The organism is Geodermatophilus sp. SYSU D00697 (assembly GCF_054050175.1).
Window position 1 is genome coordinate 1 of sequence record NZ_JBJGYV010000034.1, and the last position, 50,061, is coordinate 50,061.

Here is a 50,061-nt window from a genome sequence, read left to right on the forward strand (position 1 = left end):
GACAGGGTCACCGAGCAGGAGTTGCCGGAGCAGTCCACGTCGGCGTCCGTTCCGTCGGTCTGGTCGGTCGTGCCGTCGGTCCCTCCCGGCTCCGGGGTGGCCGCGGTGTCCTCCGGAGGATGATCGCGAACGCGGTCCGCGGGCGCCCGCCGGTGGTGGCCAGGAACTGCCAGGTGTGCCGGCCGGCCGGCGCGGTGGCCGACAGCCAGCGCATGAAAGCGTTGCGCGGGCGGACGCCGGCGTTGCGCTCCAGTCGCTCACGCACGGCCGGCAGGTCGGTGCACCGGACGCCGGTGGGGCGGTCCAGCCGGTGTCGACCGGGGCCCCGGCGGACAGCAGCGGGGGCCGACGAGGGAGCCGCGTGGGCGGATCGGGACATGGTCGGTTCTGCCTCTCTCGGCGGGGAAGTGCGCCGAGGACAGAGTTGTCCACGGGGCGCGTGTGACTGGAGCGACGCGCCGGGCAGGACGGGCGGGTGTTACCCGTCCGTGATCGGCCCTGGCGTGCTGGCTACTGTCCGTGCGTGCTGCGCATCGGGCTGACCGGCGGGATCGGATCGGGCAAGAGCACCGTGGCGGGGCTGCTGGCCGCCCGAGGCGCGCGGATCGTCGACGCCGACCGCATCGCCCGCGAGGTGGTCGCGCCGGGCACCGCGGGCCTCTCTGCCGTCGTGGACGCGTTCGGGCCCGGCGTGCTGACCGCCGAGGGCGCCCTGGACCGGCCCGCCCTCGCCGCGATCGTCTTCGCCGACCCGCAGGAGCGGGCTCGGCTCGACGGCATCGTCCACCCGCTGGTGCGGGCCCGGGCCGCCGAGCTGGTCGCCGAGGCGCCGGCCGACGCCGTCGTGGTGCAGGACGTGCCGCTGCTGGTGGAGACCGGCCAGGCGGCCTCCTACGACCTCGTGCTGGTGGTGGAGGCCGACCGGGAGACCCGGGTCCGGCGGCTGGTGCAGCGGGGGCTCGGCGAGGACGACGCCCGCGCGCGCATCGCCGCCCAGGCCACCGACGAGCAGCGCCGGGCCGTCGCCGACGTCGTCCTGGACAACAGCGGCACGCCGGAGGAGCTCGAGGCGCAGGTCGACCGCTTCTGGGCCGAGCGGGTCGCGCCGGCGCTCGGCTGACCGGGTGCGGGGATGCGAAGAGGCCCAGGTCGTCCGACCTGGGCCTCTCTCGTTGTGGGCGATACTGGGTTCGAACCAGTGACCTCTACCGTGTCAAGGTAGCGCTCTACCACTGAGCCAATCGCCCGTTCCGCCTCACCGCGCTCGGCGAGACGCCGAGGTGGAGACGGGATTTGAACCCGTGTAGACGGCTTTGCAGGCCGTTGCCTCGCCTCTCGGCCACTCCACCGCACACACGGGCGCCGGTCTCGCGACCAGCGCCCGAGGTTCCGAGCGGACGACGGGATTCGAACCCGCGACCCTCACCTTGGCAAGGTGATGCTCTACCAACTGAGCCACGTCCGCGTTGCTGTCGTACAGGGAGAACGATACAGGACCCCGGGACGGCGTCTCAGGGGGGTCCCCCCGTGGGGTCAGCGGCCGCTGGGGTCGGCTCCGCCGTTGGACAGCAGGGCGGCCAGCTCGTCGTCCACGTCCAGCACGGAGGACTCCTCGCCGACGGGCACGACGTTCTCGGTCAGCCGCAGGAACCCGGCCACCGTGCCGCGGGAGACCTCGAAGAGCGCCTCGCCCGAGGGTGCGCGCAGGTGGAGGAACAGGACGTCGCCGGAGGTCCGGGACGGCCACAGCCGCACGTCGCCGTCCCCGGTGGGCCGCTCCAGGCCGGCCTGGAGCAGTTCGCGACCGACCAGCCAGGCGATGCCCTCGTCCTCGGTGGCGTCACCGTCGCCGAAGGTGATCCGGACCGCGAACGGGTCGCGGACCTCGTAGGACAACACCGCGGGCACCTCGGTCCAGGACTGCGGTCCGACGAGGTGCAGGGTCGTGGGGCAGGTGTACCCGGGCGTCGAGCGGCTCGTCATGTTCCCAACAACGACCTTTCCTGGACGAGGTCACGCCGCGGTCCTCCCGCGCGTGTCAGGCCATGGGTGCCCGCTCCGGGCGGTCCTGAACCGCGCGCTCTCCCCGGCGTGGCCGACGCGTGTGACGATGGTCGCCGTGAGCCGTCCGCCACGGCGGGGCGGGGAGGACCCCCGGGACGCCGACCTGCTGTTGCGGGTGCGCGCGGGGGACCGGGGTGCCCTGGAGGACCTCTACGACCGGTTCAGCCGTCCCGCCTTCGCGCTCGCCCGGCGCATCCTGGCGGACGACGCGCTGGCCGAGGACGTCGTCCAGGAGGTGTTCCTCGGGATCTGGCGGGATCCCGGGGCCTACGACCGCGACCGCGGCAGCCTCCCCGCCTGGCTCATGGCGCTGGTCCACCACCAGGCGGTGGACGCCGTCCGCCGCGAGGAGGCCCACCGGCGCCGGCGCGGCCGGATGGCCGACGAGCTGACGCTCACCGGGCCCACGGCGACCCGCGAGGTGGAGGACGACGTCTGGGCGCGGGTGGTGGCCGACCGGGTCCGGGCCGTGCTGGGCGCCCTGCCCGCGGCGCAGCGCGAGGCGCTGACCCTCGCCTACTACGGCGGGTACACGCAGCGAGAGGTCGCGGCCCTGACCGCCACCCCGCTCGGCACCGTCAAGACGCGGATGCTCGCCGGCGTGCGCCGGCTCCGGGAGGATCTGGGGAGCACCTCCCGGGGCGGGGCGCTCAGCGGAGCCGCCCGCGTGGAGGGGCCGGGCCGGTGAGCGAGCCCCGGGGCCCCGCGCCGCGGCGCGAGGACCACGAGCACTTCGACGAGTTGGCCGTCGGCTGGGCACTGCACGCCCTCGAGCCCGAGGAGGAGACCCTCGTCGCGGCACACCTGCCCGAGTGCGCCCGCTGCCGGCACACCGTCGCCGAGACCGCGGAGGTGATGGGCGCGCTGGCGACCGAGCTGCCCCCCGTGCGGCCCCCGGAGCGGCTGCGCTCCCGGCTGCGCGCCGCGGTGGAGGCGACCGAGCAGGTGGGGCCGGCGCCGGTCGCCGAGGAGCCGCCCGCACCCGCCGACCCCGGCCGGCCGGCGGACGGGGTCCCCGACCTCGGCGTCCCCGTCCCGGCGGCACGCAGCGCGCCCCCGATCCCGTGGCGGCGGGTCCTGCCCAACGCGCTGGTGGCCGCGGCGGTGGCGGCGATCCTCGCCCTCGGCACGTGGAACGTCGTGCTCAGCTCGGCCCGCGACCGGGCCCAGGGTGCGGTCGCCGAGCAGGGCCGGGTGCTCGACGCGCTGCTGACCCCGGGGCGGGCCATCGTCACGCCGCTGTCCGGGGACGACGGCACGCCGGTGGCCACCGTCGTCGCGCGCAGCGGCCAGGTCCAGGTGGTGACCCACGGGTTGGCGGTCAACGACGCCCGGCAGCAGACCTACGTGGTGTGGGGCCTGGGCGGCGACGCGCCCGTGGCGCTGGGCACGTTCGACGTGATCCGCCCACGGATGGACCTGCGCGCCGTAGGCTCCGCGACGACCGGCCCCGACGACTTCACCGCCTACGGGATCAGCCTCGAGTCCGGTCGTTCGGCTCCGTCGGCCCCGACGGAGGTCGTCGCGCGCGGGGAGGTGACCAACTGACCGGTCCGGAGACGGTGCAGCCCGAGCGGGCGCGCCACCACCACCACCACCACCAGACGCCCGAGCAGCTGCGGGCGCACTTCGACGACGACGGTTTCCGCAGCCTCCGGGAGCGGATCGCCGAGACCCGGTGGCGGCGCCGGCTGGCCGGCAGTCGCACCGTCGACTCGACCTACCGGCTGTGCGTGGGCATCGTCGGTGGCCTGATCGTCGCGGTCGGCCTGGCGACCATCCCGCTGCCGGGGCCCGGGTGGCTCACCGTCATCGCCGGCCTGTTCGTCCTGGCGACGGAGTTCTTCTGGGCCGAGCGGCTGCTGGAGTTCACCAAGCAGCACGTCAAGCGCTGGACCGACTGGCTGGGGCGGCAGCCATTCTGGGTGCGGCTGACGGTCGCGGCGGCGACGGCGGCCTTCGTCTACGGCGTCCTGGTGGTCACGCTGCACGTGATGGGCGTCCCCGACTGGGTCCCGGGGTGGGTGCCGCTCTGGCGGTGACCGTCTGGCACAATGAGGACGCACGGGCGATTGGCTCAGTGGTAGAGCGCTTCGTTCACACCGAAGAGGTCACTGGTTCGAACCCAGTATCGCCCACCCCCGGCAGAGGCCCGGTCCGCGAGAGCGGGCCGGGCCTCTCGCGTTCCGGCCCGCCGCGGTCCGCGGAGGAGGACGATGGGGGAGATGTCCCCGCGCCGGCGCCCGCCCGACCCCGAGCCGATCCGTCCGCGGGCGCCCGGGCGGGCGGAGCGCCTGGCCGTCGTCCTCGAGCGGGACGGGGCGACCTGCACCTGGTGCGGCCGGGAGCTCGGGGGCCTGGTGCGGCCCACCACCGAGCACGTCGTCCCGCGGGTGAAGGGCGGCCCGTCGTGGCTCGAGAACGAGGTGGCCGCCTGCGGCCGGTGCAACGCCGAGCGCGGGCACCGCAGCCCGGTCGACTGGCTCGAGGAGTGCCAGCGGCGCGGCTGGCCGGCCGACGTGCCCCGGCTGGCGCGGGCGCTGACCGCGCTGGAGGCGGCCATCGCCCGGGACGGCGGGCAGCGGCGGGCGCGGCCCTACCTCGACGCGCAGCTGCGCCGGCTCCGCCGCCGCACCCCGGGGGGCCGTACGGTCGCCTGACCGGCGGGCGAGCCCGTCGACGGACACAGCGGCGCCTCGGACGCGGGGGACGAGGGCCGGCGAGGAGGACGTGTGGGCGACGGCGTCGGCAGGGTCGTGCAGGTGAGCGTCTACCCGGTCAAGAGCCTGGGTGGGCGGACCGTCGGCGAGGCCGAGGTCGGACCGGGAGGCCTCGTCGGGGACCGGGTGTGGGCCGTCGTCGACGCCACGACGGGGGAGCGGGTGACGGTCAAGGAGACCCCGGCCATGGCCGGCGTGGTCGCCACCGGGGACACCGAGGCCGACACGATCACCCTCACCGAGGTCCTCGGCCGCCCCGTGCGGCTGGACCGGGCCGGCGCGCCCCAGGTCGACGCGGCCGCCGTGCACCTCGTCAGCCGGGCGGCGGTCCACCGCGCCGCCGAGGGGGACGTGCCGCCGGGCTGCTCGGCCGACGACCCCCGGGCCAACCTGCTGCTGGACCTGCCCGAGGGGGAGGACGAACGGGCCTGGGTGGGACGGGTGCTGCGCGTCGGCCCGGTCGAGCTGCAGGTCACCCGCACGCCGAAGCACTGCCTGGGCGTCTACGCCGAGGTGCGCCGTCCCGGGACCGTGCGCGCCGGCGACCCCGTCGAGCTCCTCCCCGCGTGACCGGCCGGGACCGCACCGGCCGTCGTCCGGGGGCGCCCCCCGCGGCGCACTAGGCTCGGGGGGTCAATCCGATCGACCTCTGGAGCGCTCTCGTGTCGACCCCGCCCTCGCCCACCACCGTCGGTCCCGTCCGGGTGCCGGCCGGGACGACGGCCCAGGACGCGCTCAAGGAGGCCGGGGTGCCGCTCAAGGGCCCCGATGGCGCGGTCGTCGTCCGTGACGTGGCCACCGGTGACCTCAAGGACCTGGCGTGGGTGCCCGACGCCGACGCCGAGGTCGAGCCCGTGCCCGCGGCCAGCCCGGAGGGCCGCGCGGTCATCCGGCACTCGACGGCGCACGTCCTCGCCCAGGCCGTGCAGGACCTCTTCCCCGGCACCCGGCTGGGCATCGGCCCGCCGGTGGAGAACGGCTTCTACTACGACTTCGACCCCGAGCGGCCGTTCACCCCCGAGGACCTCAAGGCCCTCGAGAAGCGGATGCAGGAGATCGTCAAGGCCGGCCAGTACTTCTCCCGCCGCGAGATCAGCGACGCCGACGCGCAAGCCGAGCTCGCGCACGAGCCGTACAAGCTCGAGCTGATCGGGCTCAAGGGCGGTGCCGGCGAAGCGGCCGAGGGTGCCGACGTGGAGGTCGGCGGCGCCCAGCTGACGATGTACGACAACCGCGACGCGCGCACCGGCGACCTGGTCTGGACCGACCTGTGCCGGGGCCCGCACCTGCTGCGGACCTCCAACATCCCGGCGTTCTCCCTGACCCGGTCGGCCGCTGCCTACTGGCGGGGCAGCGAGAAGAACCCGCAGTTGCAGCGCATCTACGGCACGGCGTGGGAGAGCAAGGACGCGCACAAGGCGTATCTGGAGCACCTGGCCGAGGCCGAGCGCCGCGACCACCGCCGCCTCGGCGTGGAGCTGGACCTGTTCAGCTTCCCCGACGAGATCGGTTCGGGGCTCGCGGTGTTCCACCCCAAGGGCGGGGTGGTCAAGCGGGAGATGGAGGACTACGTCCGGCAGCGCCACATCGAGGAGGGGTTCGACTACGTCGGCACCCCGCACATCACCAAGGCGCACGTCTTCGAGCTCTCCGGCCACCTGCCGTACTACGCGGACACGATGTTCCCGCCCATGGAGCTGGAGAACGCGCAGTACTACCTCAAGGCGATGAACTGCCCCATGCACAACCTGATCTTCAGGTCGCGCGGGCGGTCCTACCGCGAGCTGCCGCTGCGCTTCTTCGAGTTCGGGACCGTGTACCGCTACGAGAAGTCCGGTGTGGTGCACGGCCTCACCCGGGTGCGCGGCCTCACCCAGGACGACTCGCACAGCTACGTCACGCCCGAGCAGGCGCCCGGCGAGGTCCGCCACCTGCTGGCGTTCGTCCTCGGCCTGCTGCGCGACTTCGGCCTCGACGACTACTACCTGGAGCTGTCCACCCGCGGGGACGACCCCGAGAAGCAGGCCAAGTTCGTCGGCTCGGACGAGCAGTGGGCCCTCGCCACCGCCGTGCTCGAGGAGGCGGCGAAGGAGACCGGTCTGGAGCTCGTCCCCGACCCGGGTGGGGCGGCGTTCTACGGACCGAAGATCTCGGTGCAGGCCCGCGACGCCATCGGCCGCACCTGGCAGATGTCGACCATCCAGTACGACTTCAACCAGCCCGCCGGCTTCGGCCTGGAGTACACGACGCCCGACGGCGGCCGGCAGCAGCCGGTGATGATCCACTCGGCGAAGTTCGGGTCGATCGAGCGGTTCTTCGGCGTCCTCACCGAGCACTACGCCGGCGCCTTCCCGGCGTGGCTGGCACCGGTGCAGGTCGTCGGGATCCCGGTCACCGACGAGCAGGTCGGCTACCTGACCGACGTGGCGCTCAAGCTGCGCGCCCGGGGGATCCGGGTCGAGGTCGACGACTCCGACGACCGGATGCAGAAGAAGATCCGCACCGCGAGCAAGCAGAAGGTGCCGTTCGTGCTCATCGCCGGGGCCACCGACGCCGAGGCCGGCGCGGTCTCCTTCCGCTTCCGCGACGGCAGCCAGCACAACGGGGTGCCCGTCGACCACGCGGTCCGTGCCATCGCGGCGTGGGTGGCCGGCCGGGCCAACGTCGACCCGACCGCCGATGCGCTGGTGACCGGATGAGCACGGGCGCGGAGGAGAGCTACCGGGTCGCCGTCTCCGCCGATGACGGCGGCCCGGCGACGGTCTTCGAGCACCTGTGGACGCCGTACCGGATGGCCTACATCCGGGGCGAGGGCAAGCCGACCGGGGCCCACGACTGCCCGTTCTGCCTCATCCCGCAGATGAGCGACGAGGAGGGGCTGGTCGTGGCGCGCGGGGAGACCGTCTACGCCGTGCTCAACCTCTACCCGTACAACGCCGGCCACCTGATGCTCGTGCCCTACCGGCACGTGCCCGACTACACCGACCTCACCGAGCCGGAGGTCGTCGAGCTCGGCCGGTTCACCCAGACGGCGATGCGGGTGGTCCGCTCGGTGTCCGGGGCGCACGGGTTCAACATCGGCATGAACCAGGGCTCGGTCGCCGGCGCCGGCATCGCCGACCACCTGCACCAGCACGCCGTGCCGCGCTGGGGCGGGGACACCAACTTCATGCCGGTCATCGGGCTGACCCGGGTGCTGCCGCAGGTGCTGGCCGAGACCCGCACGCTGCTGGCCGCGCACTGGCCGGACGCCGACCGGTCCGTTCCGGTCCGGGGGGACTGATGCTCGGCGTCAACGCCCGTGCCGCCGTCGGGCGGTTCTGGGCGCCGGTCGTCGCCGGCCTCCTGCGGGCCGGGGTCACCGCGGACGCGGTCACCCTGGTCGGCACGCTCGGCGCGATCGCCGGCGCGGCCGGACTGATCGCCACCGGGCACCTGTTCTGGGGCGCGTTCACCGTGACGGTGTTCGTGCTGCTCGACATGCTCGACGGCGCGCTGGCCCGCGCCCGGGGCGGCGGCTCGGTGTTCGGCGCGGTGCTGGACTCCACCGGCGACCGCGCGGCGGACGCGGCGGTCTTCGGCGCGCTGGTGTGGTGGTTCTCGGGGGAGGGGGACAACCGCCTGCTGGTGCTGCTGGCCCTGCTGTGCCTGGTGCTCGGGGTGCTCACCTCCTACGTCAAGGCGCGGGCCGAGGGCGTCGGGCTCCGCTGCGACGTGGGCATCGTCGAGCGCACCGAGCGGCTGATCCTCGTCCTGGTCGGCACCGGCTTCAGCGGGCTGGGCATCCCGTACGCGGTGCACGTCGCGCTGTGGGTGCTGCTGGTGGGCAGCGCGGTCACCGTGGGGCAGCGGTTCGCCGCCGTCCACCGGCAGGGCCGCGGCCGGGCCCTCCCCGCGTCGCCGCCGTCCCCGCCCCCGCCGGGCGCCGCTCCGTGAGCGACGCGGTGGGCGCCGCGCCGGCGGCTGCGGCCCCCGGTCCGCCGGACCCGTCCACCGGGACCGGGCGCCCGCCGCTGCGGTCCCGGGTCGGTGCCCGGGTCACCGACCTCGGCTTCGCGGCGGGCTGGGGCGCGGTCCAGCGGCTGCCCGAACCGGTCGCCCGGGGCGCCTTCGACGCGGCCGGGCGCTGGGCCGCCGGGCGGCGCGGGAGGGGAGTCCGCCAGCTGCGCGCCAACCTGCGGGTGGTCACCGGGGGGCGGTTGTCCGAGGCAGAGCTCGACGAGCTCACCACGCGGGCGATGCGCTCCTACGCCCGCTACTGGCAGGAGGCGTTCCGGCTGCCGCGCCTCTCGCGCGAGCGGATCGTCGCCGGCACAGTGCACACCGGCGTCGAGCACTTCGAGAAGGCCCGCAGCGAGCGCCGGGCCGTGATCGCGGCGCTGCCGCACAGCGGCAACTGGGACGCCGCGGGGGTGTGGCTGACCGACTGGCTCGGCGGGCCGTTCATGACCGTCGCCGAGCGGCTGCGGCCGGAGTCGCTGTACCGCCGCTTCCTCGAGTACCGGGAGTCCCTGGGCATGCGGGTGGTCCCGCTGACCGGCGGTCCGCGGCCGAGCTCGACCGTGCTGCGGGATTGGGTCGAGGGCGGCGGGTGGACCTGCCTGGTGGCCGACCGGGACCTGGGCGCCGGCGGGGTCCCCGTGGAGTTCTCCGGCCGCCCGACGACCGTGCCGAGCGGGCCGGCCCTGCTCGCCGCGCAGACCGGCGCGGCCCTGCACCCGGCCTTCTGTTCCTTCACCGAGCGGGGCTGGCGTTTCGACGTCTTCCCCGAGGTCCCCGTCGACGGACCGGGCCGGCTGCGCGACCGCATCGGCGCCGCGATGCAGGGGGTCGCCGACGCCTTCACCGAGAGCATCGCCCGCCGTCCGGAGGACTGGCACATGCTCGGCCGGATCTGGTCCGACATCCCGCCCGACCCCCTCCCGGAGCGGCGCTGATGCGCATCGGGCTGGTCTGCCCCTACCAGTGGGACGTCCCCGGCGGCGTCCAGTACCACGTGCGCGACCTGGCCGAGACGCTGCGCGGGCTGGGGCACCACGTCGAGGTGCTCACCCCCGCCGAGCGGGAGGAGTCCCTGCCCGCCCAGCACGTGACCTGGGCCGGGCGGGCCGTCCCCGTCCCGTACAACGGCTCGATGGCCAGCGTGCAGTTCGGGCCGGTGTCGGCCGCGCGGGTGCGCCGCTGGCTGCGGGAGGGCCACTTCGACGTCGTCCACGTGCACGACCCGGCGCCGCCGTCGATCGGGCTGCTGGTGTGCATGATCGCCAAGGGCCCGATCGTGGCCACCTTCCACGCGGCCACCACGCGGTCGAAGTGGCTGGCCGCGTGGGGCCCGGTGATCCGGCCGTGGCTGGAGAAGATCACCGGGCGGATCGCGGTGTCCGACTTCGCCCGCCGGGTGCAGGTCGAGCACCTGGGCGGGGACGCGGTCATCATCCCGAACGGCGTGCACGTCGCCGCGTTCGCCGAGGGCCCGACCCTGCCCGGGCACACCCGCGGGGTCGACGGCCCCACCATCGGCTTCCTCGGGCGCTACGACGAGCCGCGCAAGGGCCTGCCGGTCCTGCTCGAGGCCATGCGCACCGTCGTCCGCAAGCACCCGGGTGCCCAGTTGCTCATCGCCGGGCGCGGCGACCCCGACGCGGTGTACGAGCAGCTCGGCGACGACCTGCGGCCGCACGTCTCCCTGCTCGGCGAGCTGTCGGAGGAGGACAAGGCCGCCCTGCTCCGGTCGGTCGACGTCTACTGCGCGCCGAACCTGCTGGGGGAGTCCTTCGGGATCATCCTCATCGAGGCGCTGGCCGCGGGGGCGCCGATCGTCGCCAGTGACCTCGACGCGTTCGCCCAGGTGCTGCAGGACGGCGAGGCGGGCGTGCTCGTGCGCCGCGGCGACGCCCGGGCGCTGGCCCGCGCGCTGTCGGACCTGCTCGCCGACCCGCAGCGCCGCGCGCGGTTGTCGGCCACCGGCCGCGAGGCCGCCGCGGCCTACGACTGGGCGGTCATCGCCCGCCGGATCCTCGACGTCTACGAGACCGTCGTCCTGCCCGGATCCGGGGAGGTCACCGCCGAGGAGTCCGACGACGGCCTGGCGGACCTGTCGGACGTCGTCGACGACGACACGGACGACGCCCCGCTGCGGTCGACCCTGCGCCGGTGGGTGCAGCGCTAGCCTGACCCGTCGTGACCCCCGACGTCTGGCTGCTGCTCGCGGTCGCGGCCGTCGTGGTGCTCCTGGCGCTGTGGGCGGGGTGGACGCTGACCCGGCTGCGCCGCCTGGAGGTGCGCGTCGACCGGGCCTGGACCGCTCTCGACACCCAGCTGCAGCGGCGGTCCGGGCTGGCCGCGGAGCTGGCCCGCGACCACGCCGCCGCCCTGGGGGAGGAGCGGGCCGCCCGGCTGGCGGTGGCCGCCCGCGAGGCGCGCGCCCCCCACGCCGGCGACCGGGAGCTCGCGGAGAACGCGCTGGGCCGCGAGCTGCGGGACCTCCCGACCGACCTGCCCGGCGTACCGGTCGCGCTACGGGCCGACCTGGACGGCACCGCGACCCGGATCGGGCTGGCGCGGCGGTTCTACAACGACGCGGTGCGCGACACCCACCTGCTGCGCAGCCGCCGGCTGACGGCGCTGCTGCGCCTGCACGCCGCCCGCCCGGCACCCCGCTTCTTCGACATCGAGGACGGCCTGCGGGAGGTCACCAGCAGCGCCGCCGGTGGGGGACGGCCGCGGTCCTGAGCGGCCGTACGATCATCGCGCCCTCTCCCGTCGAGCACCGAGGCAGTTCCCGTGACCCAGCACAACCAGACCCTTCCCGGCACCACCGGCACCGAGGGCGTCAAGCGCGGCATGGCCGAGCAGCTCAAGGGCGGCGTGATCATGGACGTCGTCACCCCCGAGCAGGCGAAGATCGCCGAGGACGCCGGTGCGGTCGCCGTCATGGCCCTGGAGCGGGTGCCCGCCGACATCCGTGCGCAGGGCGGCATCGCCCGCATGAGCGACCCGGACATGATCGCCGGGATCGTCGACGCGGTCTCCATCCCGGTCATGGCCAAGGCCCGGATCGGCCACTTCGTCGAGGCGCAGGTGCTGCAGAGCCTCGGGGTGGACTACATCGACGAGTCCGAGGTGCTCACCCCGGCCGACGAGGCCCACCACATCGCCAAGGACGAGTTCACCGTGCCGTTCGTCTGCGGCGCCACCGACCTGGGCGAGGCGCTGCGGCGGATCGCCGAGGGCGCCGCGATGATCCGCTCCAAGGGCGAGGCCGGCACCGGCAACGTCGTCGAGGCCGTCCGGCACATGCGGGCCATCCGCAGCGGGATCCGCCGCCTGGGCACCCTCGACGCGACCGAGCTGTTCGTCGCGGCCAAGGAGCTGCGCGCCCCGTACGACCTGGTCGCCGAGGTCGCGCGACTGGGCAAGCTGCCGGTGGTGCTGTTCACCGCGGGGGGCATCGCCACCCCGGCGGACGCCGCGATGATGATGCAGCTGGGCGCCGAGGGCGTCTTCGTCGGCTCGGGCATCTTCAAGTCCGGCGACCCGGCGCGGCGCGCCGCGGCGATCGTCCAGGCCACCACGTTCTCCGACGACCCGGACGTCATCGCGAAGGTGTCCCGCGGCCTGGGCGAGGCCATGGTCGGCATCAACGTCAGCGCGCTGCCCGAGTCCGAGCGCTACGCGTCCCGCGGCTGGTGACACCGCACCCGATCCGGGCCGGTCTCCCAGGCAGGGTCCCTACCCTCGCGCCGTGACCATGGAGCGGGAGCGTGCCGCCGACCGGCAGCTCCCCGGCCTGCCCGGCCGCGTGGCCGGTGTCGACGTCGCCCGTGGGCTGGCCGTCCTCGGGATGTTCGGCGCCCACCTGGGGCGGACCGGGGACCTGACGTGGGACCCCGCCACGTGGAGCGGGGTCGTCGACGGCCGCTCGTCGATCCTCTTCGCGACGCTCGCCGGCGTGTCGATCGCCCTGCTCTCCGGTGGCACCGCCCCCGTCACCGGCCGGGAGCTCGGCCAGGTCCGCACCCGCGTCCTCGTCCGGGCCGCCTGGGTGTTCGCGATCGGCGGGGTCCTGGAGCTGCTGGACACCTTCGTCGCCATCATCCTGGAGGTCTACGCGGTCCTGTTCGTGCTGGCGCTGCCGTTCCTGCGCTGGTCACCACGGCGCCTGCTGCTCGCCGCCGGGGTCGTCGCGCTGGCCGCTCCGCCGGTCGTCCTCGCCGTGGGCCGGTACGCCACCGCCCGGGACGAGGAGCGGGGACCGTTCGCCTGGCTCCTCGTCACGGGGTACTACCCGGCGGTCGTCTGGGCGGCGTTCGTGCTCGTGGGGCTGGCGGTCGGCCGGCTCGACCTGCGTACCGCCCGGGTGCGCGCGGGACTGCTCGCCGGCGGCCTGCTCGCCGCGGCGGTCGGGTACGGCGGTGCCTGGCTGAGCGCCCGGCTGGTCGGGCCGGGACGGCGGCTGGCCGGGATGGAGCTGGGTTTCGGCCGCCCCGGTGACTGGGACCCGGCCTGGTTCGCCGGGGCCGAGCCGCACAGCGGGACGTCGTTCGAGGTGGTGGGCTCCGCCGGCGTCGCCGTCGCCGTCCTCGGCCTGTGCCTCGTGGTCGCCGACCGGCTGCCGCGGGTGACGTACCCGCTGGCGTCGGTGGGCGCGACGGCGCTGTCGGTCTACACCGCGCAGATCGTGGCGATCTGGGCGCTGGGCGTGGAGTCCTCCGACGACGACTGGGGGCGGTGGGTCCGGTTCACCGTGACCGCGCTGGTGGTGGCCACGGCGTGGCGGCTGCGGCTCGGACGGGGACCGCTGGAACGGCTGCTGACCTGGAGCTCGCGCCGGGTGGCGGGACCGTAGCCTGTCTCCCCGTGCCCGAGAACCCGGTCGTCGGTGTGCTGGCGCTGCAGGGTGACGTCCGCGAGCACCTGGCCGCGCTGTCCGCCCTCGGCGCCGAGCCGGTCACCGTGCGCCGTCCGGAGGACCTGGGCGCGGTGGACGGTCTGGTCCTCCCGGGCGGGGAGTCGACCACCATGGCCAAGCTGACCGTCCGGTTCGGGCTGCTCGAGCCGCTGCGTGCGGCCATCGCCGGCGGGCTGCCGGCCTACGGGTCCTGCGCGGGGATGATCATGCTCGCCGACCGGCTGCTCGACGCGCCCCCGGACCAGGTGACCGTCGGGGGGCTCGACGTCACCGTCCGGCGCAACGCCTTCGGCCGCCAGGTCAACTCCTTCGAGTCCGAGGTCGGGTTCGAGGGTCTCGACGGTGGCCCCGTGCGCGCCGTGTTCATCCGCGCGCCGTGGGTGGAGGAGGCAGGTCGGGACGTGCAGGTGCTCGGCCGGGTCGTGGGTGGACGGGCCGACGGTAGGATCGTCGCCGTCCGCCAGGGCAACCTGGTGGCCACCAGCTTCCACCCGGAACTCACCGGGGACCGCCGGGTGCACGCGTTGTTCGTCGACCTGGTGCGCAGACAGACGGCACGCCGTTCGGGCGCCGGGAACGAGAGGGGAGTGCCGTGAGCGGCCACTCGAAGTGGGCGACGACGAAGCACAAGAAGGCCGCGATCGACGCCAAGCGCGGCAAGCTCTTCGCCAAGCTCATCAAGAACGTCGAGGTCGCGGCCCGGGTGGGCGGTGGCGACCCGGCGGGCAACCCCACGCTGTACGACGCCATCCAGAAGGCGAAGAAGTCCTCGGTCCCCAACGACAACATCGACCGCGCCGTCAAGCGCGGCTCGGGGGCGGAGGCCGGGGGCGCGGACTGGCAGACGATCATGTACGAGGGCTACGCGGCCGCCGGCGTGGCGGTGCTGGTCGAGTGCCTCACCGACAACCGCAACCGCGCGGCCTCCGAGGTCCGGACGGCGATGACCCGCAACGGCGGCTCGATGGCCGACCCGGGCTCGGTCTCCTACCTGTTCTCGCGCAAGGGCGTCGTCGTGGTCCCCAAGGCCGACGGCGTCGACGAGGACAGCGTCCTCATGGCGGTGCTCGAGGCCGGCGCGGAGGAGGTCCGCGACCAGGGCGACTCCTTCGAGGTGGTCAGCGAGCCCACGGACCTGGTCGCCGTCCGGACCGCGCTGCAGGACGCCGGGATCGACTACGACTCGGCCGAGGCCGGGTTCCTGCCGAGCGTCACCGTCGAGCTCGACGAGGAGGCGGCGGGCAAGGTCTTCCGCCTCATCGACGCCCTCGAGGACTGCGACGACGTGCAGAACGTCTACGCGAACTACGACGTCTCCGACGAGGTGCTCGAGAAGGTCGGGTGACGCGGGGGCGGAGGACGACGCGTGGACGAGGTCGGCTGAGCGCCCTCTCCGCTCGCAGGCTCCGGACGGCCCGGGAGGCGTGTCGTCGCCGATCCGTCGGCGCGAGCGGTTAGCCTCGGTCGAACACCAGTTCGGTCATCGGGAGGCGCGTCCATGCGAGTGCTCGGCATCGACCCGGGCCTCACCCGGTGCGGGTGGGGCGTGGTCGACGGGCGTCCCGGCGCCCGCCCGGCGGCGGTGGGCGTGGGCGTCGTCCGCACCGCCGCCGAGCTGGACCTGGAGCTGCGGCTGCTCGAGCTGCACACCGCGGTGACCGCGCTGCTGCGCGAGCACCGGCCCGACGTCGTGGCGATCGAGCGGGTGTTCACCCAGAACAACAAGGGCACCGCCACCGGCACCGCCCAGGCCGCCGGCGTGGCGGCACTCGCCGCGGCGCAGGCCGACCGGCCGGTCGCCTGGCACACGCCCAGCGAGGTCAAGGCCGCCATCTCCGGCAGCGGCCGAGCCGACAAGGAGCAGGTCACCCTCATGGTCACCCGGGTGCTGGGGCTGTCGTCGCCGCCCAAGCCCGCCGACGCCGCCGACGCGCTGGCGCTCGCCGTCTGCCACGCCTGGCGGGGGCCCGCGCAGCAGCGGCTGCGCCACGCCGCGCTGGCCGGGGGCATCGGTGCCCCCGTGCGGTCCACGACGCTGCCGCGCTGGACGGGGGTGTCCCGGTGATCGCGAGTGTGAGCGGCCGCGTGGCGGCCGTGTCACCCGACGGCGCCGTGGTCGAGGTCGGCGGCATCGGGCTGTCGGTGCAGTGCACGCCCGGCACGATCGCCCGCCTGCAGGTGGGGGAGGACGCCCGGCTGTCGACCAGCCTCGTCGTGCGCGAGGACTCCCTGACCCTCTACGGGTTCGCCGACGACGACGAGCGCCAGCTGTTCGAGCTGCTGCAGACCGCCAACGGTGTGGGCCCGCGGCTGGCCCAGGCGGTGCTGGCCATCCACCCGCCGCGGGAGGTCCGCCGTGCGGTGTCGATGGCCGACGTCAAGGCGCTCACCCAGGTCCCCGGCATCGGCAAGAAGGGCGCCGAGCGGCTGATCCTGGAGCTGCGCGACCGGCTCGGGTCCACGAGCACCGACACGCAGCTGGACGGCGCGCCGGCGCCGGCCGGCCTGCCGCCGGTCACGCCGGTCGCGCCGTGGCGGGACCAGCTCACCTCGGCCCTCGTGGGTCTGGGCTGGACCGGCAAGGAGGCCGAGAGCGCCGTCGCCCAGCTCGCGCCGATCGCCGACGAGCAGGTCGCGGCGACCGGATCGGTCGAGGTGGCGGTGCTACTGCGGCAGGCCCTGCGGCTGCTGGGTAGGCCGTGAGCACGCCGTTCGACCGGGGGCTGCCGGCCGCCGACGCCGGCCCGGGGCGGGACCACGCGGTGTCGGCCCAGGCCGGTGACGAGGAGCGGGTCGTCGAGTCGGCGCTGCGGCCGCACTCCCTCGACGACTTCATCGGCCAGCCCAAGGTGGCCCGGCAGCTGGGACTGGTGCTGGAGGGCGCCAAGCGGCGCGGCCGGCCGCCGGACCACGTGCTGCTCTCCGGTCCGCCCGGGCTGGGCAAGACCAGCCTCGCCCTGATCATCGGCACCGAGCTCGGGACGTCGGTGAAGATCACCAGCGGCCCGGCGATCGAGCGCTCGGGCGACCTCGCCGCGATGCTGTCCAACCTCGGCCCCGGCGACGTCCTGTTCATCGACGAGATCCACCGCATCGCGCGGCCGGCCGAGGAACTGCTGTACATGGCGATGGAGGACTTCCGGGTCGACGTCGTCGTCGGCAAGGGCCCCGGTGCCACCGCCATCCCGCTGGACATCAACCCGTTCACCCTGGTCGGCGCCACGACCCGGGCCGGCCTGCTCACCGGCCCGCTGCGCGACCGGTTCGGCTTCGTCGGCCAGATGGAGTTCTACGAGCCGGCCGAGCTGCAGCGGGTGCTCGCCCGCAGCGCGGCGCTGCTGGGCGTCGAGCTGACCGACGAGGGGTCCGCCGAGATCGCCGGCCGGTCCCGGGGGACGCCGCGCATCGCCAACCGGCTGCTGCGCCGGGTGCGCGACTACGCCGAGGTCCGTGCCGACGGCCGGGTGACCCGCGAGGTCGCCGAGGCGGCGCTGGCCCTCTACGACGTCGACCACCTCGGGCTGGACCGGCTCGACCGCGCCGTCCTCGAGGCGCTGGTGATGCGCTTCGGCGGCGGGCCGGTCGGCGTCGCGACGCTCGCGGTCGCCGTGGGGGAGGAGCCGCACACCGTCGAGGAGGTCTGCGAGCCGTTCCTCGTCCGCGCCGGCCTGCTGGCCCGGACGCCCCGGGGCCGGGTCGCCACCGAGGCCGCGTGGCAGCACCTGGGCCGGCCGCTGCCGCGGGGTGGCATCCCCCTCGGGAGGGTCACAGCAGACCCACCCGCCCCCGGGTCGTCGTCAGAGACGCTGTTCGACGCCTAGACTGCGGAGCGCTGGCGCGCAACTCGTCCGGCCGCGGCCGCGCGCGTCCTGCCCGGTCGCTGCACGCGGATGTCGCGGCGCGCCACAGCCGCCGTACCCGAGCGGTCCCGTCCCGGGCCGCACCCCACCGCGGAACGCCGCGCGGTAGAGAGGCACATCTGTCGTGGAGCAGTACTTCCCGCTCGTCCTCCTGGCCCTGGCCTTCGTCCTGCTCATCGTCCTGCCGGCCCGGCAGCGCAAGCGGATGCAGGCCCAGGCCCGAGCGATGCAGGAGTCGCTGACCCCGGGCACCCCGGTCATGACGACCGCCGGGCTGCACGGCACGGTCGTCGCCCTGGGTGACACCACCGTCGATCTCGAGATCGCCCCGGGCGTCGTGGTGACCTTCGCCCGGCAGGCCATCCTCGAGGTCCGCCAGCCGGCCGTCGCCGGGCCCGCCGAGACCGGCCCCGCCGTCCCGGGGGACGACACCGGTGGCCCGGCCGACGGTGGCCCGGCCGACCGGACGCGCTGAGCGGTCACCCTCCCGTGGCCCAGCGTCAGCTGCCTGCGCGCCGGTACTTCGGCGCGTTCGTGCTGATCATCGCCGTCCTGTACGGCCTGATCTTCTTCACCGGCGACACCCGCACCCCGCAGCTCGGGCTCGACCTGCGGGGCGGCACGACCGTCACCCTCGCCGCGCGCACCCCGGACGGGCAGGCGCCCGCCCCCGAGAACCTCGAGCTCGCGCGGCAGATCATCGAGCAGCGCGTCAACGGCCTGGGCGTGGCCGAGGCCGAGGTGGTCACCGAGGGCGACTCGAACATCGTCATCTCCGTCCCCGGTGACGACGGCGACCAGGCCCGGGAGCTGGGCCAGACCGCGCAGCTGCGCTTCCGCCCGGTCCTCTCCGGCCCGGAGCCGGCCACGCCGGCGGCCGAGGACAGCGCCGCGCCGACCGACGGGACGGCGCCGACCGACCCGGCTGCGCCGACCGACCCGGCTGCGCCCACGGACGCGGCTGCGCCCACGGACGCGGCCACCCCGTCCGACGGCGCGGTCGCCGACCCGTCGATCCCCGACCCGGACGCCCCGGCCGTGACCCTCGAGCAGGCGCAGGCGGAGTACGCCACGCTGACCTGCGACACCACCGACCCCGCGGCCGCTGTCGACCGGTCCGAGGACCACGTCGCGGCCTGCTCCGAGGACGGCCAGTTCAAGTACCTGCTCGGCCCGGCGATCCTCGAGGGCACCGACATCGTCGACGCCCAGGCCGGCACCCAGCAGGCCACCGGCGAGTGGGTCGTGCTGCTGGACTTCAACTCCACCGGCCGCGAGACCTGGGCGACCTACACCGCCGCGAACATCGGCAAGAACGTCGCGTTCACCCTCGACGGCCGGGTGGTCTCCGCGCCCACCATCCAGAGCGCCATCAACGGGCAGACGACGATCACCGGGCAGTTCACGCAGGAGGGGGCCGAGCAGCTGGCCAACCAGCTGCGCTACGGCGCCCTGCCGCTGACCTTCACCCAGGCCACCGCGCAGTCGATCTCCACCGAGCTGGGCGAGGAGCAGCTGCAGGCCGGCCTCATCGCCGGCGCCATCGGCATTGCGCTGGTCTTCGTCTACGCGCTGGTCTACTACCGGCTCCTGGGCCTGGTGATGATCGCCAGCCTCCTGCTGTCGGCGGTGGTCGTCTACGCCGTCCTCGTGCTGCTGGGACGGCAGATCGGTTTCACCCTCAGCCTGGCCGGCATCGCCGGGTTCATCGTGTCGATCGGCATCACCGCGGACTCCTTCGTCGTCTACTTCGAGCGGCTCAAGGACGAGATCCGCGAGGGCCGCACGCTCCGGTCGGCGGTGCCGCGCGCCTGGGTCCGTGCCCGGCGCACCATCCTGTCGGCCGACGCGGTCAGCTTCCTGGCCGCGGCGATCCTCTACGTCCTGGCGATCGGCGACGTGAAGGGCTTCGCGTTCACCCTCGGCATGTCGACGGTCCTCGACCTGGTCGTCGTCTTCCTCTTCACCCACCCGCTGATGGCGGTGCTGGCCCGCTTCCGGTCCTTCGGCAGCAGCCGGTTCTCCGGGCTGGGCCGCAGCCTCGACCGCCCGGGCCGGCCCGCCGGGGGCCGTCGTCCCTCGGACCGGCGAGAGCTGGTCGGCGCCGGCAGTGGGTCCGGCAGCACCGCGCAGGACAGGAGCGACTCATGAGCGGCCGCGACCCCCGTCGCCCAGACGACGAGCTGCCGCTGGGCACGGACTCGGACGAGGTGCAGGACGCCGGCTCCGCCGCGCGAGATGCCGCGGCGGCCGCCGACGACGACGCCCTGGCCGACGCCGGCCTGCCCCGCGAGGGGGACGCCGACCGTGGGCGCCCCGGCCGCCGGGCCTCCCTGGCCCACCGGCTCTACAACGGCGAGGCCGGGCTGGACGTCGTCGGGCGCAGCCGGCTGATCTACCGCATCACCGCGGTGGTCGTGCTGCTGTGCATCGCCGCGATCGTCTTCCGGGGCTTCAACTTCGGCATCGACTTCGCCGGGGGCAACAGCTTCCGCCTGCCGGGCAGCGAGGCGCAGCTGAGCGAGGTGCGGACGGCGGCCGAGGACGCGGGCGCCGACGTCGCCAGTGCCCAGGTGGTCGGCGGCGACACCGTGCTGCTGCGGACCGGCGCCCTCGACACCGACGCCGAGCGGGCCGTTGTCGAGGCGGTCGCCGGCGCGGTGGGCATCGACCCCTCGCAGGTCAGCCCCGAGGCGGTGAGCGCGGAGTGGGGCCGCGACATCACCGACCAGGCCCTCATCGCGCTGGCGGTCTTCTTCGTCGCGGTGGTGCTGTTCCTGGCGGTGCGCTTCCAGCCCAAGATGGCCGTCGGCGCCATGGCGGCGCTGGTGCACGACATCGTGGTCACCGCCGGCGTGTACGCGCTGGTCGGCTTCGAGGTCACCCCCTCGACGGTGATCGGGTTCCTCACCATCCTCGGGTTCTCCCTCTACGACACCGTCGTCGTCTTCGACAAGGTCGACGAGAACACCCGCGACCTGGCCAAGAGCGCCCGCATGACCTGGGGCGAGGCGGCCAACCTCGCGGTCAACCAGACGCTGATGCGGTCGATCAACACGTCGGTCATCGCGCTGCTGCCGGTGGCCGGCCTGCTGTTCGTCGGCGCCGGCCTGCTCGGGGTCGGCACGCTCAAGGACCTCGCGCTGGTCCTGTTCGTCGGTCTGGCGGCGGGCACCTACTCCTCGATCTTCCTGGCCACGCCGATCGTGGCCGACCTCAAGGAGCGCGAGCCGGAGGTGCAGGCCCTCCGCAAGCGCGTGCTCGCCCGGCGCTCGGCGCAGGCGCGGCAGGGCGGGGCCCGGGTCACCGCCGGGCGCGCCCCGGTCGCCAGCGCCCGTCGTGCGGGCGGCACCGCCCGGCGCGGCGGTGGCGTCGCCGTCGCCGAGCGCGAGGCGGAGCTCGGGCCGGCCGCGGCCGACGTCGTGGTGGAGTCGCCGGAGTCGGTGCGTCCCGAACCGCGCAGCGGCGCGACGGCGGCACCCCGTCCGGGGGCGCGCCCCCAGCGGCCGGGCCGTCCCTCGGGCGGGAAGAAGCGACGGTGACCGTCGAGCGCGCGGCCGAACGGCCCCTGGACGAGCTCATCGCCGAGCTCACCGTCGACGTCCCGGACCACCCCGAGCCGGGCGTGCTGTTCCGCGACCTGACCCCCGTCTTCGCCGACGGGCCCGCCTTCCGGCGGATGATCGACGGACTCGCGGCGCCAGCGTTGGTCGACCCCCGCGCCGCCGCGCTCGCCGACGGCGACTCCGACCCGGGCTTCGACCTCGTCGTGGGCGTGGAGGCGCGCGGGTTCCTGCTCGCCGCGGCCGTCGCGCTCGACGCCGGGGTCGGGGTCGTCCCGGTGCGCAAGGCCGGCAAGCTGCCCCGCGAGCGGGTGGCGGCCGAGTACGAGCTGGAGTACGGCACCGCCACCCTCGAGCTGCACACGGACTCCATCCGGCCCGGTCAGCGGGTGCTGGTCGTCGACGACGTCCTGGCCACCGGGGGCACGCTGGGCGCGGCGATCGCTCTCGTCGAGCAGCTCGGTGGTGTGGTCGTGGCGGTGTCGGTCGTCGTCGAGCTCGCCGCGCTGGGCGGCCGGCAGCGGCTCGCGCCGCACACGGTGCACGCCCTCTGGACCACCTGAGAGGGAGATGACCAGGCCGGTCGGGACGCGGGGGCGCTCCGCCCGACTAGCATGGGGAGGGTCGTCCCCTCCTCCGGCCTGCAGGAGTCGCCATGGGCCCCGACGCCGCCACGAACGTGGCTGCTGCACGGGCTGACGCCCCGGCGCTCCCCTCGGGGGCCGGGACGCAGGCGCCGCCGGGCGGGGCCGAGCGACCGCCCCTCCCGAGCCGCCCGGTCGTCCGCCGTCCCGACGACGTCGGTGCGGAGCCGCCGGGCGAGCAGGAGCCGGCCGGCGCGCCGCGGCGGCGGGTCCGGGACCGGCTGGCCCGCCGGATCGTCGCCGGGCAGCGCAGCGGCATCGTCCGGCCGGTGCTCGAGCCGCTGGCGGCGCTGCACCGGCAGAGCCACCCGAAGGCCGACCTGGCGCTGCTGCAGCGCGCCTACGACGTCGCCGAGACCGCGCACGCCTCGCAGAAGCGCAAGAGCGGCGACCCCTACATCACCCACCCGCTGGCCGTGGCCACCATCCTGGCCGGCCTGGGGATGGACACCACCACGCTGGTGGCCGCGCTGCTGCACGACACGGTGGAGGACACCGGCCAGACGCTGGAGTCGATCACCGAGGCGTTCGGTCCCGAGGTCGCCCACCTGGTGGACGGCGTCACGAAGATCGACCGGGTCAAGCTGGGTGACGCGGCGCAGGCCGAGACGATCCGCAAGATGATCGTGGCGATGGCCCGCGACCCCCGGGTGCTGGTCATCAAGCTGGCCGACCGGCTGCACAACATGCGCACGCTGCGCTTCCTCCCGCCGGAGAAGCAGGAGAAGAAGGCGCGCGAGACGCTGGAGATCCTGGCCCCGCTGGCGCACCGGCTGGGCATGAACACGATCAAGTGGGAGCTCGAGGACCTCGCGTTCGCCACGCTGTACCCGAAGCGGTACGACGAGATCGTGCGGCTGGTGGCCGAGCGCGCGCCCTCCCGGGACACCTACCTCACCGAGGTCACCTCGACGGTCGAGGGGCAGCTCAAGGCCGCGAAGATCGAGGCGGTCGTCACCGGCCGGCCCAAGCACTACTACTCGATCTACCAGAAGATGATCGTGCGCGGCCGCGACTTCGCCGACATCTGGGACCTCGTCGGCATCCGGATCCTGGTCGACACGGTCCGCGACTGCTACGCCGCGCTGGGCATCATGCACGCGCACTGGCAGCCGGTACCGGGCCGGTTCAAGGACTTCATCGCGATGCCGAAGTTCAACATGTACCAGTCGCTGCACACGACGGTGATCGGCCCGCAGGGCAAGCCGGTCGAGCTGCAGATCCGTACGCACGACATGCACCGCACCGCCGAGTACGGCATCGCCGCGCACTGGAAGTACAAGGAGAAGGCGCGGGCGGGCGGCAGGCCGGCCGCGGGCGAGCTCGGCGGGGGCACCAAGACGGGGTCGCCCGACGACATGCTGTGGCTGCGCCAGCTGCTGGACTGGCAGCGGGAGGCGCAGGAGCCCGGCGAGTTCCTGGAGACCCTGCGCTACGACCTCGGCCCGCAGGAGGTCTTCGTCTTCACCCCCAAGGGCGACGTGGTCAGCCTGCCGGGCAACTCCACCCCGGTCGACTTCGCCTACGCGGTGCACACCGAGGTCGGGCACCGCTGCATCGGTGCCCGGGTCAACGGGGCGCTGGTCTCGCTGGACAGCACGCTCAACAACGGCGACGTCGTCGAGGTCTTCACGTCCAAGTCGCCGACGGCCGGCCCGTCGAAGGACTGGCTGTCGTTCGTCGGCTCGTCGCGGGCACGCACGAAGATCCGCCAGTGGTTCACCAAGGAGCGCCGCGAGGACGCCGTCGAGGCCGGCAAGGAGGCGCTCACCCGGGCGATGCGCAAGGCGGGGCTGCCGCTGCAGCGGCTGCTCGGCGGCGAGGCGCTGTCGACGCTGGCCAAGGACCTCCGCTACGCCGACGTCACCGCGCTGTACGCGGCGGTGGGGGAGAACCAGATCTCGGCCTCCTCGGTCGTCGAGAAGCTCATCACGGCCCTGGGCGGCGCCGAGGGCGCGGTCGAGGACATCGCCGAGACCACCATCCCCATGCGGCGCCCGGCTCACCGGCGCCCGGCCGGTGGCGACCCGGGCATCGTCGTCCACGGGATGAGCGACGTGTGGGCCAAGCTCGCCAAGTGCTGCACGCCGGTTCCGGGGGACGACGTCCTCGGCTTCGTCACCCGCGGCGGCGGGGTGAGCGTGCACCGGACCGACTGCACCAACGCCGCGGACCTCGAGCGCAAGCCCGAGCGCCTGGTGGAGGTCGAGTGGGCCAGCCAGCCCGGCTCGGTCTTCCTGGTGGCCATCCAGGTCGAGGCGCTCGACCGGCACCGGCTGCTGTCCGACGTCACCAAGGCGCTGGCCGACGAGCGGGTCAACATCCTCTCCGCGTCGGTGCAGACCAGCCGCGACCGGGTGGCCGTCAGCCGGTTCACCTTCGAGCTCGCCGACCCCGCGCACCTGGGTGCGGTGCTGCAGACGGTGCGCAACGTGGACGGCGTCTTCGACGTGGAGCGCGTCACCGCCTGACGGCGTCCGCCACGATCAGGTGACCTGATCGTGGCGCGTCCTCCCTCGCGGTCGACCGTGGGGGAGGACGCGCTGCGGTGCGGGAGGACGCCGCTCAGGCGGTGCGGGGCGCGGCGAGGAAGGTCGGGTTGTCGCAGGGGGCACCGGGTTCGGGCGTGTTCTCGGCGTTCCCGGTCAGCAGCCGGGTGAACTCGACCAGCCGGGGGTCGTCGACGTCGTCGAGCCGCAGCGCGTGGTTCCACGCCTGCAGCGAGACCGCGGTGCCCAGACCCGGGTACGGCGAGAGCATCAGGCCGTAGGTGCCCCGCACGGCGGCCGTCAGCGCCTCGACGTCGTCCGCGGTCAGGAGCTCGGGGTCGTAGGTGATCCAGACCGCGCCGTGCTCGAGGGAGTGGACGGCGTTCTCCGGCCGGATCGGCACGTCGTACACGCTGCCGGTGCAGTCGGCCCACACCGGGTCGTGCGGGCCGCCGACCGGCGGGCTCTCCGCGTAGTCGACGTCCCCCGGCACGTGCTGCTGACCCGCCGAGTACTGCGCCACCTGGGTGTCCTGCAGCGTGACCGGCTCGGGAGCCGGTGCGGGGGAGGCCTCGACGGCGCTGGTGCACCCGGCGAGGGCGACCGCGGCGAGCGCCGCGAGCGACCGGGCCCGCGGCCGCATCAGGCGACGGTCCATCAGGTGACGGTCATGGACGCGATGGTGACCGGCACGCTGGGCGCGCCGCCGCCCGGGCTGGGGTCCAGCGAGCCGTCGTTGCCGTTGGCCCCGACGACGTCGAGCACGGCCAGCCCGGCGTCGTCCACGGTGCCCACGACGGTGTAGTCCGGCGGCAGCTGGCTGTCGCCCCAGACGAGGAAGAACTGGCTGCCGTCGAAACCCTGCCCGCTGTTGGCCATCGCGATGGTGCCGCGCGGATAGGTCTCCTCGCCGGTGACCTCCGTGCGGAACGTGTAGGTGGGGCCGCCGGCGCCGGTCCCGGTCGGGTCGCCGCACTGCAGCACCTGGAGGCCGGCGCTGTCGACCTCGCGGTGGCACGGGGAGTCGTCGAAGAACCCCGCCTCGGCCAGGTGCACCAGGCTCGCGGCCGCGCAGGGGGTGCGCTCCTGGTCGAGTGTGAGGGTGAGGTCGCCGAGGTTGGTCGACATCACCAGGTCGGTGGTCCCCTCGGCCGGCACCTCGTCGTCCGGCGGCTCGACCTCGATGAGGTAGGGGTTGCCGGAGGGGGTGTCCGACCAGTCGCAGGTCGTCACCGCGCCGGAGGCGGCCGCTCCGCCGCCACCCGGACCGCCGGCCGAGCCCGAGGCCTCGGTCTCCCCGCTGCCGCCGCTCGAGCAGGCCGCCAGGGCCAGCGCCGTCCCCGCGAGGCCGGCGACCGCCCGGGACCTCACGCGGCGACCGTCAGGGACTCGATGCGGACCTCCTGGGTCGGCGCGCCGTCACCCGGGCCGTTGGCGCCGTCGTTGCCGTTGGCGGCGATGGTGTCGAGCACCCCGAGGCCGGCCTCGTCGATGGTCCCCAGGACGGTGTAGCTCGGCGGCAGCTGGCTGTCGCCCCAGACGAGGAAGAACTGGCTGCCGTCGAAGCCCTGCCCGCTGTTGGCCATGGCCACCGTGCCACGCGGGTAGGTCTCGTCGCCGGTGACCTGGGTGGGGAACTGGTAGGCCGGGCCGCCACGGCCGGTGCCGCTGGGGTCACCGCACTGCAGCACCTTGAGGCCCTCGCCGTCGGTCTCGCGGTGGCAGATCGTCCCGTCGAAGTAGCCCTGCTGGGCCAGGTAGGTCATGCTCGCCACCCCGCACGGGGCGTTGGCGTTGTCGAGGGTCATCCCGATGGCGCCGAAGTTCGTGGTGATGGTGACCGGGGTGGTGCCGGTCGGGTTGACCTCGGTGGGCGGCGTGCCGGAGTCGGCCGTCAGGTCGGGGTTGCTCGCCGTGTCGGCGGGGGTCCAGTCGCACGTCCCGTCGCTGCCGTCGACGACGGCCGGGGTGGTGGGCGCGGCGGTCGTCGGGTCCGCGGCGGCGTTGTCGGTGTCGTCGCCGCCGACCCCGGTGATCAGCCAGACCGCGCCGAGCACGACCAGCACCGCCACCGCGGTGACCCCGATCAGCAGGTTGCGGCGACGCTTGCGGGCCAGCTCGGCCCGGCGCTCGAGTTGGCGCTGCAGGCGTCGCTGGGCGGCCTGCCGCCGCTGCTTGTTGCTCGGCACGGTGGTACTCCTCGAACGGGACGGCTGCTGCGGCGGGGCGCGGCAGGCGGCCTGCGCGCGCGCCCACGCACCGCTGGTCGATCCGCGAGTCTAGGCGGCGGACCTGGCCGACCCCTGGCAGCCGGAAGGCCCCGGAGCGGCGACCGGGCCCCGCGTAACCTGCACGGGTGCTCATCCGCTCGTTCCCGGCCGGCGCGTTCGGCACCAACTGCTACGCGGTCGCCTCCGGTCCGCGGCAGGAGTGCGTGGTCGTCGACCCCGGGATGGACGCCGTCGAGCCGCTGGCCCGGATGCTGGCGGACGACGGCCTCAAGCCGGTCGCCGTCGTGCTCACCCACGGCCACCTCGACCACACCTTCTCGGTGCTGCCGGTCTGCGACGGCTACGACATCCCCGCCTACCTGCACCCCGACGACAACGGCATGCTCGCCGACCCGGTGGCCTGGCACGGTCCCCAGCTGGCCCCGCTGATCACCGGCGTCCGGCTGCCCGACCCCGCCGACGTGCTGCCGCTCGACGACGGCGCCGTCCTGTCGCTGGCCGGGGTCGAGCTCACGGTGCGCCACGCCCCGGGCCACACCCAGGGGTCGGTGGTGTTCTCCCTGGACCTGGGGGAGGCACCCGGGCTGCTGGCCGGCGACGTCCTGTTCGCGGGGTCCGTGGGCCGGGTCGACCTGCCGGGCGGGTCGTGGGAGGCGATGCTGCGCTCGCTGCGCGACGTCGTCCTGCCGCTGGACGACCAGACCGTGGTGCTGCCCGGGCACGGGCCGGCGACGATCATCGGGCGGGAGCGCGCGACCAACCCGTACCTGGCCGAGGCCGCCGCGGGCGCGGGCCCGGCTCCCAGGGGAAGAGGCCTGTGAGTGAGCATCGCCGCGGGCTGGGGGCACCTCCCGCGTGCGGGGACAGCGAGGAGCGGAGCGAACCTGCGAGCGGAGCGAGCCGTGACACTGTGAGCGACCAGATCATGCGGGCGCCGAAGGGCACCTTCGACACCCTGCCGCCGGAGTCGGCGCGCTTCCTGGCCGTCCGCGACGCGCTCACCGCGCCGCTGCGGCGGGCCGGGTACGGCTACGTCGAGACGCCGGTGTTCGAGGAGACGCCCGTCTTCTCCCGCGGGGTGGGGGAGTCCACCGACGTCGTGACGAAGGAGATGTACACCTTCGACGACCGCGGGGGCCGCTCGCTGACCCTGCGCCCCGAGCTGACCGCCGGGCTGATGCGGGCCTTCATCGAGCACCGGCTGTACGGCGGCGCCCTGCCGGTCAAGCTGTGGACCGTCGGCTCGGCGTTCCGCTACGAGCGCCCGCAGGCCGGCCGCTACCGGCACTTCACGCAGGTCGACATGGAGGCTCTCGGCGTCGACGACCCGGCGCTGGACGCCGAGGTGGTGGCGCTGGGCGTCCAGGGGTTCCGGGACCTCGGCCTCACCGACTTCGAGCTGCTGCTGACCTCGCTGGGCGACGCGACCTGCCGCCCGCAGTACCGGGAGAAGCTGGTCGCCTACCTGGACAAGCTCGACCTGGATGAGGAGACCCGGCGCCGGGCGGAGATCAACCCGCTGCGGGTGCTCGACGACAAGCGCCCCGAGGTCCAGGCCCAGCTCGACGACGCCCCGCTGATGGTCGACCACCTGTCGGACTCGACCCGGGCGCACTACGACGCCGTCCGCCAGCACCTCACCGACCTGGGCGTGACCTGGACCGAGGCACCCAAGCTCGTCCGCGGCCTGGACTACTACACGAAGACCACCTTCGAGTTCGTGCACAACGGACTGGGCGCGCAGTCGGCGATCGGCGGGGGCGGGCGCTACGACGGGCTGTCGGCGGCGCTGGGCGGACCGGACGTCTCGGGCATCGGGTACGCCGTCGGTGTCGACCGCACGCTGCTCGCCGTCGAGGCCGAGGGGCTCGACGTCGGCGCGGCCCCGGGGGTGCAGGCGTTCGTGGTGCCGCTCGGGGCCGAGGCCAAGCGGCTGGCGGTGCAACTCGTCGGGCGGCTGCGGGCGGCCGGGATCTCGGCCGACACCGTCTACGGCGACCGCGGGCTCAAGGGCGCGATGAAGGCCGCCGACCGGTCGGGCGCCTCCCACGCGGTGGTCATCGGGGAGCGGGACCTCGCCGACGGGGTCGGCCAGCTCAAGGACCTGCGCACCGGTGAGCAGACCGCGGTCCCGGTGGCCGACCTGTTCGACGCGCTGCGACGTGCGACGGTGGGGCAGTGACTTCCATGGAGCAGCGACCGCTCGGGCGGACGGGAGCCGACGTCAGCGTCGTCGGCCTGGGCACGTGGCAGCTGGGCGGTGACTGGGGGGACGTCGACGACGACGCCGCCGCCGACGTCCTCGACGCCGCACTGGATGCGGGCGTGACGCTGCTCGACACCGCCGACGTCTACGGCGACGGGCGCTCGGAGCAGCGCATCCGCCGGGCGCTGGTCGCGCGGTCGGAGCGGCCGTTCGTGGCCACCAAGGCCGGCCGGCGCGCCGACCCGTTCGAGGCCGCCCAGTACACGCCCGAGAACCTGCGCGCCTGGATCGACCGGTCCCGCCGCAACCTCGGCGTCGAGACCCTCGACCTGGTGCAGCTGCACTGCCCGCCGACGGCGGTCTACAGCGACCAGCGGGTCCACGACACCCTCGACGCCCTGGTGGAGGAGCAGGCGATCGCCGCGTACGGGGTCTCGGTGGAGACCGTCGCGGAGGGTCTGACCGCACTCGAGCACCCGGGGGTGGCGTCCATCCAGGTGATCCTCAACGTCTTCCGGCGCAAGCCGCTGGAGGACCTGCTGCCCGCCGCGGCGAAGGCCGGCGTCGGCATCCTGGCGCGGGTGCCCCTGGCCAGCGGCCTGCTCACCGGGAAGTACGACGAGTCGACCACCTTCCCGGCCGACGACCACCGGAACTTCAACCGGCACGGGGAGGCCTTCGACGTCGGGGAGACCTTCTCCGGTGTGCCCTTCGAGGTCGGCGTCGCCGCCGCCCGCGAGGTCGCCGAGATCGCCGGTGACGCGCCGACGGCGGCGTTCGCCCTGCGGTGGGTCATCGACCAGCCCGGGGTCACCACCGTCATCCCCGGCGCCCGCACCGTCGCGCAGGTCCGCGGCAACGTCGCCGCGGCCTCGCTCCCGCCCCTGACCGACACCCAGCTCGCCGACCTCGAGCGCGTGTACGACGAGCGCATCCGCGCGCACGTGCACGACCGCTGGTGACCCCCTCCCTGGAAAGGCACTGAAGTGCTCCGCTCCCACGACGCCGGCACGCTGCGCGCGTCCGACGCCGGTTCCACCGTCACCCTCGCCGGCTGGGTCGCCCGCCGCCGCGACCACGGCGGCGTGGTCTTCGTCGACCTGCGCGACGCCTCCGGGTACGTCCAGGTCGTCGTCCGCGAGGAGGAGGCGCACGCGCTCCGCAACGAGTTCTGCGTGCTGGTCACCGGCGAGGTCCGCCGGCGGCCGGAGGGCAACGAGAACCCGGAGCTGCCGACCGGCGAGATCGAGGTGGCGGCCGCCGAGCTGCGCGTGCTGTCGCCGTCGGCGCCGCTGCCGTTCCCGATCGAGACCGACCAGGCCGCGTCCGACGACGTCCGCTACAAGTACCGCTACCTCGACCTGCGACGGCAGGGCCCGGCGCGGACCCTCCGGCTGCGCAGCGAGATCAACCGCGTCGCCCGGCGGGTCATGGCCGAGCACGGCTTCGTCGAGGTGGAGACCCCGAACCTCACCCGCTCCACGCCCGAGGGGGCGCGCGACTTCGTCGTCCCGGTCCGGCTGCAGCCGGGCAAGTGGTACGCGCTGCCGCAGTCCCCGCAGCTGTTCAAGCAGCTGCTGATGATCGGCGGGCTGGAGCGCTACTACCAGATCGCCCGCTGCTTTCGCGACGAGGACTTCCGCGCCGACCGGCAGCCGGAGTTCACCCAGCTGGACTTCGAGATGAGCTTCGTCGAGCGCGACGACGTCCTGGCCGTGGTCGAGGACGTCGTCCGGGCGCTGTGGCGGGAGCTGGCCGACCACGAGGTGCCCGAGATCCCGCGGATGAGCTACCGCGAGGCGATGGACCGCTTCGGCTCGGACAAGCCCGACCTGCGGTTCGGCCTCGAGCTCACCGAGCTGACGTCCTACTTCGCCGAGACGCCGTTCCGGGTCTTCCAGGCGCCCTACGTCGGCGCCCTGGTCATGCCCGGCGGCGGGTCGCAGCCGCGGCGGGCGTTCGACGCCTGGCAGGACTGGGCGAAGTCCCGGGGCGCGCGCGGGCTGGCCTACGTGACCATCGCCGAGGACGGGACGCTGGGCGGGCCGGTCGCCAAGAACATCTCCGACCGCGAGCGCGAGGGCCTGGTCGCGGCGGTCGGCGCGCAGCCCGGCGACTGCGTCTTCTTCGCCGCCGGCCAGCGGCGGTCCTCGCAGGAGCTGCTCGGTGCCGCCCGCAACGAGATCGCCCGCCGGCTGGAGCTGATCGAGCCGGGCTCGTGGTCGTTCCTGTTCGTCGTCGACTTCCCGATGTTCGAGGAGACCGAGGACGGCGAGTGGACGTTCATGCACCACCCGTTCACCTCGCCCACCCCCGAGTGGCGGGACCGGTTCGCCGAGGACAAGGCCGGCGCCCTCTCCGACGCCTACGACCTGGTGGTGAACGGCAACGAGCTGGCCAGCGGCTCGGTCCGCATCGCCGACCCCGACCTGCAGGAGCGGGTGTTCGAGACCCTCGGCATGTCGCGCGAGGAGGCCCGCGAGCGGTTCGGGTTCTTCCTGGAGGCGTTCGCCTACGGCCCGCCGCCGCACGCCGGCGCCGCCCTCGGCTGGGACCGGCTGACCGCCCTGCTGGCCGGCGTGGACTCCATCCGCGAGGTGATCGCCTTCCCGAAGACCGGTGCCGGCTTCGACCCGCTCACCGGTGCGCCCACCCCGATCACCGAGGCGCAGCGCAAGGAGGCGGGCATCGACGCGGAGCCCGAGGAGCCGCCGTTGCCGGCCGAGCCGGGCGCCCCCGGCCCGGCCTCGACACACGTGACCATCCGCCCGTAGCCCGGCGGGCGGCGGGGGTGGGTGCCCGACCGAGGCGCCCACCCCCGCCGGTCCTGGTCAGGCGCCGAACCGGTCCTGCAGCCACCCCTGCATGAGCGCGATCTCGCTGCTCTGGACCTCGACCATCGTCCCGGCGAGCTCCCGGACCTCGGGGTCGCTGCCGGCCCGGACCTCCATCTCCGCCATGTGCACGCCCACCCGGTGGTGGGCGACCATCTGCTCGAGGAACGCCCGGTCGAACGCGTCGCCGGACAGGGCGGACAGGTCGGTGTCACCGGCCATGCCCGCGCGGCTCATCCCACCCATGCCCATCCGGGGCACGTCCTCGCCGCCCGTGCCCATGCCGCCACCGCCCATGCCGCCCATGCCCATGCCGCCCATGCCCATGCCGCCCATGCCCATGCCGCCCATGCCCATGCCGCCCATCCCCGACCGGCCGACGTCCTCGGCGGCCAGCCGGTCGGCGGCGTCCTGCAGGAGCACGATCTCCTCGCTCTGGCTGCGCGCGATCCGCTCGGCCAGCGCCAGGAGCTCCGCGTCCCGGGAGCGGCCCGGGGCCAGCTCGGCCATCGCCACGGCGTCCTCGTGGTGGGGGACCATCGCCGTCGCGAAGTGCAGGTCCACCAAGCCGGCCGGTCCGGACGAGGCGCCGGCGCGGGGAGCGTGCCGGTCCGGGTCCGCGACCGCCACGCTCGTGCCGATCCCGCCCAGGGCCAGCACCAGCGCCGCTCCTGCGGCGATCCGCCAGGCCCTCGAGGTCATGTCCGGCTCCCCTCGCGTCGTGGGATCGGCCCCGGCGCCGGTGCCGACGGTCACCCGATCCATGTCCGGCGACTCCCACGGTATGCGCCCGGGGGTATCGGGGCAGGGGTCCGACGGCCCCGCTGGCCGGTGCCGAACGGCCGGGGGGAGGGGGGCGCGCCGAGTGGGGGCACCGTGACCTCGGTCTCCTCGCCGGTAGGTTGCCGGCATGCCGTTGCGTGCCCGCACCCTGCTCGGACCCGGTCCCTCCAACCCCTACCCGGAGGCGACCGTCGCCCTGACCCAGCCCTTGCTGGGCCACCTGGACCCGGTCTTCCTCGGCGTCCTCGACGAGACCTCCGACCGGCTCCGCCAGGTGTTCGGGACGGCGAACCGGCGCACGCTGCCGCTGTCGGCCACCGGCTCCGCGGGCATGGAGGCGGCCTTCGTCAACACCGTCGGCCCCGGTGACGTCGTCGTCGTCGCGGTCAACGGACTGTTCGGTGAGCGCATGGTGGACGTCGCCTCGCGGTGCGGCGCCGAGGTCGTCCGGGTCGACCACGAATGGGGTCGGCCCATCGACGCCGACCGCGTGCTGTCGGCGCACCCGTCGCCGAAGCTGATCGCCGCCGTCCACGCCGAGACCTCGACCGGCGTGCTGTCCGACCTCGAGCCGCTGGCCGACGGCAAGGGCGACGCGCTGCTGCTGGCCGACTGCGTGACCTCGCTGGGCGGCATCCCGGTGCGCCTGGACGAGTGGGGCGTGGACCTGGCCTACTCCGGGTCGCAGAAGTGCCTGGGCGTCGCTCCCGGGCTGGCGCCCTTCACCATCAACGACCGCGCCTGGGAGCGGCGCATCGAGCAGCCGCGCAGCTGGTACCTCGACCTCGGCATGCTCGGCGGGTACGCCGGTGAGGCGGCCGGCAACGGCGGCCGCACCTACCACCACACGGCACCCACCGGGATGGTGGCGTCGCTCAACGCGGGCCTGGGTCGGATCCTCGCCGAGGGGCTCGACGCGGTGCACGCCCGGCACGCCGAGGCCGGCCGGCTGCTGCACGAGGGGCTGCAGGCGATGGGCCTGGAGCTGTTCGCCGCCGAGGGGCACCGGCTGCCGGAGCTCACCACGGTGCGCGTGCCCGAGGGCGTGGACTCCGCGGCGGTCCGCAAGGAGCTGCTGGAGCGCTACGACGTGGAGATCGGCGGGGGCGTCGGGGCGTACGCGGCCACCGTGTGGCGGATCGGGCTGATGGGCCACAACGCCCGCCCCGACACCGTCACGCTGATCCTGGGCGCGCTCCGCGAGGTCCTCGGCCGCTGAGGTGATCGCCTCCTCGCCGGCGCCCGCGGCGGTCCGCCGCGGGCGCCGGCTGCCGGCACGGGCGCTGGTGCCGGTCGCCGCCCTGGCCTGGTGGGTGATCGGGTACCTGCCCTGGCTGCTGGACGGCGCGGGACGGGCGGCGCCGCTGGCGCTCCCGCTGCGGGCCGCCCTGCTCACCGCCCTGGTGCTCGGGGCCGTCGCGGGCGGGGTGCTGGCCGGGCTGACCGGCCTGCTCGCGCGGCCGGGGTCCCGGGGCCGGGCGCTGCTCGCCACCGGGTGCGGGACGGCGCTGGCGGTGACGGTGTGCCTGACGCAGTCGGTCGCCTCGGCCGGCCGCGGCTCGGGGACCGACGCGGACCAGCGCGTGCTCACCGCACTGTGCGCGGTCGTCGTCGGGATCACCCTGCTGGCGTGGGGGCTGGGTTCCCTCGCGGTGGTGGGACGGCCGGGCGTCGGCGTGGCGCTCGGGGTGGTCGCCGGCGTCCTGCCGGGGTGGCTGACGTCGGTCGTCTGGGCGGTGCTGCCCTTCGAGGCGCTGACCACGGCCGGGACGCTGGGGGTCTGGCTCCAGGCGGCCGCGCTCGGCGGAGCGCTGGTCGTCGTCGGGGCGCAGCCGCCGGCCCGTCTGGCACTCTGGCCGGGCGTGCTGCTGGTGGCCTGGTTCGTGGGCCCGGCGCTGACGGCGGTGACCTACCTCGAGCCCCACCTGCGACCGGGGGCAGGACTGTCCCGCGGCCTCGGGGACGCCCTCACCGGCGCCGGGCAGGTCTTCTGGCTGTCGGCGTCCCCGCTGGCCCGGCAGCTGCTCCCGTGGGTGGTGGCCGTGGTCGGGGCGGTGTTCCTCGCCGTCCTGCTGGCCGGGCGCCGCCGCCCGGCCCCACCCGCGGCTCCTCCGGCCTGACCCCGGGTCGGCGGTCCAGGCCGCGGGTCAGGCGTCGAGGCGGGAGAGCTGGTCGGGGGTCAGCTGCACGTGGACGGCGGCCGCGGAGTCCACGATCGACGCCGGACGCGACGCCCCGGGGATCGGGATCACCACCTCCGCCTGCGCCAGGTGCCAGGCCAGCGCCACCTGGTGGACCGAGACGCCCAGCTCGTCGGCCACCTCGGCGAAGGCCGGCGCGGTGTCGTCGAGCGAGCCGGCCGCCGACACCCCGCCGAACGGGCTCCACGGCAGGAAGGCCAGCCCGTGCGCGGCGCAGTGCGCCACCTCGTCGGCGGAGAACCGCCAGCCGGGGGAGAACTGGTTCTGCACGCTGACCAGCGCCGGGCCCACGATCGAGCGGGCGACGTCGATCTGCGCGATGTCGGCGTTGGAGATGCCGACCATGCGCACCAGTCCGTCGTCGGCGAGCTGGCGCAGCGCGCCCATCGACTCCTCCCACGGCGTGTCCGGGTCGGGCCGGTGGTACTGGTACAGGCCGATGGCGTCCACCCCCAGCCGGCGCAGCGACCCCTCGCAGGCCGTGCGCAGGTAGGCCGGCGACCCGTCGAGCTCCCAGTCGGTGCCGCGCCGGGTGTGCCCGCCCTTGGTCGCCACCAGCACCGACGACGGATCGCCCCCGTAGGACCGCAGCGCGTCGGCGACCAGCGACTCGTTGTGCCCGAACTCCGCCTCGTCGCGGGCGTAGGCATCGGCGGTGTCGATCAGCGTCACGCCGGCGTCGAGCGCGGCGTGGATCGTGGCGACGGCGTCCTCGTGGGACGGCCGCTCGGTCTTGGTGGACAGGGGCATCGCCCCGAGGCCGATGGCGCTGACGGTCTGGTTCCCGATGCGTCGCTGCTGCACGGGGGTGTCGTGCCCCGCGGGTAGCCTTCGCAAGCGTGAGCGGACAGGGGCGTGAGCCCGGCAGCGAGCGCGCGAGCCGACAGGGAGTGAGCATCGCAGCGAGCCCTGCGAGCGAGGAGCGGAGCGACCGCGGAGGCGAGCCGTGACAGGGCGACCGAGGAGCGGAGCGCCCCGCGGGAGCGAACCGAGGACGCCGTGAGTTCGCTGTTCGACGAGGCGCCTGCGGAGTCGGCCGGGGTCGACCGGGGCGCGCCGCTGGCCGTGCGGATGCGGCCGCGGTCGTTGGACGAGGTCGTCGGCCAGCAGCACCTGCTGGGCCCGCGCTCGCCACTGCGCCGGCTGGTCGAGGCCGACGAGCCCATGTCACTGGTCCTCTACGGCCCGCCGGGGACCGGCAAGACCACGCTGGCGCACGTCATCTCGCTGGCCACCAAGCGGCAGTTCGTGCAGCTGTCGGCCCTGGACTCCGGGGTCAAGGAGGTCCGCGCGGTCATCTCGGCCGCGAAGCGGGAGCTCACCTACGCCGGCCGGCGCACGGTGCTGTTCATCGACGAGGTGCACCGCTTCTCCAAGACCCAGCAGGACTCTCTGCTGTCCGCGGTCGAGGACCGCATCGTGAGCCTCATCGCCGCCACCACCGAGAACCCGTTCTTCTCCGTGGTCAGCCCGCTGCTCTCCCGCTCGCTGGTGCTGGCGCTGCAGCCGCTGTCCGACGACGACGTCCGCACCCTGCTGCGCCGCGCGCTGACCAGCGACCGCGGGCTCGACGGCGCGGTCACGCTGAGCGCGGAGGCCGAGGAGCACCTGGTCCGCATCGCCGGGGGCGACGGGCGCAAGGCGCTGACCGCGCTGGAGTCCGGCGCGGGTGCCGCGCTGGCGGCCGAGCTGGCCGAGATCGACCTGGCGACCCTCGAGACGGCGGTCGCCCAGGCGGCGGTGCGCTACGACCGGCAGGGCGACCAGCACTACGACGTGGCCAGCGCGTTGATCAAGTCCATCCGCGGTAGCGACGTCGACGCCGCCCTGCACTACCTCGCGCGGATGGTCGAGGCGGGGGAGGACCCGCGCTTCATCGCCCGCCGGCTGGTCATCTCCGCGAGCGAGGACATCGGCATGGCCGATCCGACGGCGCTGCAGACCGCCGTCGCCGCCGCCGAGGCGGTCGCCTTCATCGGCATGCCGGAGGGGCACTTCCCGCTGGCGCACGCGGTCGTCCACCTGGCCACCGCGCCGAAGTCGAACGCGGTGACCGTGGCCATCAGCGAGTCCGTCGCCGACGTGCGGGCCGGCCTGGGCGGGCCGGTGCCGCCGGGGCTGCGCGACGCCCACTACGCGGGGGCGAAGAAGCTCGGCCACGGCGCGACCTACCGCTACCCGCACGACGCGCCCGACGGGATCGTGCCGCAGCAGTACCCGCCGGACGCGCTGGTCGGCCGCGACTACTACCGGCCCACCAGTCGCGGCGCCGAAGGCCCGATCGCGGCGCGGCTGGGGAAGCTGCGGGCGATCGTCCGGCGCGGCCGCTGACCCCGGCGGTGCGCGGACGGCGGCCAACGCCCGCGACTACTGTGGCCACGCCGGGCCCGACGCCCTCCGGGAGCCCCGGGCGCAGCCCGGCTCCGGACCAGACAGCCGAGGAACAGGAGACCCGCGCGTGACCGCAGGAGAGTGGGCCGGATTGATCGCAGCGCTGGCCCTGGTGCTGCTGGTGGTGCTGCTCGCCGTCCCGATCCTCAAGCTGGGGCGCACGCTGGACGAGGCGACCCTCACCATCCGCCAGACGCGGGAGCAGAGCGGCCCGATCCTCAGCCAGGCGTCGACGACGGTCGCGCACGTCAACAGCAACTTGGAGCGGGTCGACGACATCACCGGCAACGCCGCCAACGTCTCCAGCAACGTCGCCGCGCTCACCAGCGTCGTCGCGGCCACCCTCGGCAGCCCGCTGATCAAGGTGGCCGCGTTCAGCTACGGCGTCCGCAGCGCCGCGAGGAAGAAGCGGGAGGGCCAGGCGATCGCCGAGGCCGCCCAGCGTGACAAGGACGCGCGGCGCGCCCGCCGCGCCGCCCGGCGGGCCGCCTGATGCGCCGGCTGTTCTGGCTGGCGATGGGCGTCACCATCGGCGCCCTCCTCGTCCGCAAGCTCTCCCGCGCGGCGGAGAAGATGACGCCCCAGGGGATCGCCGGTGCCCTCGTGGAGAGCCTGCGCGACCTCGCCGACGCGATCGGCGAGTTCGGAGCCGACGTGCGGGCCGCCGCGGCCGCGCGGGAGCAGGAGCTGCGCGCCGGCACCGGCCTGGACGCCCCGCTGCCCGACGGCGGCCCGGCCCAGCTCACCGTGCGCCGGGGCGCGCACGCCGCCGACCGCTGACCACCTTCCCGCCCGCGGGGCCGACCGTCCCGCCCTCTCCCGACCGAGTAGGACATGCAGACCGCCGAGATCCGCCGCCGCTTCCTGGAGCACTTCGCCGCGCGCGGCCACACCGTCGTCCCCAGCGCCTCGCTGGTCTCGCCGGACCCCTCCCTGCTGTTCACCGTGGCCGGGATGGTCCCGTTCATCCCGTACCTCACCGGCCGCGAGCCGGCGCCGTACCCACGGGCCACCAGCGTGCAGAAGTGCGTGCGCACCCTCGACATCGAGGAGGTGGGCAAGACCACCCGTCACGGCACGTTCTTCCAGATGAACGGCAACTTCTCCTTCGGTGACTACTTCAAGGAAGGGGCCATCCAGCACGCCTGGGACCTGATCACCGGCTCGGTCGCCGACGGCGGGCTCGGCTTCGACCCCGAGCGGATCTGGGTCACCGTCTACCTGGACGACGACGAGGCGGCGGCCGCCTGGAAGCGCATCGCCGGGCTGCCCGACGAGCGCATCCAGCGCCGCGGGCTGAAGGACAACTACTGGCACACCGGCCAGCCGGGCCCGGGCGGCCCGTGCAGCGAGATCTACTACGACCGCGGTCCCGAGCACGGGCAGGACGGCGGGCCGGTGGTCGACGAGGACCGGTTCCTGGAGATCTGGAACCTCGTCTTCATGCAGTACGAGCTCGACGACGTGCGGAGCAAGGAGGAGTTCCGCATCGTCGGCGACCTGCCGAAGAAGAACATCGACACCGGCATGGGCCTGGAGCGGGTCGCCTACCTGCTCCAGGGGGTGAACAACCTCTACGAGATCGACGAGGTCGCGCCGGTGCTGCGCCGCGCCGCCGACCTGGCCGGCGTGACCTACGGCCGGGAGCACGAGGACGACGTCCGGCTGCGCGTGGTCGCCGACCACGTCCGCAGCGGCCTCATGCTCATCGGGGACGGCGTGACGCCGGGCAACGAGGGCCGCGGCTACATCCTGCGCCGGCTGCTGCGCCGCGCCGTCCGCTCGATGCGGCTGCTCGGCGTCGACGAGGCCACCCTCCCCGAGCTGCTGCCGGTCTCCCGGGACGCGATGAAGGCCAGCTACCCGGAGCTGGAGACCGACTTCGCGCGCATCTCCAGCGTCGCCTACGCCGAGGAGGAGGCCTTCCGGCGCACCCTCACCGCCGGGACGACGCTGTTCGACACCGCCGTCGCCCGCGCCAAGGAGGCCGGGACGCCGACCCTGTCGGGGGAGCAGGCGTTCTCGCTGCACGACACCTACGGCTTCCCGATCGACGTCACCCTCGAGATGGCCGCCGAGCAGGGCGTCACCGTCGACGAGGACGGCTTCCGCGCGCTCATGCAGCAGCAGCGCGAGCGCGCCCGCGCCGACGCCCGCGCCAAGAAGACCGGGTCGGTCGACGTCCTGGCCTACCGCCGGCTGCTCGCCGACCACGGCCCCACCGACTGGCGGGCCTACGACACCCTGCGGACCGACTCGCGCGTGCTCGGCCTCGTCTCCGACCTCACCGCGGAGGAGGGCGCCGAGGTCGTCCCGGCCGGCCCCGGCGAGATCACCCGGGTGGTGCTCGACCGCACGCCGTTCTACGCCGAGTCCGGCGGCCAGGTCGCCGACGCCGGCGTCCTGACCTGGGACGGCGGCCGCGCCGAGGTGCTCGACGTGCAGCGGCCGGTCAAGGGCCTGGTCGCCCACCAGGTGCGCGTCCTGGAGGGGGAGCTGCGCGAGGGCGCCGAGCTGGTCGCCGAGGTCGACCGCGAGTGGCGGCTGTCGGCCTGCCAGGCGCACTCGGGTACCCACGTGGTGCACGCCGCCCTGCGCCAGGTGCTCGGCCCGCAGGCGCTGCAGTCGGGCTCCTACAACCGCCCGGGGTACCTGCGGCTGGACTTCGCCTGGCAGGGCGCGCTCACCCAGCAGCAGCGGCACGACATCGAGGACGTCGCCAACGCCGCCGTCCGCGCCGACCACAAGGTCACCGCCAGCTACATGACGCTGCCCGAGGCGCAGGCGATCGGGGCGCTGGCCCTGTTCGGGGAGACCTACTCCGAGCAGGTCCGCGTCGTGGAGATCGGCGGCCCGTGGTCGCGCGAGCTGTGCGGTGGCACGCACGTGCAGGGCAGCGCCCAGATCGGGACGCTCGCGCTGACCGGCGAGTCCTCGGTCGGGTCCGGGTCGCGCCGGGTGGAGGCCGCCGTCGGGCTGGAGGGCTTCCGCTACCTCGCCCGCGAGCGGGACCTGGTCCGGCAGCTCGGCGAGGTGCTCAAGACCCCGACCGACACCCTGGTCGAGCGGGTCAGCGGCATGCTGGCCCGGCTGCGCGACGTCGACAAGGAGCTCGCCGAGCTGCGCGCCCAGCAGACCCTCGCCGCGGCCGGCGAGCTCGCCGCCGGCGCGCGGGACGTCGGCGGGGTCGCCGTGGTCACCGGCTCGCCCGGCGGCCTGGCCGGCGGGGACCTGCGCACGCTGGCCCTCGACGTCCGCGGCCGGCTGCCCGCCGACCGTCCGGCGGTGGTCTTGCTCGCCTCGGAGTCGGCGGGCAAGGTGGCTCTCGTGGCGGCCCTCAACCCGGCCGCTCAGGCGCGCGGGCTGTCGGCCAACGACGTGCTCCGCGCGGCGGCGCCCCCGGTCGGCGGCCGGGGCGGCGGCAAGGCGGACGTGGCCCAGGGGGGCGGTACCGACCCCGCGGGCATCCCAGCGGCCCTGCAGGCCGGCGAACAGGCGGTCGCGACCGCCGCAGGGAGGTGAGCGAGGTGCCCGACCAGCGCCCCGACGAGACCGGTCCGGTGGGCCGGCGTCCGGTGAACCGACCGGCCGTGCCCCCGGCACGCCCGCGGCCCGCCCCGCCGCACCAGCCCGGGCAGCACAGCACCGAGGCGATCGACCTGTCCGCCGGCTTCCCCCCGGTGCGGCACGAGACGGCGCAGATCGACCTGTCCGGCGGGCTGCCGGGCGGCCTGCCGATCCCGCCGCGGCGCCCGAAGCAGGGCCGGCGGCTGGGCATCGACGTCGGCACGGTCCGGGTGGGCGTGGCGATCTCCGACCCGACCGGCACCCTGGCCAGTCCGCTGGAGACCGTCCAGCGCCGGCGCGACGAGTCCGACCTGGACCGCATCGCCGACCTCGTGGTGGAACACGAGGTGACAGAGGTGATCGTGGGAGAGCCGAGGCACCTCTCGGGTGCGTCGGGGGCGTCGGCGCGCGAGGCGCGTGCTTACTCTCGGGCACTCGCCGGGCGGATCGGCACCGTGCCCGTGCACCTCGTCGACGAAAGGCTCTCCACCGTGACCGCAGCCAGTTCCCTCCGGGCGAACGGTCTCGACAGTCGGCAGCAGCGCCCCGTGATCGACCAGGCCGCCGCCGTGGTCATCCTCCAGGCCTATCTGGACGCACAGCGGGAGCGCTCGTGAGCGACCCGACCCCGTCCTCGCGACGGGGTCGGCACGCGTCCCCCGACTTCCCGAGCGGGGTCCCCGCCACGGCGTGGATGGCCTCGATGCCGCGCTCCGGCCCGGACGGGCAGCCCGCCCGCCCGACCTCGGGCGTGCCCTCCCGGAACGACGCGGGACGCCGGCACGCGATGACGTCCACCGTGCGCTCCCCGGGGGCGCGCGCCGGCCGCCACGAGGACCGGAGCACCGGACCGCTGCCCCCGCCCGGTGACGGCAGGGGCATGCCCCGCCCGCCCGGCCGGAGCGTGCCGCGGGAGGAGGAGGCCGGGGCCGGCCACCCGTCGGCTCCGCTGCCGGACCTCCCGCCGCGGCCGGCGGGCACCTGGTCGCGCATGCGGCGGCGCACCGACGCGCACCCCGACGACGACCAGACCGTCGCCCAGCCTCTCGGTGCCCAGCCGGCCGTGCCCGGTGACCTGCACGACGACGACACCGACGCCGCCCACCTGGACCTGCACGGCTGGGACGACGACGACTCGACCGGCGGCCTCGACGTGATCGGCGCCTCCGCGGCCGAGGAGCCGCGCCGCTCCCGCCGCCGGCGGGACGACGGCGAGGACCCCGGCGACCGCCGCGGACGGCGCTCCGGCCGCGGACGGCGGCGCAGCCCGGTGGCCGCGATCCTGTCGCTGGTCGTGCTGGGCGGCCTGGTGGCGGGCATCGTCTTCGGTGGCAAGGCGCTGATCAACCTGGTCAACCCGCCCAGCGAGGACTTCGCCGGTCAGGGCACCGGCAGCGTCGAGGTGCGGATCGCGGTGGGGGACACCCTCAGCGACATCGCCCGGACCCTCGTCGACGGCGGCGTCATCGCCTCCGTCGGCCCGTTCGTCGAGGCCGCCGAGTCCGAGCCGGCGGCGACCGGCATCCAGCCCGGCGTCTACTCCATGCGGTCGCAGATGAGCGGCGCGGCCGCCCTCGACCTGCTGCTCGACCCGGCCAGCCGGCTCTTCTCACGGGTGACCATCCCCGAGGGGTTCACCGTCCAGGCGGTCCTGCAGCGGCTCGCCGAGGCCACGCAGACCCCGGTCGAGGAGCTGCAGGCCGCCGCCGCCGACCCCGCCGCCCTGGGCCTGCCGGCCTACGCGAACGGGTCCCTGGAGGGCTACCTCTTCCCGGCCACCTACGACTTCACCCCCGACGACGAGCCGGTGGACATGCTGCGCGCGATGGTCGGCGAGTTCACCGAGACGGCGACCGGCATGCAGCTCGAGCAGCGGGCCGCGGCCGCCGGCCGGTCGGTGCACGACATCGTCACCGTCGCCTCGATGGTGCAGTCGGAGACCCGGCTCGACGAGGAGCGGGCCGACGTCGCCCAGGTCGTCTACAACCGGCTCGACCAGGGCATCGCGCTCGGCATCGACGCCACGCTGGCCTACGGCCTGCAGAAGAACGGCAACGAGCTGACCGTCGACGACCTGCAGACCGACAGCCCCTACAACACCCGGACCCGGCCCGGCCTCCCGCCGACGCCGATCAGCTCCCCGGGTGAGGCCAGCCTCGAGGCGGCACTGGCACCCTCCACCGGGGACCTCCTGTACTACGTGCTGGAGTCCCAGGACGGTCGGCACTTCTTCACCGCCGACTACGCCGAGTTCCAGGCTGCCCGCGAGCGCTGCGCCAGCGCCGGCCTCGGCTGCGGTGGCTGACGGGGGGACGGCGGCGCTCCCGACGACCCCCACCCGGCGCGCGGCGGTCCTCGGCCGTCCCGTGGGCCACTCGCTGTCCCCGCTGCTGCACCGGGCGGCCTACGCCGCGCTGGGGCTGACCGACTGGACCTACGACGCGCTGGACATCGGAGCGGAGGACCTCCCGGTCCTCCTGGCCGGGCTCGGCGAGGAGTGGCGGGGCTTCTCGGTCACCATGCCGTGCAAGCAGGCCGCGGTGGACGCCGCCGACGTCGTCGACCCGCTGCCGCGGCTGCTGCACGCGGCCAACACCCTCCTCCGCTGCGAGCAGGGCTGGCGGGCGGAGAACACCGACGTCACCGGCATCGGCATGGCCCTGCAGCTCGCCGGGGTCGACCAGGTGGGCCCGGCGGCGATCGTCGGGGCCGGGGGCACCGCGGCTGCCGCCGCGGTCGCGCTGGCGTCCCTGGGCGCCGAGCACGTGGACCTCGTCGTCCGGGAGCCCGCCCGCGCGTTCGACGTGCTGCGGGTCCTGGAGATCCTCGGCGTGCCGACGACGGTGCGCTCGCTGGAGGGCGCCGTGGTGGACGCCGACGTCGTCGTGAGCACCGTGCCCGTCGGCGGGCAGCCGGTCGTGTCGGAGCTGCCCTGGCGGGCCGGGCAGACCGTCCTCGACGTCCTCTACGACCCCTGGCCGACGCCGCTGGCGACCCGCGTCCTGGCGGCCGGGGGCGCCGTGGTGGGTGGTCTCGAGGTGCTCTTCTGGCAGGCCACCGCACAGGTCGAGCTCATGACCGGGCACCCCGCGCCGATCGAGGCGATGCGCGCGGCGCTCGACGCCCGCTGACCCCCGTGCCGGCCACGGAGCTCCCGGCGGTCGCCGTCGGAGCGCTGGTCGTCGTCCCGGCGCTGGTGCTGGGGCCGTGGCTGGCGCGACTGACCGTCCGCCTCGCCGCCCGGGACGACGCCGCCACGGCGGGCCCGGTGCGCACCGGGGTCACCTGCCTCCTGGTCGGCGCGGCGTTCGCCGGGGTGCTGTCCCTGTCCGGGGTGCGCCCGGCCACCGTCGGCCTGGCGTGGGCCGCCGCGGCCGGGATCGTCCTGGCCGGCGTCGACCTCGCCGTCCACCGGCTGCCCGACCGGGTCACCTTCCCGGCCGGCGCGGTGGTCGCTGCCGCCCTGCTCGTCGACGCCGCCGTGCTCGGCACGTGGCCGGCGCTGCTGCGGGCGGTGCTGGCGGCCGCCGTCGCGTTCGGGCTGGCCGCGCTGGGGGCGCTCGCCTCTCCGCAGGGGCTGGGCTTCGGCGACGTCAAGCTGCTCGGCCTGCTGGGGCTGGTGCTCGGCTGGGTGAGCTGGGGCGCGCTGCTGGCCGGGGTGTTCCTCGGCCTGCTCACCGGCGCGGCGGTGTCGCTGGCGCTGGTGGCCACGCGACGGGCGGGGTGGCGCACCGCCCTGCCGTTCGGGCCGCCGCTGCTGGTCGGTGCGGTGCTGGCGCTGGCGCTGGAGGCCCCGCTGCCGCTGGCCTAGGCAGGGCCGGGGAACCCGGCTGGCACAATCCGGGACATGTTGCGCTGGCTGACCGCCGGTGAGTCGCACGGCCAGCAGCTCACCGCCATCCTCGAGGGCCTGCCCGCCGGCGTGCGGGTCCAGACCTCCGACCTCGACGTCGACCTGGCCCGTCGGCGGCTCGGTCACGGCCGCGGCGCGCGGATGTCCCTCGAGCAGGACGTCGTCACGCTCACCGGCGGGGTCCGCCACGGCGTCACCCAGGGCGGGCCGATCGCGGTCCAGATCGGCAACACCGAGTGGCCCAAGTGGGAGACGGTGATGTCGGCCGACCCGGTGGACCCCGAGGTGCTCGCGGGCCAGGCGCGCAACGCGCCGCTCACCCGGCCCCGTCCCGGCCACGCCGACCTCGCCGGCATGCAGAAATACGGCTTCGACGATGCCCGCCCGGTGCTCGAGCGGGCCAGCGCGCGGGAGACCGCCGCCCGCGTCGCCCTCGGTGCGGTCGCGCGGGCGTTCCTGCGCCAGACGCTGGGCGCTGAGGTCGTCAGTCACGTGGTGGGCATCGGGCCGGTCGTCGCGCCCGATGGCATCGTGCCCGGCCCCCAGGACAACCCGCGGATCGACGAGGACCCGGTCCGCTGCGCCGACCCGGAGACCAGCGCCCTCATGGTCGCCGAGGTCGACGACGCCCGGAAGAACGGGGACACCCTCGGCGGCGTGATCGAGGTCGTCGTCCACGGCCTGCCGCCGGGCCTGGGCAGTCACGTGCACTGGGACCGCCGGCTGGACTCCCGGCTGGCCGCCGCCCTCATGGGCGTGCAGTCGGTCAAGGCGGTGGAGGTCGGTGACGGACTGGAGACCGCGCGGCGCCGCGGGTCGGTCGCCCACGACGAGATCGTGCTCGCCGACGGCCGGGTCCAGCGGACCACCGACCGCGCCGGAGGCATCGAGGGCGGCATGACCAACGGCGAGGTGCTGCGGGTCCGCGCGGCCATGAAGCCCATCTCGACGGTGCCGCGGGCGCTGTCCACCGTCGACGTCGCCACCGGTGAGCCGGCGGTCGCGATCAACCAGCGCAGCGACGCCTGCGCGGTGCCGCGCGGCGCCGTCGTCATGGAGGCGATGGTCGCCCTCGTCCTGGCCGACGCAGCCCTGGAGAAGTTCGGTGGCGACTCGGTGGCCGAGACGCGGCGCAACGCCCGGGCCTACCTCGACGCCCTCGCGATCCGATGACCCCCGCCGAGCCGATGACCCGCGCCGATCCCGGGACCCCCGCCGAGCCGATGCCGCGGCCCGTCCTGGTCCTGGTAGGGCCCCCGTCGTCGGGCAAGACGACGGTCGGCACGGCGGTCGCCGAGATGCTCGGCGTCCCGTTCCGCGACACCGACGCCGACATCGAGGACGTCACCGGGCAGACCGTGGCCGATCTGTTCGTCGAGCGCGGCGAGCCGTTCTTCCGGGCGCTGGAGGAGCAGGCGGTGGCCCGGGCGCTCGCCGCGCACGCGGGGGTGTTGGCCCTCGGCGGGGGTGCGGTGCTCAGCGCGCCGACCCGGGAGCTGCTGGTCTGCTACGGCCGGTCCGGCGGCACGGTGGTCTGGCTCGACGTCGACCTGACCTCCGCAGCGGAGCGGGTCGGGCTCGGCCGGACGCGCCCGGTGCTCGGCATGAACCCGCGGGCCACGCTGCGCAACCTGCTGCTGGCCCGGGCGCCGCTCTATCAGGAGGTGGCCACGCTGACCGTCCCCACCGGCGGGCGCGAGCCCGGTGACGTGATCGCCGAGGTCGCGGCCGCCTTGCGTTCCCGGACGACGTCGTGAGCGCGGGCGGAGCAGCCGCCGGCAGCGGACCGATGACGTGGCGGCGGGTGACCGTCGCGGGCGGCACGCCCTACGACGTCGTCATCGGGCCCGGGGCGCAGGCCGAGCTGGGGCTGGTGCTGGCCGGCACCGCCCGGGCCGTCGTCGTGCACGCGCCGCCGCTGGCCGCCCTCGCCGGTGCGGCCGTGGAGACGCTGCAGACCGCCGGTGTCGCCGCGGAGGCGATCGTGGTCCCCGACGGCGAGGCCGCCAAGACCGCCGAGGTCGCCGCGCGCGCCTGGGAGGAGTTCGGCCGCCTGGGCCTGACCCGGTCCGACGCCGTCGTGGGGGTCGGCGGGGGAGCGGTCACCGACCTGGCCGGTTTCCTGGCCGCCACATGGGTGCGCGGCGTCCGGGTGGTGCACCTGCCGACGAGCCTGCTGGGCATGGTCGACGCCGCCGTCGGGGGGAAGACCGGCATCAACACCGCGGCCGGCAAGAACCTCGTCGGGGCCTTCCACCCGCCGGCCGGGGTGCTGGCCGACACCGACGTCCTCGCCGGGCTGCCCGAGGCCGAGTTCCGCGCCGGGCTGGCCGAGGTGGTCAAGTGCGGCTTCATCGCCGACGGCACCATCCTCGACCTGCTCGAGGCCGACCCCACCGGCCGCCGGGACACCGTCGAGCTCATCGAGCGCGCGGTGCAGGTCAAGGCCGACGCGGTGGGTGAGGACCTCTTCGACACCGGCCGCCGCGAGTTCCTCAACTACGGCCACACCCTGGGCCACGCCATCGAGCGGGTCGAGGACTTCGGCTGGCGGCACGGCGAGGCGGTCGCCGTCGGCCTGGTGTTCGCCGCCGAGCTGGCCGGCCAGGCTGGGCTGCTGACCCGCGCCGAGGTCGACCGGCACCGGGACCTGGTCGCCGCGATGGGGCTGCCCACCACCTACGCCGGTGACTGGCCGCGGCTGCAGTCGGTCATGCGGGTGGACAAGAAGGCCCGCGGCTCGTCCCTGCGCTTCGTCGTCCTCGACGGGCTGGGCAACCCGCGGATCCTGGCCGATCCGGACCAGGCCTGGCTCGACGCGGCGTGGACCGCGGTGAACGGGGGAGACGCGTGACGATCCAGGTGCTCAACGGCGCCAACCTGGGCCGGCTCGGCCTGCGCGAGCCGGACAAGTACGGGACGACGACCCACGCCGAGCTGGTCGAGCTGCTCGAGGGCACCGGGCGGGACCTCGGCGTCGAGGTGCGGGTGCGCCAGACCGACTCCGAGGGTGAGCTGCTCGGCTGGGTGCACGCCGCCTCCGACGCCGGGGACGCCGTGGTGATCAACCCGGGCGGCTGGTCGCACACCTCCGTCGTGCTGCACGACGCGCTGGCCGCCCTCAACGGCCCGCTCGTCGAGGTGCACATCACCAACATCCACAAGCGGGAGGAGTTCCGGCACTTCTCCTACGTCTCGCGGGTGGCCGACGGCGTCATCGCCGGCCTCGGCGTGCAGGGGTACGTGCTGGCGCTGCAGTGGCTCGTCGCCCGGGGGATCCGGTGAGGCGCGGACCCGGACGGGGAGCACGGTGAACCACGCCGCGCGGCGCGAGGCGCTGCGGGCCACGGCCGCCGAGCGGGGACTCGACGCCGTCCTGGTGACCGAGCTGCTCAACGTCCGCTACCTGACCGGCTTCACCGGCTCCAACGGCGCGCTGCTCCTGCGCACCGATGGCGGCGACGTCTTCGGCACCGACGGCCGCTACACCACCCAGGCCGGTGTCCAGGTGCCCGACGTCGAGCTGCACGTGGACCGCAACACCGTCGCCGCACTGGCCCGCGAGGCCGTGCGGCGCGGCACCGGCCGGCTGGGCTACGAGAGCCACCACCTGACCGTCGACGGGCTGCGCGCGCTCGAGGCCGTGCTCGCCGACGCCGCCGCCGGGGGCACCGTGCCGGAGCTGACCTCGATCCGCCGGGCGGTCGAGGGCCAGCGGGCGGTCAAGGACGACGACGAGATCGACGCGCTGCGGCGGGCGTGCGCCGTGGCCGACTCCGCGCTGGCCGAGCTGGCCGCGGAGGGGGCGCTGCGCCCGGGCCGCACCGAGCTGCAGGTCGGCCGGGAGCTCGACGCCCGGATGCTCGCGATGGGTGCCGAGGCGCCGTCCTTCGAGACGATCGTGGCCGCCGGCGCCAACTCCGCCATCCCGCACCACCGCCCCGACAGCACCGAGCTGCGGTCCGGCGACTTCCTCAAGCTGGACTTCGGCGCGACCGTCGACGGGTACCACTCCGACATGACCCGGACCCTCGTGCTCGGGCACGCGGCCGACTGGCAGCGCGAGGTGTACGAGGTCGTGGCCGCCGCCCAAGCGGCCGGCCGGGCCGCGCTGACGGTCGGCGCCGACGTGGTCGCGGTCGACGCGGCGGCTCGCGACGTCATCGCCGCGGCCGGCCACGGGGAGCACTTCACCCACGGCCTCGGCCACGGCGTCGGGCTGGAGATCCACGAGGCGCCGGGCATCGGCCAGCTCGGCGCGGGTACGCTGGCCGCCGGCATGGCCGTCACCGTGGAGCCCGGCGTCTACCTGCCCGGCCACGGGGGTGTCCGGATCGAGGACACGCTGGTCGTCACGGACGACGAGCCGGAGTTGTTGACCCTCACGAGCAAGGAACTGCTGGTCCTCTAGATGGCTACCACCAACGACCTCAAGAACGGCATGGTCCTCAACCTCGACGGCCAGCTCTGGACCGTCACCGAGTTCCAGCACGTCAAGCCGGGCAAGGGCGGCGCGTTCGTCCGCACCACGCTGAAGAACGTGCTCTCGGGCAAGGTCGTCGACAAGACCTTCAACGCCGGCACCAAGGTCGACACCGCGACCGTGGACAAGCGGAACATGACGTACCTGTACAAGGACGGCACCGACTTCGTCTTCATGGACGGCGAGACCTACGACCAGATCCACGTGCCGGCCGAGACGGTCGGCGGCGGGGCGGACTACCTGCTGGAGAACACCGAGGCCGTCGTCGCCGTCCACGAGGGCACCCCGCTCTACGTCGAGCTCCCGGTGACCCTGGAGCTGGTCGTGCAGCACACCGACCCGGGCCTGCAGGGTGACCGCTCCACCGGCGGCACCAAGCCCGCCACCCTGGAGACCGGCGCCCAGATCCAGGTGCCGCTGTTCGTCAACACCGGCGACAAGCTCAAGGTCGACACCCGCGACGGCCGGTATCTCGGCCGCGCCAACTGACGCACCGCACGATGGCTGCCCGGACCAAGGCGCGCAAGCGCGCGGTCGACGTGCTCTACGCGGCCGACCTGCGCGGCCGCAGCGCGCTGGACCAGCTGGCGGAGGAGGTGGCCGCCGGTCAGCCGCCGGTCAACGAGCACACCGTCCGGCTGGTCGAGGGAGTGGTGGAGCACGCGTCCCGCATCGACGAGCTGATCGACCGGCACGCCCGCGGGTGGTCGATCGACCGGCTGCCCGACGTTGACCGGGCGATCCTGCGGATGGGCGTCTTCGAGCTCCTCTGGGTCGCCGACGTGCCCGACCCCGTGGTGATCGACGAGGCCGTGGAACTCGCCCGCGCGCTGTCGACCGACGACTCGCCGGCCTACGTCAACGGCGTCCTCGGCGCGATCCTCGACACCGAGGTCCCCACCGGCTGAACCCGTCGGGACACCCGTCAGCGGCGCGGGCGCCCCGTGCGCCGTCCCGGCGGGCTCAGCCCCGCAGGTCGGTGCCGGGGCCGGCGGCGACCAGCATCGCGGCGAGCCGGGCGGCCGACCGCTGACGCTGGGCGCGGCGCAGGGCGGCCCGCCGGCGGGCGGCGAGCAGGAGGTCCCGGTCCAGGCTGGTGGGGACCGGGTCGGGCAGGGACATGGCGGGCTCCTCGCAGTTCGGCGCGACACCGCGGACGCTAGGGCGCCCTGCTGACAGTTCTCACTCCCCAATGCGGGAGGGCGGCTCCCCGCCAGGGTGTCCGGACGCGCGCGAGGCCCCCGACCCGTCGGTCGGGGGC

Annotated in this window: 52 protein-coding genes and 4 tRNA genes; 46 read left to right on the top strand and 10 right to left on the bottom strand. The window is 74.8% G+C overall.

Features of this window, described 5'->3' with window-relative positions; all coding sequences use genetic code 11:
* The first annotated feature begins 523 nt into the window (after positions 1 to 523).
* Positions 524 to 1,120, top strand: a complete 597-nt coding sequence (gene coaE, locus ACI79C_RS21455) for a dephospho-CoA kinase (protein ID WP_456947718.1) — start codon at positions 524 to 526, stop codon at positions 1,118 to 1,120.
* 55 nt (positions 1,121 to 1,175) lie between these two features.
* Here coaE and ACI79C_RS21460 read toward each other — a convergent pair.
* The 4 genes from ACI79C_RS21460 to ACI79C_RS21475 form a co-directional block, all read right to left on the bottom strand.
* Positions 1,176 to 1,247, bottom strand: a tRNA-Val gene (locus ACI79C_RS21460).
* 31 nt (positions 1,248 to 1,278) lie between these two features.
* Positions 1,279 to 1,349 (bottom strand) — tRNA-Cys (locus ACI79C_RS21465).
* A 43-nt stretch (positions 1,350 to 1,392) separates the two neighbouring features.
* Positions 1,393 to 1,465: transfer RNA gene (locus ACI79C_RS21470), tRNA-Gly, on the bottom strand.
* Between the two features lie 68 nt (positions 1,466 to 1,533).
* Positions 1,534 to 1,983, bottom strand: a complete 450-nt coding sequence (locus tag ACI79C_RS21475) for an SsgA family sporulation/cell division regulator (RefSeq protein ID WP_456947719.1) — start codon at positions 1,981 to 1,983, stop codon at positions 1,534 to 1,536.
* Between the two features lie 127 nt (positions 1,984 to 2,110).
* Between ACI79C_RS21475 and ACI79C_RS21480 the strand changes: the two genes are divergently transcribed.
* The 24 genes from ACI79C_RS21480 to ACI79C_RS21595 all read left to right on the top strand — a co-directional run bounded on the left by ACI79C_RS21480 (position 2,111) and on the right by ACI79C_RS21595 (position 24,233).
* Positions 2,111 to 2,752: a sigma-70 family RNA polymerase sigma factor gene (locus ACI79C_RS21480; protein WP_456947720.1), complete on the top strand. Its 642-nt coding sequence runs from the start codon at positions 2,111 to 2,113 to the stop codon at positions 2,750 to 2,752.
* Positions 2,749 to 3,612 carry an anti-sigma factor domain-containing protein gene (locus ACI79C_RS21485; RefSeq protein WP_456947721.1) on the top strand — a complete coding sequence of 288 codons (864 nt, stop codon included), beginning with the start codon at positions 2,749 to 2,751 and terminating at the stop codon, positions 3,610 to 3,612. The genes ACI79C_RS21480 and ACI79C_RS21485 overlap by 4 nt, the downstream gene beginning before the upstream one ends.
* Before the next feature lie 14 nt (positions 3,613 to 3,626).
* The gene (locus ACI79C_RS21490; RefSeq protein WP_456947722.1) at positions 3,627 to 4,106 is read left to right on the top strand and encodes a TIGR02611 family protein; all 480 of its coding nucleotides are present in this window, start codon (positions 3,627 to 3,629) and stop codon (positions 4,104 to 4,106) included.
* Between the two features lie 24 nt (positions 4,107 to 4,130).
* Positions 4,131 to 4,202, top strand: a tRNA-Val gene (locus tag ACI79C_RS21495).
* Between the two features lie 78 nt (positions 4,203 to 4,280).
* The gene (locus ACI79C_RS21500; RefSeq protein ID WP_456947723.1) at positions 4,281 to 4,724 is read left to right on the top strand and encodes an HNH endonuclease; all 444 of its coding nucleotides are present in this window, start codon (positions 4,281 to 4,283) and stop codon (positions 4,722 to 4,724) included.
* Positions 4,725 to 4,796: 72 nt separating this feature from the next.
* Positions 4,797 to 5,354 carry an MOSC N-terminal beta barrel domain-containing protein gene (locus ACI79C_RS21505; RefSeq protein ID WP_456947724.1) on the top strand — a complete coding sequence of 186 codons (558 nt, stop codon included), beginning with the start codon at positions 4,797 to 4,799 and terminating at the stop codon, positions 5,352 to 5,354.
* A gap of 92 nt (positions 5,355 to 5,446) precedes the next feature.
* Positions 5,447 to 7,483: a threonine--tRNA ligase gene (thrS, locus tag ACI79C_RS21510; RefSeq protein WP_456947725.1), complete on the top strand. Its 2,037-nt coding sequence runs from the start codon at positions 5,447 to 5,449 to the stop codon at positions 7,481 to 7,483.
* On the top strand, positions 7,480 to 8,067 hold the full coding sequence (locus tag ACI79C_RS21515; RefSeq protein ID WP_456947726.1) for an HIT family protein: 588 nt from the start codon (positions 7,480 to 7,482) through the stop codon (positions 8,065 to 8,067). The genes thrS and ACI79C_RS21515 overlap by 4 nt, the downstream gene beginning before the upstream one ends.
* Positions 8,067 to 8,720, top strand: coding sequence for a phosphatidylinositol phosphate synthase (gene pgsA, locus ACI79C_RS21520; protein WP_456947727.1), 654 nt, complete (start codon positions 8,067 to 8,069; stop codon positions 8,718 to 8,720). Before ACI79C_RS21515 ends, pgsA begins: the two co-directional genes overlap by 1 nt.
* Positions 8,717 to 9,721 (top strand): phosphatidylinositol mannoside acyltransferase, encoded by a 1,005-nt coding sequence (locus ACI79C_RS21525; RefSeq protein ID WP_456947728.1) that lies wholly within the window; start codon positions 8,717 to 8,719, stop codon positions 9,719 to 9,721. Before pgsA ends, ACI79C_RS21525 begins: the two co-directional genes overlap by 4 nt.
* Positions 9,721 to 10,953, top strand: coding sequence for a glycosyltransferase family 4 protein (locus ACI79C_RS21530; protein WP_456947729.1), 1,233 nt, complete (start codon positions 9,721 to 9,723; stop codon positions 10,951 to 10,953). The genes ACI79C_RS21525 and ACI79C_RS21530 overlap by 1 nt, the downstream gene beginning before the upstream one ends.
* A gap of 11 nt (positions 10,954 to 10,964) precedes the next feature.
* The gene (locus ACI79C_RS21535) at positions 10,965 to 11,516 is read left to right on the top strand and encodes a hypothetical protein (protein ID WP_456947730.1); all 552 of its coding nucleotides are present in this window, start codon (positions 10,965 to 10,967) and stop codon (positions 11,514 to 11,516) included.
* Between the two features lie 51 nt (positions 11,517 to 11,567).
* Complete coding sequence (gene pdxS / locus ACI79C_RS21540; protein WP_456947731.1) at positions 11,568 to 12,476, top strand: pyridoxal 5'-phosphate synthase lyase subunit PdxS; 909 nt, start codon at positions 11,568 to 11,570, stop codon at positions 12,474 to 12,476.
* 58 nt (positions 12,477 to 12,534) lie between these two features.
* Complete coding sequence (locus ACI79C_RS21545; protein WP_456947766.1) at positions 12,535 to 13,632, top strand: heparan-alpha-glucosaminide N-acetyltransferase domain-containing protein; 1,098 nt, start codon at positions 12,535 to 12,537, stop codon at positions 13,630 to 13,632.
* A gap of 11 nt (positions 13,633 to 13,643) precedes the next feature.
* Positions 13,644 to 14,291 (top strand): pyridoxal 5'-phosphate synthase glutaminase subunit PdxT, encoded by a 648-nt coding sequence (gene pdxT / locus ACI79C_RS21550; RefSeq protein WP_456947732.1) that lies wholly within the window; start codon positions 13,644 to 13,646, stop codon positions 14,289 to 14,291.
* Positions 14,288 to 15,040 (top strand): YebC/PmpR family DNA-binding transcriptional regulator, encoded by a 753-nt coding sequence (locus ACI79C_RS21555; protein WP_456947733.1) that lies wholly within the window; start codon positions 14,288 to 14,290, stop codon positions 15,038 to 15,040. Before pdxT ends, ACI79C_RS21555 begins: the two co-directional genes overlap by 4 nt.
* 153 nt (positions 15,041 to 15,193) lie before the next feature.
* The gene (ruvC, locus tag ACI79C_RS21560; RefSeq protein ID WP_456919272.1) at positions 15,194 to 15,760 is read left to right on the top strand and encodes a crossover junction endodeoxyribonuclease RuvC; all 567 of its coding nucleotides are present in this window, start codon (positions 15,194 to 15,196) and stop codon (positions 15,758 to 15,760) included.
* Complete coding sequence (gene ruvA, locus ACI79C_RS21565; protein WP_456947734.1) at positions 15,757 to 16,398, top strand: Holliday junction branch migration protein RuvA; 642 nt, start codon at positions 15,757 to 15,759, stop codon at positions 16,396 to 16,398. Before ruvC ends, ruvA begins: the two co-directional genes overlap by 4 nt.
* On the top strand, positions 16,395 to 17,516 hold the full coding sequence (gene ruvB / locus ACI79C_RS21570) for a Holliday junction branch migration DNA helicase RuvB (protein WP_456947735.1): 1,122 nt from the start codon (positions 16,395 to 16,397) through the stop codon (positions 17,514 to 17,516). Before ruvA ends, ruvB begins: the two co-directional genes overlap by 4 nt.
* 163 nt (positions 17,517 to 17,679) lie before the next feature.
* Positions 17,680 to 18,030: a preprotein translocase subunit YajC gene (yajC, locus tag ACI79C_RS21575; RefSeq protein WP_456947736.1), complete on the top strand. Its 351-nt coding sequence runs from the start codon at positions 17,680 to 17,682 to the stop codon at positions 18,028 to 18,030.
* Positions 18,031 to 18,044: 14 nt separating this feature from the next.
* Positions 18,045 to 19,706 carry a protein translocase subunit SecD gene (secD, locus tag ACI79C_RS21580; protein WP_456947737.1) on the top strand — a complete coding sequence of 554 codons (1,662 nt, stop codon included), beginning with the start codon at positions 18,045 to 18,047 and terminating at the stop codon, positions 19,704 to 19,706.
* The gene (gene secF, locus ACI79C_RS21585) at positions 19,703 to 21,097 is read left to right on the top strand and encodes a protein translocase subunit SecF (protein ID WP_456947738.1); all 1,395 of its coding nucleotides are present in this window, start codon (positions 19,703 to 19,705) and stop codon (positions 21,095 to 21,097) included. The genes secD and secF overlap by 4 nt, the downstream gene beginning before the upstream one ends.
* Positions 21,094 to 21,681 (top strand): adenine phosphoribosyltransferase, encoded by a 588-nt coding sequence (locus ACI79C_RS21590; RefSeq protein WP_456947739.1) that lies wholly within the window; start codon positions 21,094 to 21,096, stop codon positions 21,679 to 21,681. Before secF ends, ACI79C_RS21590 begins: the two co-directional genes overlap by 4 nt.
* Positions 21,682 to 21,773: 92 nt before the next feature.
* Positions 21,774 to 24,233 carry a RelA/SpoT family protein gene (locus ACI79C_RS21595; RefSeq protein WP_456947740.1) on the top strand — a complete coding sequence of 820 codons (2,460 nt, stop codon included), beginning with the start codon at positions 21,774 to 21,776 and terminating at the stop codon, positions 24,231 to 24,233.
* Between the two features lie 94 nt (positions 24,234 to 24,327).
* Here ACI79C_RS21595 and ACI79C_RS21600 read toward each other — a convergent pair whose 3' ends face one another.
* Genes ACI79C_RS21600 through ACI79C_RS21610 form a run of 3 tightly spaced genes read right to left on the bottom strand, consistent with a single transcriptional unit; the run spans position 24,328 to position 26,440 of the window.
* Complete coding sequence (locus ACI79C_RS21600; RefSeq protein ID WP_456947741.1) at positions 24,328 to 24,909, bottom strand: DUF3105 domain-containing protein; 582 nt, start codon at positions 24,907 to 24,909, stop codon at positions 24,328 to 24,330.
* On the bottom strand, positions 24,909 to 25,622 hold the full coding sequence (locus tag ACI79C_RS21605) for a peptidylprolyl isomerase (RefSeq protein WP_456947742.1): 714 nt from the start codon (positions 25,620 to 25,622) through the stop codon (positions 24,909 to 24,911). Before ACI79C_RS21605 ends, ACI79C_RS21600 begins: the two co-directional genes overlap by 1 nt.
* Positions 25,619 to 26,440 (bottom strand): peptidylprolyl isomerase, encoded by an 822-nt coding sequence (locus ACI79C_RS21610; RefSeq protein WP_456947743.1) that lies wholly within the window; start codon positions 26,438 to 26,440, stop codon positions 25,619 to 25,621. Before ACI79C_RS21610 ends, ACI79C_RS21605 begins: the two co-directional genes overlap by 4 nt.
* A gap of 167 nt (positions 26,441 to 26,607) precedes the next feature.
* Here ACI79C_RS21610 and ACI79C_RS21615 point away from each other — a divergent pair, with 167 nt between their 5' ends.
* From ACI79C_RS21615 to aspS, 4 genes are all read left to right on the top strand, one after another.
* A complete protein-coding gene (locus ACI79C_RS21615; protein ID WP_456947744.1) occupies positions 26,608 to 27,303 on the top strand; it encodes an MBL fold metallo-hydrolase in 696 nt (231 codons plus the stop codon).
* 89 nt (positions 27,304 to 27,392) lie between these two features.
* Positions 27,393 to 28,664 carry a histidine--tRNA ligase gene (gene hisS / locus ACI79C_RS21620; RefSeq protein ID WP_456947745.1) on the top strand — a complete coding sequence of 424 codons (1,272 nt, stop codon included), beginning with the start codon at positions 27,393 to 27,395 and terminating at the stop codon, positions 28,662 to 28,664.
* 5 nt (positions 28,665 to 28,669) lie between these two features.
* Entirely contained in the window at positions 28,670 to 29,650 is a 981-nt protein-coding gene (locus ACI79C_RS21625) for an aldo/keto reductase (RefSeq protein ID WP_456947767.1), read from the top strand.
* A gap of 24 nt (positions 29,651 to 29,674) precedes the next feature.
* Positions 29,675 to 31,462: an aspartate--tRNA ligase gene (aspS, locus tag ACI79C_RS21630; RefSeq protein WP_456947746.1), complete on the top strand. Its 1,788-nt coding sequence runs from the start codon at positions 29,675 to 29,677 to the stop codon at positions 31,460 to 31,462.
* Positions 31,463 to 31,519: 57 nt separating this feature from the next.
* Here aspS and ACI79C_RS21635 read toward each other — a convergent pair whose 3' ends face one another.
* On the bottom strand, positions 31,520 to 32,224 hold the full coding sequence (locus ACI79C_RS21635; RefSeq protein WP_456947747.1) for a DUF305 domain-containing protein: 705 nt from the start codon (positions 32,222 to 32,224) through the stop codon (positions 31,520 to 31,522).
* Between the two features lie 208 nt (positions 32,225 to 32,432).
* On the opposite strand from ACI79C_RS21635, the gene ACI79C_RS21640 reads away from it, so the two are divergent.
* Positions 32,433 to 33,524, top strand: a complete 1,092-nt coding sequence (locus ACI79C_RS21640) for a pyridoxal-phosphate-dependent aminotransferase family protein (RefSeq protein WP_456947748.1) — start codon at positions 32,433 to 32,435, stop codon at positions 33,522 to 33,524.
* A 1-nt stretch (position 33,525) separates the two neighbouring features.
* Positions 33,526 to 34,425 (top strand): hypothetical protein, encoded by a 900-nt coding sequence (locus tag ACI79C_RS21645; RefSeq protein ID WP_456947749.1) that lies wholly within the window; start codon positions 33,526 to 33,528, stop codon positions 34,423 to 34,425.
* Between the two features lie 27 nt (positions 34,426 to 34,452).
* Here the strand turns inward: ACI79C_RS21645 and ACI79C_RS21650 are convergent, their stop codons facing one another.
* Positions 34,453 to 35,310 carry an aldo/keto reductase gene (locus ACI79C_RS21650; RefSeq protein WP_456947750.1) on the bottom strand — a complete coding sequence of 286 codons (858 nt, stop codon included), beginning with the start codon at positions 35,308 to 35,310 and terminating at the stop codon, positions 34,453 to 34,455.
* A 195-nt stretch (positions 35,311 to 35,505) separates the two neighbouring features.
* On the opposite strand from ACI79C_RS21650, the gene ACI79C_RS21655 reads away from it, so the two are divergent.
* The 15 genes from ACI79C_RS21655 to nusB all read left to right on the top strand — a co-directional run bounded on the left by ACI79C_RS21655 (position 35,506) and on the right by nusB (position 49,708).
* Positions 35,506 to 36,837, top strand: coding sequence for a replication-associated recombination protein A (locus ACI79C_RS21655; protein ID WP_456947751.1), 1,332 nt, complete (start codon positions 35,506 to 35,508; stop codon positions 36,835 to 36,837).
* A gap of 127 nt (positions 36,838 to 36,964) precedes the next feature.
* Positions 36,965 to 37,390 (top strand): DUF948 domain-containing protein, encoded by a 426-nt coding sequence (locus ACI79C_RS21660; protein WP_456947752.1) that lies wholly within the window; start codon positions 36,965 to 36,967, stop codon positions 37,388 to 37,390.
* Positions 37,390 to 37,677, top strand: a complete 288-nt coding sequence (locus tag ACI79C_RS21665; RefSeq protein ID WP_456947753.1) for a hypothetical protein — start codon at positions 37,390 to 37,392, stop codon at positions 37,675 to 37,677. Before ACI79C_RS21660 ends, ACI79C_RS21665 begins: the two co-directional genes overlap by 1 nt.
* A 54-nt stretch (positions 37,678 to 37,731) precedes the next feature.
* Positions 37,732 to 40,419 carry an alanine--tRNA ligase gene (gene alaS, locus ACI79C_RS21670; RefSeq protein ID WP_456947754.1) on the top strand — a complete coding sequence of 896 codons (2,688 nt, stop codon included), beginning with the start codon at positions 37,732 to 37,734 and terminating at the stop codon, positions 40,417 to 40,419.
* 5 nt (positions 40,420 to 40,424) lie between these two features.
* On the top strand, positions 40,425 to 41,081 hold the full coding sequence (ruvX, locus tag ACI79C_RS21675) for a Holliday junction resolvase RuvX (RefSeq protein ID WP_456947755.1): 657 nt from the start codon (positions 40,425 to 40,427) through the stop codon (positions 41,079 to 41,081).
* A 263-nt stretch (positions 41,082 to 41,344) separates the two neighbouring features.
* On the top strand, positions 41,345 to 42,769 hold the full coding sequence (gene mltG, locus ACI79C_RS21680) for an endolytic transglycosylase MltG (RefSeq protein WP_456947756.1): 1,425 nt from the start codon (positions 41,345 to 41,347) through the stop codon (positions 42,767 to 42,769).
* Positions 42,762 to 43,595, top strand: coding sequence for a shikimate dehydrogenase (locus ACI79C_RS21685; protein WP_456947757.1), 834 nt, complete (start codon positions 42,762 to 42,764; stop codon positions 43,593 to 43,595). Before mltG ends, ACI79C_RS21685 begins: the two co-directional genes overlap by 8 nt.
* Before the next feature lie 5 nt (positions 43,596 to 43,600).
* A complete protein-coding gene (locus ACI79C_RS21690; RefSeq protein ID WP_456947758.1) occupies positions 43,601 to 44,275 on the top strand; it encodes a prepilin peptidase in 675 nt (224 codons plus the stop codon).
* A gap of 36 nt (positions 44,276 to 44,311) precedes the next feature.
* Positions 44,312 to 45,490 carry a chorismate synthase gene (aroC, locus tag ACI79C_RS21695; RefSeq protein WP_456947759.1) on the top strand — a complete coding sequence of 393 codons (1,179 nt, stop codon included), beginning with the start codon at positions 44,312 to 44,314 and terminating at the stop codon, positions 45,488 to 45,490.
* On the top strand, positions 45,487 to 46,074 hold the full coding sequence (locus ACI79C_RS21700; protein ID WP_456947760.1) for a shikimate kinase: 588 nt from the start codon (positions 45,487 to 45,489) through the stop codon (positions 46,072 to 46,074). The genes aroC and ACI79C_RS21700 overlap by 4 nt, the downstream gene beginning before the upstream one ends.
* A gap of 47 nt (positions 46,075 to 46,121) precedes the next feature.
* Positions 46,122 to 47,171, top strand: coding sequence for a 3-dehydroquinate synthase (gene aroB, locus ACI79C_RS21705; RefSeq protein ID WP_456947761.1), 1,050 nt, complete (start codon positions 46,122 to 46,124; stop codon positions 47,169 to 47,171).
* Positions 47,168 to 47,602 carry a type II 3-dehydroquinate dehydratase gene (gene aroQ, locus ACI79C_RS21710; protein WP_456947762.1) on the top strand — a complete coding sequence of 145 codons (435 nt, stop codon included), beginning with the start codon at positions 47,168 to 47,170 and terminating at the stop codon, positions 47,600 to 47,602. The genes aroB and aroQ overlap by 4 nt, the downstream gene beginning before the upstream one ends.
* 25 nt (positions 47,603 to 47,627) lie before the next feature.
* Positions 47,628 to 48,728: a M24 family metallopeptidase gene (locus tag ACI79C_RS21715; RefSeq protein WP_456947763.1), complete on the top strand. Its 1,101-nt coding sequence runs from the start codon at positions 47,628 to 47,630 to the stop codon at positions 48,726 to 48,728.
* On the top strand, positions 48,729 to 49,289 hold the full coding sequence (gene efp / locus ACI79C_RS21720) for an elongation factor P (protein WP_456919315.1): 561 nt from the start codon (positions 48,729 to 48,731) through the stop codon (positions 49,287 to 49,289). It begins immediately after the preceding gene.
* 11 nt (positions 49,290 to 49,300) lie between these two features.
* A complete protein-coding gene (gene nusB, locus ACI79C_RS21725) occupies positions 49,301 to 49,708 on the top strand; it encodes a transcription antitermination factor NusB (RefSeq protein WP_456947764.1) in 408 nt (135 codons plus the stop codon).
* 55 nt (positions 49,709 to 49,763) lie between these two features.
* Here nusB and ACI79C_RS21730 read toward each other — a convergent pair whose 3' ends face one another.
* Positions 49,764 to 49,922 carry a hypothetical protein gene (locus ACI79C_RS21730; RefSeq protein ID WP_456947765.1) on the bottom strand — a complete coding sequence of 53 codons (159 nt, stop codon included), beginning with the start codon at positions 49,920 to 49,922 and terminating at the stop codon, positions 49,764 to 49,766.
* Between the last annotated feature and the right edge of the window lie 139 nt (positions 49,923 to 50,061).

Excerpts from the sequence above, each read along its gene's own strand:
- ACI79C_RS21475 (WP_456947719.1), bottom strand. The coding sequence starts at position 1,983 with ATGACGAGCCGCTCGACGCCCGGGTACACCTGCCCCACGACCCTGCAC.
- ACI79C_RS21480 (WP_456947720.1), top strand. The coding sequence starts at position 2,111 with ATGGTCGCCGTGAGCCGTCCGCCACGGCGGGGCGGGGAGGACCCCCGG.
- ACI79C_RS21500 (WP_456947723.1), top strand. The coding sequence starts at position 4,281 with ATGGGGGAGATGTCCCCGCGCCGGCGCCCGCCCGACCCCGAGCCGATC.
- ACI79C_RS21515 (WP_456947726.1), top strand. The coding sequence starts at position 7,480 with ATGAGCACGGGCGCGGAGGAGAGCTACCGGGTCGCCGTCTCCGCCGAT.
- pgsA (WP_456947727.1), top strand. The coding sequence starts at position 8,067 with ATGCTCGGCGTCAACGCCCGTGCCGCCGTCGGGCGGTTCTGGGCGCCG.
- ACI79C_RS21530 (WP_456947729.1), top strand. The coding sequence starts at position 9,721 with ATGCGCATCGGGCTGGTCTGCCCCTACCAGTGGGACGTCCCCGGCGGC.
- ACI79C_RS21545 (WP_456947766.1), top strand. The coding sequence starts at position 12,535 with ATGGAGCGGGAGCGTGCCGCCGACCGGCAGCTCCCCGGCCTGCCCGGC.
- ruvC (WP_456919272.1), top strand. The coding sequence starts at position 15,194 with ATGCGAGTGCTCGGCATCGACCCGGGCCTCACCCGGTGCGGGTGGGGC.
- secF (WP_456947738.1), top strand. The coding sequence starts at position 19,703 with ATGAGCGGCCGCGACCCCCGTCGCCCAGACGACGAGCTGCCGCTGGGC.
- ACI79C_RS21595 (WP_456947740.1), top strand. The coding sequence starts at position 21,774 with ATGGGCCCCGACGCCGCCACGAACGTGGCTGCTGCACGGGCTGACGCC.
- ACI79C_RS21600 (WP_456947741.1), bottom strand. The coding sequence starts at position 24,909 with ATGGACCGTCGCCTGATGCGGCCGCGGGCCCGGTCGCTCGCGGCGCTC.
- ACI79C_RS21625 (WP_456947767.1), top strand. The coding sequence starts at position 28,670 with ATGGAGCAGCGACCGCTCGGGCGGACGGGAGCCGACGTCAGCGTCGTC.
- ACI79C_RS21635 (WP_456947747.1), bottom strand. The coding sequence starts at position 32,224 with ATGACCTCGAGGGCCTGGCGGATCGCCGCAGGAGCGGCGCTGGTGCTG.
- ACI79C_RS21640 (WP_456947748.1), top strand. The coding sequence starts at position 32,433 with ATGCCGTTGCGTGCCCGCACCCTGCTCGGACCCGGTCCCTCCAACCCC.
- ACI79C_RS21665 (WP_456947753.1), top strand. The coding sequence starts at position 37,390 with ATGCGCCGGCTGTTCTGGCTGGCGATGGGCGTCACCATCGGCGCCCTC.
- alaS (WP_456947754.1), top strand. The coding sequence starts at position 37,732 with ATGCAGACCGCCGAGATCCGCCGCCGCTTCCTGGAGCACTTCGCCGCG.
- mltG (WP_456947756.1), top strand. The coding sequence starts at position 41,345 with ATGCCCCGCCCGCCCGGCCGGAGCGTGCCGCGGGAGGAGGAGGCCGGG.
- aroC (WP_456947759.1), top strand. The coding sequence starts at position 44,312 with ATGTTGCGCTGGCTGACCGCCGGTGAGTCGCACGGCCAGCAGCTCACC.
- ACI79C_RS21700 (WP_456947760.1), top strand. The coding sequence starts at position 45,487 with ATGACCCCCGCCGAGCCGATGACCCGCGCCGATCCCGGGACCCCCGCC.
- efp (WP_456919315.1), top strand. The coding sequence starts at position 48,729 with ATGGCTACCACCAACGACCTCAAGAACGGCATGGTCCTCAACCTCGAC.
- nusB (WP_456947764.1), top strand. The coding sequence starts at position 49,301 with ATGGCTGCCCGGACCAAGGCGCGCAAGCGCGCGGTCGACGTGCTCTAC.
- ACI79C_RS21730 (WP_456947765.1), bottom strand. The coding sequence starts at position 49,922 with ATGTCCCTGCCCGACCCGGTCCCCACCAGCCTGGACCGGGACCTCCTG.